Source organism: Mesorhizobium waitakense, assembly GCF_056431085.1.
In genome coordinates, this window is the sequence record NZ_JBWKME010000107.1 from 1 (window position 1) to 43,348 (window position 43,348).

At 61.9% G+C, this 43,348-nt stretch carries 37 protein-coding genes and 3 pseudogenes; 17 read left to right on the forward strand and 23 right to left on the reverse strand.

Translation table 11 applies throughout. From position 1 onward, the window contains the following. Window positions 1–495: GntR family transcriptional regulator (locus AC07FD_RS23695; RefSeq protein WP_478351802.1), on the forward strand; the 495-nt coding region annotated here is incomplete at its 5' end. Between the two features lie 22 nt (window positions 496–517). Here AC07FD_RS23695 and AC07FD_RS23700 read toward each other — a convergent pair. The 5 genes and pseudogenes from AC07FD_RS23700 to AC07FD_RS23720 form a co-directional block, all read right to left on the reverse strand. Next, complete coding sequence (locus AC07FD_RS23700; RefSeq protein ID WP_478351803.1) at window positions 518–1,573, reverse strand: ABC transporter ATP-binding protein; 1,056 nt, start codon at window positions 1,571–1,573, stop codon at window positions 518–520. A gap of 26 nt (window positions 1,574–1,599) precedes the next feature. After that, window positions 1,600–2,339 (reverse strand): annotated as a pseudogene (locus AC07FD_RS23705) (RraA family protein). Between the two features lie 122 nt (window positions 2,340–2,461). Then, a complete protein-coding gene (locus AC07FD_RS23710; RefSeq protein ID WP_478351804.1) occupies window positions 2,462–3,337 on the reverse strand; it encodes a carbohydrate ABC transporter permease in 876 nt (291 codons plus the stop codon). After that, window positions 3,337–4,260 carry a carbohydrate ABC transporter permease gene (locus tag AC07FD_RS23715; protein ID WP_478351805.1) on the reverse strand — a complete coding sequence of 308 codons (924 nt, stop codon included), beginning with the start codon at window positions 4,258–4,260 and terminating at the stop codon, window positions 3,337–3,339. Before AC07FD_RS23715 ends, AC07FD_RS23710 begins: the two co-directional genes overlap by 1 nt. Before the next feature lie 2 nt (window positions 4,261–4,262). Then, complete coding sequence (locus tag AC07FD_RS23720; protein WP_478351806.1) at window positions 4,263–5,543, reverse strand: ABC transporter substrate-binding protein; 1,281 nt, start codon at window positions 5,541–5,543, stop codon at window positions 4,263–4,265. 425 nt (window positions 5,544–5,968) lie between these two features. On the opposite strand from AC07FD_RS23720, the gene AC07FD_RS23725 reads away from it, so the two are divergent. Next, window positions 5,969–6,661, forward strand: coding sequence for a FadR/GntR family transcriptional regulator (locus tag AC07FD_RS23725; RefSeq protein WP_478351837.1), 693 nt, complete (start codon window positions 5,969–5,971; stop codon window positions 6,659–6,661). A gap of 166 nt (window positions 6,662–6,827) precedes the next feature. On the opposite strand, the gene AC07FD_RS23730 is transcribed toward AC07FD_RS23725, so the two are convergent. Beyond that, entirely contained in the window at window positions 6,828–7,814 is a 987-nt protein-coding gene (locus AC07FD_RS23730; protein ID WP_478351807.1) for an aldo/keto reductase, read from the reverse strand. Between the two features lie 318 nt (window positions 7,815–8,132). Between AC07FD_RS23730 and AC07FD_RS23735 the strand changes: the two genes are divergently transcribed. Further along, entirely contained in the window at window positions 8,133–9,290 is a 1,158-nt protein-coding gene (locus AC07FD_RS23735) for a mandelate racemase/muconate lactonizing enzyme family protein (protein ID WP_478351808.1), read from the forward strand. A gap of 89 nt (window positions 9,291–9,379) precedes the next feature. Beyond that, complete coding sequence (locus AC07FD_RS23740) at window positions 9,380–10,276, forward strand: NAD-dependent epimerase/dehydratase family protein (RefSeq protein ID WP_478351809.1); 897 nt, start codon at window positions 9,380–9,382, stop codon at window positions 10,274–10,276. A 66-nt stretch (window positions 10,277–10,342) separates the two neighbouring features. On the opposite strand, the gene AC07FD_RS23745 is transcribed toward AC07FD_RS23740, so the two are convergent. Together AC07FD_RS23745 and AC07FD_RS23750 are read right to left on the reverse strand one after the other, a co-directional pair. Next, entirely contained in the window at window positions 10,343–10,936 is a 594-nt protein-coding gene (locus AC07FD_RS23745; protein ID WP_478351810.1) for a DJ-1/PfpI family protein, read from the reverse strand. A 73-nt stretch (window positions 10,937–11,009) separates the two neighbouring features. Beyond that, window positions 11,010–11,868 (reverse strand): annotated as a pseudogene (locus AC07FD_RS23750) (substrate-binding domain-containing protein). 87 nt (window positions 11,869–11,955) lie between these two features. On the opposite strand from AC07FD_RS23750, the gene AC07FD_RS23755 reads away from it, so the two are divergent. After that, window positions 11,956–12,567, forward strand: a complete 612-nt coding sequence (locus tag AC07FD_RS23755; RefSeq protein ID WP_478351811.1) for a VOC family protein — start codon at window positions 11,956–11,958, stop codon at window positions 12,565–12,567. A gap of 316 nt (window positions 12,568–12,883) precedes the next feature. Here AC07FD_RS23755 and AC07FD_RS23760 read toward each other — a convergent pair whose 3' ends face one another. The 4 genes from AC07FD_RS23760 to AC07FD_RS23775 all read right to left on the reverse strand — a co-directional run bounded on the left by AC07FD_RS23760 (window position 12,884) and on the right by AC07FD_RS23775 (window position 17,472). Next, window positions 12,884–14,080, reverse strand: coding sequence for a mandelate racemase/muconate lactonizing enzyme family protein (locus AC07FD_RS23760; protein ID WP_478351812.1), 1,197 nt, complete (start codon window positions 14,078–14,080; stop codon window positions 12,884–12,886). 38 nt (window positions 14,081–14,118) lie between these two features. Continuing rightward, window positions 14,119–15,477 (reverse strand): mandelate racemase/muconate lactonizing enzyme family protein, encoded by a 1,359-nt coding sequence (locus AC07FD_RS23765; RefSeq protein ID WP_478351813.1) that lies wholly within the window; start codon window positions 15,475–15,477, stop codon window positions 14,119–14,121. Between the two features lie 63 nt (window positions 15,478–15,540). Next, the gene (locus tag AC07FD_RS23770; RefSeq protein WP_478351814.1) at window positions 15,541–16,707 is read right to left on the reverse strand and encodes a mandelate racemase/muconate lactonizing enzyme family protein; all 1,167 of its coding nucleotides are present in this window, start codon (window positions 16,705–16,707) and stop codon (window positions 15,541–15,543) included. Between the two features lie 54 nt (window positions 16,708–16,761). Further along, entirely contained in the window at window positions 16,762–17,472 is a 711-nt protein-coding gene (locus tag AC07FD_RS23775) for a GntR family transcriptional regulator (RefSeq protein ID WP_478351815.1), read from the reverse strand. Between the two features lie 214 nt (window positions 17,473–17,686). Here AC07FD_RS23775 and AC07FD_RS23780 point away from each other — a divergent pair, with 214 nt between their 5' ends. The 6 genes from AC07FD_RS23780 to AC07FD_RS23805 all read left to right on the forward strand — a co-directional run bounded on the left by AC07FD_RS23780 (window position 17,687) and on the right by AC07FD_RS23805 (window position 24,159). Beyond that, window positions 17,687–19,165: an ABC transporter substrate-binding protein gene (locus tag AC07FD_RS23780; protein WP_477288125.1), complete on the forward strand. Its 1,479-nt coding sequence runs from the start codon at window positions 17,687–17,689 to the stop codon at window positions 19,163–19,165. Window positions 19,166–19,245: 80 nt separating this feature from the next. Further along, the gene (locus AC07FD_RS23785) at window positions 19,246–20,205 is read left to right on the forward strand and encodes a carbohydrate ABC transporter permease (protein ID WP_478351816.1); all 960 of its coding nucleotides are present in this window, start codon (window positions 19,246–19,248) and stop codon (window positions 20,203–20,205) included. After that, window positions 20,202–21,092, forward strand: a complete 891-nt coding sequence (locus AC07FD_RS23790) for a carbohydrate ABC transporter permease (protein ID WP_478351817.1) — start codon at window positions 20,202–20,204, stop codon at window positions 21,090–21,092. Before AC07FD_RS23785 ends, AC07FD_RS23790 begins: the two co-directional genes overlap by 4 nt. Before the next feature lie 10 nt (window positions 21,093–21,102). Next, a complete protein-coding gene (locus tag AC07FD_RS23795) occupies window positions 21,103–22,200 on the forward strand; it encodes an ABC transporter ATP-binding protein (RefSeq protein ID WP_478351818.1) in 1,098 nt (365 codons plus the stop codon). 33 nt (window positions 22,201–22,233) lie between these two features. Further along, window positions 22,234–23,397 carry a mandelate racemase/muconate lactonizing enzyme family protein gene (locus AC07FD_RS23800; protein ID WP_478351819.1) on the forward strand — a complete coding sequence of 388 codons (1,164 nt, stop codon included), beginning with the start codon at window positions 22,234–22,236 and terminating at the stop codon, window positions 23,395–23,397. Window positions 23,398–23,418: 21 nt separating this feature from the next. Continuing rightward, entirely contained in the window at window positions 23,419–24,159 is a 741-nt protein-coding gene (locus AC07FD_RS23805; RefSeq protein WP_478351820.1) for a ribonuclease activity regulator RraA, read from the forward strand. Between the two features lie 173 nt (window positions 24,160–24,332). On the opposite strand, the gene AC07FD_RS23810 is transcribed toward AC07FD_RS23805, so the two are convergent. Next, window positions 24,333–25,349 (reverse strand): zinc-dependent alcohol dehydrogenase family protein, encoded by a 1,017-nt coding sequence (locus AC07FD_RS23810; protein WP_478351821.1) that lies wholly within the window; start codon window positions 25,347–25,349, stop codon window positions 24,333–24,335. A 94-nt stretch (window positions 25,350–25,443) separates the two neighbouring features. On the opposite strand from AC07FD_RS23810, the gene AC07FD_RS23815 reads away from it, so the two are divergent. Further along, a complete protein-coding gene (locus AC07FD_RS23815; RefSeq protein ID WP_478351822.1) occupies window positions 25,444–26,394 on the forward strand; it encodes a LysR family transcriptional regulator in 951 nt (316 codons plus the stop codon). A 31-nt stretch (window positions 26,395–26,425) separates the two neighbouring features. On the opposite strand, the gene AC07FD_RS23820 is transcribed toward AC07FD_RS23815, so the two are convergent. Continuing rightward, window positions 26,426–26,794: a hypothetical protein gene (locus AC07FD_RS23820; RefSeq protein ID WP_478351823.1), complete on the reverse strand. Its 369-nt coding sequence runs from the start codon at window positions 26,792–26,794 to the stop codon at window positions 26,426–26,428. 281 nt (window positions 26,795–27,075) lie between these two features. Between AC07FD_RS23820 and AC07FD_RS23825 the strand changes: the two genes are divergently transcribed. Then, a complete protein-coding gene (locus AC07FD_RS23825) occupies window positions 27,076–27,909 on the forward strand; it encodes a PA3715 family protein (protein ID WP_478351824.1) in 834 nt (277 codons plus the stop codon). A gap of 78 nt (window positions 27,910–27,987) precedes the next feature. Further along, window positions 27,988–28,419, forward strand: coding sequence for a cupin domain-containing protein (locus AC07FD_RS23830; protein WP_478351825.1), 432 nt, complete (start codon window positions 27,988–27,990; stop codon window positions 28,417–28,419). Window positions 28,420–28,450: 31 nt separating this feature from the next. On the opposite strand, the pseudogene AC07FD_RS23835 reads toward AC07FD_RS23830, so the two are convergent. Beyond that, window positions 28,451–28,899: pseudogene (locus AC07FD_RS23835) on the reverse strand (carboxymuconolactone decarboxylase family protein). Window positions 28,900–29,148: 249 nt separating this feature from the next. Here AC07FD_RS23835 and AC07FD_RS23840 point away from each other — a divergent pair. The 3 genes from AC07FD_RS23840 to AC07FD_RS23850 all read left to right on the forward strand — a co-directional run bounded on the left by AC07FD_RS23840 (window position 29,149) and on the right by AC07FD_RS23850 (window position 30,851). Beyond that, window positions 29,149–29,907, forward strand: a complete 759-nt coding sequence (locus AC07FD_RS23840; protein WP_478351826.1) for a copper homeostasis protein CutC — start codon at window positions 29,149–29,151, stop codon at window positions 29,905–29,907. Beyond that, window positions 29,904–30,401, forward strand: coding sequence for a GNAT family N-acetyltransferase (locus tag AC07FD_RS23845; RefSeq protein WP_478351827.1), 498 nt, complete (start codon window positions 29,904–29,906; stop codon window positions 30,399–30,401). Before AC07FD_RS23840 ends, AC07FD_RS23845 begins: the two co-directional genes overlap by 4 nt. A 141-nt stretch (window positions 30,402–30,542) precedes the next feature. Next, window positions 30,543–30,851: an SRPBCC family protein gene (locus tag AC07FD_RS23850; RefSeq protein WP_478351828.1), complete on the forward strand. Its 309-nt coding sequence runs from the start codon at window positions 30,543–30,545 to the stop codon at window positions 30,849–30,851. 154 nt (window positions 30,852–31,005) lie between these two features. Here the strand turns inward: AC07FD_RS23850 and AC07FD_RS23855 are convergent, their stop codons facing one another. The 8 genes from AC07FD_RS23855 to AC07FD_RS23890 form a co-directional block, all read right to left on the reverse strand. Further along, the gene (locus AC07FD_RS23855; RefSeq protein WP_478351829.1) at window positions 31,006–31,809 is read right to left on the reverse strand and encodes a DNA adenine methylase; all 804 of its coding nucleotides are present in this window, start codon (window positions 31,807–31,809) and stop codon (window positions 31,006–31,008) included. Between the two features lie 403 nt (window positions 31,810–32,212). Next, window positions 32,213–33,544, reverse strand: a complete 1,332-nt coding sequence (locus AC07FD_RS23860) for a hypothetical protein (RefSeq protein ID WP_478351830.1) — start codon at window positions 33,542–33,544, stop codon at window positions 32,213–32,215. A gap of 39 nt (window positions 33,545–33,583) precedes the next feature. Continuing rightward, the gene (locus tag AC07FD_RS23865) at window positions 33,584–33,856 is read right to left on the reverse strand and encodes a hypothetical protein (protein WP_478351831.1); all 273 of its coding nucleotides are present in this window, start codon (window positions 33,854–33,856) and stop codon (window positions 33,584–33,586) included. A gap of 14 nt (window positions 33,857–33,870) precedes the next feature. Continuing rightward, complete coding sequence (locus AC07FD_RS23870; RefSeq protein WP_478351832.1) at window positions 33,871–34,284, reverse strand: hypothetical protein; 414 nt, start codon at window positions 34,282–34,284, stop codon at window positions 33,871–33,873. Between the two features lie 19 nt (window positions 34,285–34,303). Next, a complete protein-coding gene (locus tag AC07FD_RS23875; RefSeq protein ID WP_478351833.1) occupies window positions 34,304–37,675 on the reverse strand; it encodes a phage tail protein in 3,372 nt (1,123 codons plus the stop codon). A gap of 12 nt (window positions 37,676–37,687) precedes the next feature. After that, on the reverse strand, window positions 37,688–38,527 hold the full coding sequence (locus tag AC07FD_RS23880) for a hypothetical protein (protein ID WP_478351834.1): 840 nt from the start codon (window positions 38,525–38,527) through the stop codon (window positions 37,688–37,690). After that, on the reverse strand, window positions 38,524–39,672 hold the full coding sequence (locus AC07FD_RS23885) for a hypothetical protein (protein ID WP_478351835.1): 1,149 nt from the start codon (window positions 39,670–39,672) through the stop codon (window positions 38,524–38,526). Before AC07FD_RS23885 ends, AC07FD_RS23880 begins: the two co-directional genes overlap by 4 nt. Beyond that, the coding region (locus AC07FD_RS23890) for a M15 family metallopeptidase (RefSeq protein WP_478351836.1) at window positions 39,672–43,348 on the reverse strand (3,677 nt) is incomplete at its 5' end. The genes AC07FD_RS23890 and AC07FD_RS23885, both read right to left, overlap by 1 nt.

The following is a 43,348-nucleotide window of genomic DNA, read 5'->3' on the forward strand; positions in this document are numbered from 1 at the left end:
GAATCACGTACCGCTGCAAATTTGAATCCTGAATGTCGATTGGTCCTAGAGCTGTTCGAGATCCGGGTCATGTTCGAGCTGCGCTCGGCGCATCTTTTTTCACGACAGCCCGACACGTCTCCCCTGTGGGAGAAGCTCGCCGTGCTCAAGAGCGCGCATACCGAACTGCTGAAGCAGATTGAAAGCCACTTCCACGACTTCTCCAGTCTCGACAACCGCTTTCACAGGCTCATAAACGAGGCTTCGCCGAACCGCTTCATCGACGATTTCTACGATATCATCAGCTTCATTTTCCACTACCACTATCAGTGGAACAAGCATGACGAAAAACAGCGCAACCAGGCGGCGATCCTTGAGCATCTCGCCTATATCGATGCGCTCGAAAGCCGCGATTCCGAGCGGATCGAGCGGGCCTGCCGAGCCCATCTGGCTTCGGCAAGGAAAACACTGATGCGTTCGCTGATTGTATTCGATGGGATGGATACCAACGCCTAGACGATCCGATCGCACAAGCGCTCTAGTTTATCCTGGTACCGCTCTGGGCGTCGAACAGGTGCACCTTATGCACCATAATCTCCAACTTCACCTCTTGATCAGGTTTGAACAGGGGCTGTTCCCGGATTTCGGCAATCAGATCGACGCCATTCGCATTTAAGGTAAGTTCCTGGGCCTCGCCGGTCGGTTCCACCACCTGAACCGTTGCCTTTGCGTGGGTGCCGCCGACAGTGATGTGCTGTGGGCGAATCCCGTATACCACGCCTTCCCTGTCACTGATCCGAAGGTCATCGGACAAGGGCAAGCGCAGGCCCTGCTCGGTGGCGAATGCGCCATTGTCAATTCGGCCCTTGATCAGGTTCATTTCCGGTGAGCCGATAAAACTCGCAACGAACAGGTTGGCAGGGTTCTCGTAGAGCTCGGAAGGGGTACCGATCTGTTCAACCTGGCCTCGATTCAGCACCACAATCCGGTCGGCAAGCGTCATCGCCTCGGTCTGGTCGTGCGTGACGTAGATGCTGGTGCGCCCGAGCCGTTGATGCAGCTTCTTGATCTCGGCACGCATCTTGACACGCAACTTCGCATCGAGATTGCTGAGCGGCTCGTCAAACAGGAAGGCTGCCGGGTCGCGCACGATCGCGCGGCCCATGGCGACACGCTGGCGCTGGCCACCAGACAGCTGGCGCGGCATACGACGCAGCAGATCCTGCAAGCCGAGGATTTCGGCGGCTGCCTTCACCCTCGAGACGATCTCTTCCCTGGGGACCTTGGCCAGTCGAAGGGCAAAGCTCATATTGTCTGCCACGCTCATATGCGGATAGAGCGCGTAGCTCTGGAAGACCATCGCGATGTCGCGCGACTTGGCGGGCATCTCGTCGACGACGCGCCCGCCTATGCGGATCTCGCCCGTCGTCTGTTCTTCCAGGCCGGCGATCATCCGCAGCAGAGTTGACTTGCCGCAGCCCGAGGGACCGACAAGGACCACGAACTCGCCGCTGGCGATTTCAATGTTCACGTCGCGCAGAACTTCCACGGCGCCGAAGCTCTTGCCGAGCTGTTCTATCTGGATTGCAGACATCTATTTTTCTCCCGTGCAGGCCCTGCTCATTTTCGCTGAGCGTGCCGCCATGCGCGGTATTCGGTCTCGCCCTCCGGGCTCAACGGGTAGTACTTCCGCAAATCCCTCCTTCGGCCAAGCGCGCGCGGGTAAATTCTTCCCACTCGATATGCTCGCCGGCAAGCGCGACCAGCTCGGGCGCAAGTGCGATCGGCACGACGACCACGCCGTCGTCGTCAGCCACCATGATGTCGCCGGGTATGACGAGCACATTCGAGCAGGCGATGGGGACGTTGACGGCAAAGGGGACAATGTTGGTCTGGGCGTGGAAATTCGGCGTCGCCCCCCTCACCCAGATGCCGATATCCAGGGCCGCGGCCTGGGCAGAATCGCGGATGCAGCCGTCGACGATCACCCCGGCACCCCCGCGGCCGGCGAAATAGGTGAGCATCATCTCGCCGAAGATGCCGCTACCAAGATCGCCGCGCGCATCGACGACGACCATGTCGCCCGGCTGCGTAGGGTAGAGAACGTGACGATGGAGCTGTCGCTCCGGGTCCTCATACTCAGTTTCGTTATAGAGATCTTCGCGCTTCGGCATGCATTGGAGCGTGAGAGCCGGGCCTGCGGCCGTGCGGCCGGGCCTCAACGGCCTCGGGCCCCGGATGTGCGGATCACGAATTCCCACTTTATGATAGAGCTCACTGGCCAGTGTCGCCGAACCGATCGCTGCAAGCGCGTCGACCAATTGCCTCGGTGGCCGGGAAATGTCTGATATCGCCGGTATTTGATCCGCTTCCACTCGTCATCCTCCCTTAGCGCAGCACCACTTTTATCCACCGCGCCGGTCTCACTTGCCTAACCAACTGTCGTCGAAAGCAACGAGCGCATTGCTCCCTTGCCCGCCGCTCAGCCACGGACCGCACCGGTGGTCAGGCCTTTGACCAACAGGCCTTGGGCAAACCAGACAAACACCAAAGTCGGGATAACCATGAGGACGCCGGCAGCTGACATGGCGCCCCAGTCTATGCCGAACTGCGAAACGAAGTTGGTGAGCCCGACCGGCAGGGTCTGCGCGGACTTGCTCGACGTCAGGGTCAGTGCGAGCAGTAAATCGTTCCAGGTGAAAAGGAAGGTGATCACCGCACTGGCTCCGATGCCAGGCGCGATCAGCGGCGTGACAATCTGGACCAGCGTGCGCATCGTGCCGGCGCCATCTGACTGGGCAGCTTCCTCGATCTCTTTCGGGACATCCTGGATGAAGCCCAGCAGAAGCCAGATGGCGACAGGCAGTTTGGCAGCCGTATGGGCGAGGATCAGCGCCCAGACCGAATCCAGCAGGCCGATTGCCGCGAACACGGCGAAGAGCGGGATGGCGAGCGCGATGACTGGGATCATCCGCATGATCAAGAGCAGGCCGAAGATCAGCATGACGCCCGGCATCCTGAAGCGCGACAGGGCATAGGCGCAGGGGATGGCCAGCAAATGGACCAAAATGACCGTCACGAACGATACGATGACGGTGTTCCAGACATAATCCATGGTGTCATATTCGCGGAAAACCGACACGTATTGCGTCAACGTCGCGGTCACGGGGATGATGTGGACCGGCACGGAGAAGATGTCGGCCGAGCTGCGGATCGACGTCAGGAACAGCCACACCAACGGAAAAATGGTGAAGGCGATGGTCAGGATGAGAGCGAGGTAGCGTCCGGCAACGCCGGCTGTGAACCGGCGGCGGCGGCGTCTTGGCTTGCGATGCGCGCTCACGGCCGCAGTATCCATCAGATGGCCCTCCGCTTTGCGATCAGCCACGGCACTCCGTAGAGCAGGCCGAGTACGACCAGGGACATCCCCAGAGCAATGTAGGAGACCGCCGCCGCGTGCCCGAAATCCACGGCCTGGAATGCCAGCAGGTAGGCGTAGACGGTAAGCAGGTTGGAAGCGCCCCCAGGCCCGCCCTGCGTCATCAGCCAGACGACGTCGAAGGTTCGGAACGTGTCTATGATACGCAGCATCAGCGCGATCATGATGACCGGACGCATCAACGGCAGAACAATGTGCCAGAAGCGCTGCCACGGCTCGGCGCCGTCCACCGTCGCGGCTTCGAGCGGCTCCTGGGGCAAGGATTGCAGGCCGGCCAGGAACAGCAGCACCATCAGCGGCGTGTTCTGCCAGATATCGGCGACAATGACCGAGACCAGGGCCCAGGTCGGGTCACTGAGCCAGGGAATGCTGGACAGGTTAAACATGCGCAGCAATGCGTCAACAAGACCGTATTGCGTATTGAAAAGCCAACGAAAATTGAGGCCGACGACGGCGGGAGCGATCATCGGTGGCACCAGCAGCAATGTGCGGGCGAGCCGCATACCCCGCAATTCTCCGTTGACCAGCACCGCGATCGCCATACCAGCCACCACCTCGACCGTGATGGAGACGACGCTGAAGATGATCTGGTTTCGAAGGGCTTGGTTGAACTGGCGGCCAAAAAGCTCGTCTGTGTAATTTCCTGTCCCGATGAACGGCGCGGAGCCGCTCAAATCCCACCGGAAGAAACTCATGAGAAACGAGTACCCCAGGGGATAGACGAAGATGGCGAGCATGACGACGAATGCCGGGCCGGCCAGAAGGTACCCCTTCTGCCAGGTATAGGGCAGCGGCGAACGACGCCGACGCCCCGGCACCCGGTCCTGTGGGATAGACGACATCCTCAGTCGTAGGCTCCGGCCCGACGCATGGTGTCTTCCGCTTCCACGGCCGCCTGATTGAGCGAATCGCTTGGAGAAACCTGGTCGGTGAGCGCCTGTTCGATGGCCGAGAACATCAGGGTGCAGACTTTTGAGAAACCAGGCAGCTTGGGCCATTCCTTGCCGTTCGCGATCGTCGTCTCGAGCTGCTGCAGCCATGTGGCCTGCGGGCCTTTCGCCGCCGCAATCACCTCCTTGGCGATCGCCTGACTGCTGGGGAAGTTGGTGAACTGGTCGAACTGCAGGCGCTGCGCCTCAGGGCCGACCGTAAATTTGATGAATTCGACGGCGGGATCCTTGCGCCCCGACTGGCCGTTGAGGGCCATGGCGTGCGAGATGGCGCAGGATATTGCCGCTTTGTCCCGCACATAGGGCGCGCTCGACCACTTGCCGACAACGCGGGAGGTATCGGGATCGGAGAGCGTTGCGAAAGCCCCCGGCCAATCAAAATTGGCGTAGACCGTTCCAGACGAGAATTCGGTCGAATTTTCGTTCCACTGATAGCCGACGGCATCCGGGGGGACGATTTTGTGCTTCTGGACGAGGTCGCGGTAGAATGTGATGGCCTTGATACCGGCTTCGGAATTGAAGGCCGGTTTGTTGGCTTGGTCGACCCAATCCCCGCCGGCCTGCCACAGGAGATCGCTGAAGGTGCGCTGGGCCGGATCGCCCTGCCCCGGGACAACCAACCCGTAATGGCCGTTGCCGGTGAGTTTCAAGCCGACGTCGACGAGTTCTTCCCAGGTCTCGGCCGGCTTCAGGCCTTTCTCCTGATAGATGTCGCTGCGGTAATATTGAACGCGCGCATCCATGTTGCGCGGAATGGCCGCCAGATTGCCGTTCTTGGGATCGCGCAGATATTTGACCGCGACCGGATAGAAGTCCGCCAACTCCGACTCGCTGAAATAGCTGTTCAGCGGTGCAAAATGGCTGAAGTAGGAGTCAATCTGCGCCGTGTGGGTGCTGTAGACGTCATATTGGCTCGATCGCGCGGCGCTCAACGTGACGACTTTCGATGTCAGTGGCGTGAATTCCAGCAGGTCATAGCGGACTTTGATGCCGGTCTTCGCCGTGAAATCCTGGACTATCTTCTCCCAATATTTGGGATAGAGCGGGCCGCCCGTGATCAGCAGCGCCGTAATTTCGTTCGCCTGCGCCCTGGCGATCCATGGTGCGGCGAGCGAGCCAGCCGCCACCGTGGCGCCAGCCGCCAGGAATTTGCGTCTCGATAAGTTTCCGGACATCACAATTTCCTCCTTGGTTATGATTGGTCGGCCCTTTGGGTCGAGCGACGACGTTCAGCATTCCCGTCAAAGTCCACGGCGGCTTGCTCCTCCCGCCAGGAGACTGTCTGGATCACCCCCATGTACACACCCACTTTGCCCTGCCGTGGGGCCCAGGGCCCTCGCCGGCTGCCGGCGGAGATTCTGCCTTTCTCTTGTCGGTCTTCCGGTGTTCCGTTTCTTCCCACGCGCCTGGCGCGTTCAGCGAACGAGTATCGATCCTCGTGGGGACGAAGAAGGCCTGGGTTGGATATCTCCAACGTTCCAATCCTCCCTTCCCGTAGGCTGCGTTATAGTCTAGTGAGCATTTTTATGACATAGTTGACTGCATATCTAGCCATCAGCCTATAAGCTTATCAGACAAGTGGATGTTAATGATCGATGCCATGGAGGTCAAGCTTCAAACTTTGCCCAAGCAGGTGGCAGGCGTGCTCGCGCGTCGCATCGCCACCGACGGCATTTCCGGGGGCCAGGGACCGTCGGAGCAACACATCCTGCAAGAATTCGGGGTATCGCGCGCCGTAGCGCGGGAAGCGTTGAAGATCCTGGCTTCCCTCGACATGATCGAGATCGCTCAGGGACGGCGCGTGGTGCTGCGTCCGGCCGAGGAATGGGACTATCTCAGTCCATTACTCATCGACTGGCTGCCGCCCGAGCAGATCCGGCAGCTGCTGGCGGAAGCACACGCCACGCGAATAATCATCGAACCTGCCATCGCCGCCATCGCTGCCAAGCACATGACGAAGGAAAACCTCGAGCGTCTTGGCATCCTGCTGGCAGCCATGTCCGCAACCGAGGACAATCCGGATGCGTATCTGAAGCTCGACCTCGACTTCCACATGGAGATTTGCCGGTCTACCCAAAACAGGATCCTCGACCGCTTCATGTATTCGTCGCGATGGTGGCAGGCGGCGAGCCGGCGCGTCAGCAATCAGATGCCTCATGCCCTGTCCTTCGCGACGGAAGATCACAGGGCAATCTATGAGGCACTCGTTTCGCGCGACGCAAAACGTGCGGAAGAAGCGATGCGCCGGCACCTGAAGGCAACCACCGCCGTCGGGTTACCCTATAAGAATTAGCCGTTTGCCATCCTTCGTACGGCGCGGCCAGCAATCGCACTGGCCGCGCCGCGGCGTGTTGGGAGGACACGGCCGGATCCAATGCATGTCGCCCAAAACTGGCCCCGGTCTTGGGGCAACGACATGCAAGAGCGCATCGCCTGAATCCGTTTCAACACGGCGCGCTTCAAGCCCTTTTCGCTTCCCGCTCCTGGTGCTGCCGGGCGCGAAAACCAAACATATCACCCTTGTCCTTGATTTCCGCCCAGACGGGCGCGGTATGCTTGTCGATGGCGGCGACGTCCAGGGCGGAAATCGTCCAGCCTACGCTCTCGACGTTTTCCTCCAGTTCGCTGAGAGTACGCGCGCCGACGAGCGGCGAACTCACGCCTGGCCTGCTGGTAAGCCACTGGATCGCAAGCTGCGGCACGGTCTTGCCGTAATTGGCAGCAATCGGCTTGAGGGCCTCGACTGCGGCGACGGCACGCTCGTAGGTGCCCGGCTGGAACAGCACGGTGGTGCGCCGCTCGTCTCCCTCGACGAACTTGGTATCGCGCGAGAGCAGGCCGGTAAGCAGCCCCTGGGCAAGACCACTGTAGGGCATGACGCCGATATTGTGCTTGCGACAGTAGGGCAAAGTTTTCTCCTCAACCTCGCGCCATAGCATGTTGTAAGGAGGCTGGAGCACGTCGATGACGCCATACTGGCGTGCGCTATCCATATCAGCAGTGGTGAAATTGGAAACGCCGACCGCCCTGATCCGCCCGGATAACCGCAGCTGTTCCATCATTTCCATGGTCGGCCCAATAGGGAAATCCGCGTTCGGCCAGTGGACGAAATAGATGTCCACATAGTCCGTCTGCATCCGTCTCAACGAGCAGTTGAGCGCCGCCTCTATCGCCGCGGGTTCGAGATGGTTTGGGGCAACCTTGGTCGCGATCACCGCTTTTTCCCGGTTGCCGGCGAGCGCCTTGCCGACAACGACCTCGGCATGGCCATGCCCATAGGCTTCGGCCGTGTCGATCAAGGTAACGCCGAGTTCAATGGCGCGTTGAATCACCCGTATCGATTCCTTGTCATTGGCCGCGCCCCAGAACGCGCCCGACATACCCCAAGTACCCAGGCCGATCTCCGATACCTTGACCGGAGACGATCCCAGCTGTCGCTGTTGCATGTTGCTCCTCCTCCTGATCGGCGGCTTGCCCGTCTCGGCACGCGCCCGCTTACAACAACAATTATAGACTTATATGCTCGTCTGACAAGTAAATCATGACCTGACCTTGTTTTTCTACCAGAGATAGAATTTTCCACCGCCCAGGCCGGCAAACCGTCTTGCGACGACCCAAACCCGGCAAAAACACATTCGGCAAAACCGTCGTAAAAGGGGGTTTACGTTTCATCTTCTCTTCTTGTATGCTCATCGGACAAGTTGGAGCATTACCCGCAAAGGTGAGTGCACAGGTATGGGTGAGCCACCCCGGGAGGAGCTTCGATGAAGATCGTGGACATCAAGACGGCGGTCGTCGCCTATCACGGCAAGGCGACCCTGATCCGTATCGATACCGACGCCGGTATCACCGGCTATGGGGAGGCAAATCCCGACGCGGGCGCGGCCGCAATCGTTGGGCTTATTTCGGAATTGAAGTCCGAGCTTATTGGCCAGGATCCTCGCAACGTCGAATATTGCTGGGACAATATCCGCCGCGACCATGTCTTTTCCGGTGCGCAGGCCGGCATCTTTCTCATCGCGCTGACCGGGCTTGAAATGGCGCTTTGGGACGTGGCGGCGAAGGCCGCGGGGCAGCCGCTTTATCGAATGTTCGGCGGCAAGTTCCGCGACCGGATAAGGCTTTATGCCGATTGCGGCGATGGCGATGACGAAACGGGATCGCCGCAGGGGTGCGCAACGCGCGCCCGCCGCATGGTGGCCGAGGGCTTCACGGCGGTGAAATTCGACATCGACAACATGCGCCATCCGGCAAAGTTCGATGCGGTGAACCACACCATCAACGGCGCCGAGCTCCGCTCAATGGTCGAGCGCGTTGCGGCGGTGCGCGACGCGATCGGTCCTGACGTCGATCTCTGCATCGACCTGCACGCGCGCTATGACGTACTCAGCGCCAGCCGCATAGCGTCGGAGATGGAGCGGTTCAACCTTCTGTGGCTGGAAGAGCCTATTCCTGCTGAGAACGTCGAGGCGCTGAAACAGATCCGCATGAGAACCAAGACGCCAATCTGCGTCGGCGAAAATCTCTACCTGCGCTGGGGTTTCCGGGAATTGTTCCAGAATTACGGCGCCGACGTCATCATGCCCGATGTGCCGAAATGCGGCGGCCTTGCCGAAAGCCGCAAGATCGCGAATCTCGCTGAAATGTATTACGTGCCATTCGCACCGCATCTTGTGTCGACACCGCTGGGCACGATGGCGACATGCCACGTGTGCGCGAGCGTGCCGAACTTCCTCGTGCTGGAGTGGCATGCCCTCGAAGAGCGGGAAGCGTGGGATAGCTATGTGCGCCTGCCGGATGGCGCCAAGTCGATGGTCGAGGATGGCCACATCGTCATACCCGACACGCCCGGCATCGGCGTCGAGCTCAACATGGACGGCGTGCACAAATACGCCGTGCCTGGCTTCGGCATCTTTGAATAGGCGCTGACCGGACAACATGCGGTTAAGCGGAAGTGCGTTTTGGCCACGTTTCTGCCGCTCGACGAAATGAGGTCCGTTGGGAGGAAACCATGGGCAAGCGGATCGTTTTCACCGGTGGCAGCGGCAAGATCGGCCGCCACGTCATACCCTATCTGCTCCAACGCGGGCATCAGGTTCTGAACCTCGACCTCACACCTCTCGATGTGCCTGGGGTGGAGACTGTCATCACCAACCTTGCGGATGCCGGCGAGACCTACAATGCGCTGACGCTGCATTTCGGGTTCAAGGAATATTTCGGCGGAAAGGGCCGCGGCCCGGTCGACGCCGTGGTCCATTTCGCGGCGATCCCGCGGATATTCCTGCGGCCGGACAACGCCATGTTCGCCGCCAATGTGCAGTCCACCTACAATGTGATCGAGGCCGCCACCAAACTCGGCATCCGCAAGATCGTCACAGCTTCCAGCGAAACGGTCTATGGCGTGTGCTTTGCCGAAGGCGAACGCGACTTCACATCGTTTCCGGTGGAAGAGGACTACGACACCGATCCGACCGACAGCTATGGCCTTTCAAAAGTCCTGGGCGAGAAGATCGCGCGCTCCTTCGCTTCCCGCACGGGAAGCGATATCTACGCACTGAGGATCGGCGGCGTTGTCGAACCGCAGGACTACGCCCGGTTTCCAGAGTTCCTGGCGGAGCCCTCAAAGCGGCGGCGCGACGGCTGGACCTATATGGACGCGCGCGACCTGGGCCAGATCGTGCATTTGTGCATCGAGAAGGACGGTTTGGGGTTCCAGGTATTCAACGCCGTCAACGACAACATCGTCTCGGACACACCAACGGCAGAGTTTCTCAAGAGGCACGCGCCCGACACGCCAATCACGCGTTCAATGGACGTGTTCGAGGGGCCAATCTCAAATCGAAAGCTGCGCGAGGTCCTGGGGTTCAAGCAGGAACATGATTGGCGAACGCGCCCGGCGGGTTCATGACGGCGCACGACGTGACCCATCGAGGGAACCGACGCATCCCCTCAGGAATGCGTTGGCGCCAAAGGCTCACGTGTGGCGTATTTCCGTTCCCAGCACTTTCAGGCATTCGCGGATAAAGGCCGCAAGCGCCGTCCAACCTTTGGCCGACACCATCGTCCCATCCACATAGGCATCGGTCGGAGACAGATCGATGTAGGTGCCGCCAGCAAGCGTCACCTCCGGCTCGCAAGCCCCTAGCGCGCCGACCTTCTTGCCGCGGACGACGCCGTCCACAGCGACCAGGATCTGGACGCCGTGGCAGATCGTAAATATCGGCTTCTTTGCCTCGTGGAAGTGGCGGACCATCGCCTGCACGCGCTTGTCGGTGCGGATGTATTCCGGTCCGCGCCCGCCGGCGCAGTAGACCGCATGATACTGATCAAGCTGCTTCTCGGCCTCCGAGAAAGTCTTGTTGATCAGTGCGTTGTGACCGGGTTTTTCAGTGTAGGTCTGGTCGCCTTCGAAGTCGTGCAGCGAGGTCTTGATCAAGTCGCCGGCGTTTTTGTCGGGGCAGACGACATGAACAGTGTGGCCGACGGTCTCCATCGCCTGCTGGTAGACGAAGATTTCATATTCCTCGGTGAACTCACCTGTCAGCATCAGGATTTTTTTGCCTGCCATGGCTCTTTCCTCTCGGTGTTTGTGATGGGCAAGGCGCACCCCGCGTCTTGCCCCTAAGGGATCGAAGTCGGGATCAGAACGGTGAGTCGGGGAAGTAGTATTCCTTGGCGTTGGCCTGGGTGATCAGCGGTGCGTCAAGCTTGACCGTGCCGCGAACCGGCGCCTGGCCAATCAAATTGGCGACGGTCATGTAGATTGCCGTCTTGATCATCGACGGCGGGGTATGGGGTCTCGACCGGCGTCATTGCATCGCCGTCGATCACTTTCTTGACGATATCCTTCATGCCGTTGCCGCCGAGCGCCAGCTTGATGTCCGTCCGGCCCGACTGCTTCACGGCCTCCAGCACACCGAGCAGCATGTCGTCATCATTGGCCCAGACCGCGTCGATATGCGGATACTTGGCCAGGTAGTCCTGCATGAACTTGAAGGCTTCATCGCTATTCCAATGGGCATATTGAATGTCGAGCACCTTCAGGCCGGTGCCCTTGATCGTATCCTCGAAGCCCTTGATACGCTCGTCGTCGATGACGGTCGGAATGCCGCGCAGCACGACGAGGTCACCCTTGCCGCCCAGCTTGTCGATCATGAACTTCGCTGTGTTGGTGCCCACCGCGATATTGTCGCCGGCAAGGTAGAGGTCCTGGATCGAAGCATCGGTCAGCCCCCGATCGACGACGGAAATGAACGTCCCCATATCCTAGATGGCCTTGACCGGCTGGGTCAGTTCCTCGGACGTGTATGGCAGGATGACCAGGGCATCCAGCTTGCGGCTGGCGGACAAATCCTCCAGCGCGCTCACCTGCTCGGCCGCCGATGGCGAGGTCTTGACGACCACCTCGACATCCGGAAACGCCGCGTTGGCGGCAGCCTGTGCGTGGTACACGATTCCAGCCGTCCAGCCATGATCCGCCGCTGGGATCGAGACCGCCATGGATTGCTACACTTCTGTCGGTCCGAATCGCATGCGATCGGTGCCGCGCTTAAGGGCGATGCGCAAATGGATGCCTATTAACGAGAGATGATCGAGGGGCACGTCGCGTTCTACGTCGAAGTGCTTGAGCCGCTGTCACCGCTTCCTCAGGAGGATGTCAGCCGTCGCCGCGTCGGCATCATTGGCGCGGCCGAGGCGCTGTCGGTCGAGATGGTTCGCGGCGCCGCCACGAAGGAAGAGGCAAAGTCTGGCCACCCTGATCATGAGCTGGCTGTCGGCGCCCGCGCCATCCTATGCTCCCGGACTGCCATGAGCGAACCACTGTTCCACAAGATCGACTGCGTGATGCTCAAGGTGGCGGACCTGGATGCCGCTCTGGGATTCTACTCCGAAGCCCTTGGGCATCCACTTCTCTGGCGATCGCCAGAGGCTGCTGGACTGGGAATGCCAGGAACGGACGCGGAGCTTGTCTTGCATACCGATCTGGGTCCCGAGGTGGATCTGCTTGTGGACAGTGTCGACGCCGCCCTGGAGCGCTTCGTCGACGCAGGCGGTACGATTATCAAGAAGCCATTCGACATCCCGATCGGCCGTTGCGCCGTCGTTCGTGATCCGTTTGGCAACGCCCTGGTCATGCTTGACCAAACCAAGGGCACCTTCGTCACCGATGCAACCGGGCAAGTGCTGCGCGTCGAGTAAGCCCTAGCGACAGAAGGTCGGCGGACGTTACAAAAACCGGCGTGGATTCCTATGAGTCCACAGCTGACCAGATTGGGCCCAAAAAGGACACCGGGCGTCAGGACGATTTTCCCCGGCTCGATGGCACATTGATTGACGGTACTGACGAGGCAAATGGTAAGCCTCGTGCCGCAGCGATAGTTGATGTCCTGATCAAGGAGTATGACGAGTATGTCAGCGGCTTCGGAAGGCATGGCGGCCACGTAAGGCGCGGTCTCGCTCAATCGGCCAGATCGGCGCCACCCGTCTCACGACGTCAGGGTGGCGAAAAGGTGGTTCAGTCGAAGAACCCGGCGTCCTCTTCCAGTAGATACTTCTTGGCGGCCTTGGCGTCGATGTCGAGACCAAGCCCGGGGGCTTCTAGCAGATCAATCATCGAATCCTTCACAATCTGCTTAGGCAGGCCGATGACGATGTCGTTCCACCAGGGGTCGGAGGCGCTCGGGTATTCGAAGGCGATGTAGTTGGCGGGCAAGGTGGCGCAGACATTGATCAGCGCGCCGAGGCCGAGGAGGCCATTCGCGGTGCCGTGCGGCGCCATCAGGATCGAGTGCATATAGGCGTGCTCGGCGACCCATTTGAGCTCGGCGATGCCACCGATGTCGGCGGGATCCGGGCCGATGACGCGCACTGCCTGCGTCTCGATCAGTTCCTTGAAGTTGTGACGCAGGTAGATCTGCTCTCCCGTGTGGATGGGCGTGGAGGTGGATGTGGTGAGTTCACGATAAGCCTGCGGATTGACCCATGGCACGTAGTCGCCCGTCAGCATGTCCTCGAGCCACATGAGATTGTATTCTTCCACCGCCTGCGCGAAGCGGATGGCGTCGGGCAGGAACCAGCCGGGGCCGCAATCCAGCGCGAGCGAAACCTTGTCGCCGAGCACTTCCTTCATGGCGATGACGCAGTCGATCATATGCGCCATGCCGCGCTCGCTGATCTGCCCCTGGTCCATCGCGCCGTGATAGGTCGGTGGCTGCCGGACGCCGTAATGGAAGTCGGGTACGCTCGTCTTCATGTTGGAGTGGAAGCTGATGCCCTGCTTCACCATGAAGAAGTTTTGCGGTTGCTCCATCATCCATTTGACATCCGCCGCATAGTCCTCGGGCCTGTCGCCGGTCCTTTTTTTGCGGATGGAGCCGTTATAGACCTGCACCTTGTCGCGGACCTTGCCGCCGAGCAATTTGTAGACCGGAACGCCTGCCGCCTTGCCGGCGATATCCCACAAGGCATGCTCGATTGCAGAGACAGCGGCGCCATAGGGCTTGAACGAGCCGCGCTGGCGGATCTTCAGCATGCAGCGCTCGACGTCGGTCGGGTCCTCGCCGATCAGTGCGTCGCGGAAATGCAGCACCCAGGGCTTGAGATAGGGCTTGGTGTACTCAACCTCGCCAAGGCCATAAAGACCTTCGTCGGTGACGATGCGGACGATGGGGTGCTTGCCGATGACGGCGCACCTGAGATCGGTGATCTTCATGCTTTCCCTTTCCTACACTGCCTCAAAATGTGAGGCGGTCAGCTCCAGGTCCGGTCCCAGGAATATTCGTCGTCCCAGTGCTCGGTCGGCTGCCAGATGCCTTTGACACCGTCCTGCAGGTGTTGGCTGATGACTTCATCGACCACGTCGTCGATGCCCAGGCCCGGCTTGTCGGGCACTGTAATGAACCCGTCCTTGACCAGCGGCTTGGGCAAGCCGGTGACGATGTCGTCCCACCAGTCCACTTCCACGCTGTGATATTCGAGCGCCATGAAGTTTTCCGTGGCCACCGCAACATGCGCGGCGGCCATTGCCGCGATCGGGCTTTCCGCCATGTGAATGGCCATGGCAACGCCGTGGTCCTGCGCCGCGTCGCCGATCTTCTTGGTCTCGAGGATGCCGCCGGTGGTAAGTAAGTCCGGATGGATGACCGAAATGCCTGAGTTGAGCAGCGGCTCGAAGCCTTCCTTGAGGTAGATGTCCTCACCCGTGCAGATCGGCACGGACGTTGCCTCCTGCAACCGCCGATATTGCTCGGTGTACTGCCAGGGGATCACGTCCTCAAGCCAGGCTGGTGCGTATTTCTCGATCCGCCGGGCGAGACGGATGCCGTCCTGCAGCGAGACGTGGCCGACATGGTCGATGGCGAGCGGGATCTCGTAGCCGATCACCTCGCGGACCTCGTGGATATATTGATCGAGCAGGTCGATGCCCTTTTCGGTGAAGTGGAGGCCGGTGAAGGGATGCGGCACGTTCTGCGCGTCGTAAGCGGCATTACGCGCCCGGCGCTCGTCCAGTGTGCCTGCTCGCCCGCGGCCGGCATGCGTGCGGAAACCGTCGAGCACGCCGGCCGGCGCGACGACCGCGCCTGGGATGTGGGAGATCTGCGCCAGCCCGAGGTCCATCTTGAGGAAGGTGAAACCGAGGTCCATCCGCGCCTTGAGCCGCCTTCCGGTCTCGGTGCCGCTGGGCTTGTCCGCGTCGGTGTCGCAATAGACTCGCACCTTGTCGCGGAACCGTCCTCCAAGCATCTGGTAGATCGGCACGCCATAGGCCTTGCCAGCGAGGTCCCAGAGAGCGATCTCGATTGCCGAGACACCACCACCCTGCCGCCCATGACCGCCAAATTGCTTGATGCGGCGGAACAGTCGATCGATGTCGCAAGGATTCTCGCCCAGCAACCGGCTTTTCAGCATCAGCGCATAGGTGGCGCTGGCGCCGTCGCGCACCTCGCCCAGGCCGACAATACCCTGGTTGGTGTAGATCTTGACGAGCGCCGAGGTGAACGGCGCGCCGACGATTTCGGCTACCCGCAGGTCGGTGATGCGTAGGTCGCTCGGCTTGGAATTCGTGTTCACCCGATTGAGCGCTGCGTCGGCTCCACCCGTCTTTGGCATGACTTATCCTCACTCTGGTCTGCTGGGTTTGTCGAAAGCACGCCGGGGCGGCATCGAGCGTTGCTAGCCCAGCTCGATCTCATTGGCCTGCAGGTAGTCGCGGTTCATCTCAACGCCGAGACCAGGCTTCGACGTCAGCTTGAGGCTGCCGTTCGAAACGTCGAGCGGTCTGTCGATGAGGTGATCGTATTTGCCCAGGTTCCACTCCGACGTTTCGAGTTTGTAGAAGTTAGGCACCGTCATCATCACCTGCGCTCCCGCAACCACGTTGATCGGCCCCGCGGCGTCGTGCGGCGAGACCGGGATGTAATAGGCTTCGCACAGGGCGGAAATCTTCTTCAGTTCGGTAATGCCGCCGGTCCAGGTAACGTCCGGCATGATGTAGTCAGCGAGCTTGTTCTCGAGCACCGGCACGAAATCCCACTTCGTGTGGCCGCGCTCGCCCCACGAGATAGCGGCACTGACCTTCTCACGCACCTGCTTGAGGGCGTTGAGGCTCTCTGGCGGGCAAGGCTCCTCAAACCAGTCGATCTGGCCGGCTTCCTCAAGGCTCCGGCACAGGCGAATGGCGGTGGGAACGTCGAAGCGGCCATGCGCGTCGATCAGGATGTCGACATCGGGCCCCGCCGTTTCGCGGATCAGCGCCGTGAGTTCGGCCGCTTCGCGCTCGTCCTTGCGGGTCATGCTGCCGTCGAGGTAGCCGTCCCGCTGTTCGCGGGACAGGCCATCGGCAATGCGACCCTGGTGGGGGAAAGGGTCGAACTTGAGCCCGGTGTGTCCGGACTCGACGATGTCTCGAATTTCGCGGACCACGGCCTCCTTGCTGGTAAATTTGGCCTGGTTGGGATGCGTGTAGAGCGCGATTTCATCGCGTACCGGTCCGCCCAGCAGTTCGTAAATCGGCTTACCAAGGACTTTGCCTCGGATGTCCCAGAGGGCTATGTCGATGGCGCTCACGCATTCGACCGCGGCGCCGCGGCTGCCCATATAGGTGAAGCTGCGGAAAATTTTGTGCCACAGGTGCTCGATGCGCGCTGGATCTTCGCCGGTCACGGCGATGCCGATCTGCCGAAGGATCGTGCAGAGAGCGCGGTTGGCGAGCCTGGTGGTGGTTGTGATCTCTCCCCAGCCGCTCACCCCCTCATCGGTCGTCACTTCGACGAACAGGTACTCTCCCCAATATGAAGCATCTGACTTGATCAGCCACGGCCGAACGCTCGTGATTTTCATCTCTCAACTACCTTTATCTGATTGTCAGGCTAACGATGTTCCAGATTGGAGGGGCTATCCGGCCCGAGCGGCGTTGCGCGCACGCATCTGTTCGAGAACATGCCGGCCGGAACCCTCGACATGGCGGGAAATGAGTTCGGCGGCCTTGTCTGCCTCTCCCGCCTTCACGAGTGCGATGAGTTCGCGGTGCTCGCGAATGATTGCGGCCCGCCGTGCGAGCGTGAAATTGAAACGCCGGCTTACGGCTCGCAGCACCTCGCGATGCTTCCACCAAAGCTCTGCGGCATGGCGGTTATAGTGGCGTTGGTACATCACGGTGTGGAAAGCGGTATCCAGTTCACTGTGCCTGAACGTGTCGGCAAAGTTGTTCTCTTCAATCAGGCCTTGGATGCGTTCGAGTTCGGCAATGTCTTCGCCGGTCGCCATATTCACAAACCATCGCGTCAGGGCCGGCTCGATCAGGACTCCGATCTCGTAGATATCCCGGACAAAATCCTGATCTATGGGCCGGACGCGCGCCCCGCGGTTGGCGACAAAGGTGACAAAGCCCTCCCCGCGCAAAAGCTGCAGAGCCTCGCGCACGGGGTTTGTCGAGGTGCCGTGGCGCCGGGCAAGATCAGTCACCACAAGCCGCTCGTTGGCGGCGAGCCGCCCCTCAATGATGTCTTCCCTGATCAGCTCATAAAGCGAGGCGCCCTCGCTGGAGGCCCCGATGGGGTCAATGCCTGCGGGTGGCTCTGCTTTAAAATCGCCTGTTTCGCCCAAGGCCGGCTCCCCAATTCAATACACACTTTCATCGATATCACGCACGGTTTCCATAAACAATGTACGATTTAGCGCGTTGACAGATAATCCACTATCTGAAAACGTACAAAGTGCTCGAAGGGATACACAGAACAGGAAGACGTCCCGCGATCGAACGAGCATGGACCGCTTGCCTCGAAGCAGAGCGGCATGGGAGAGAACCTGGAGGATACCTATGACGAGGATTACACTCGGCGGTGCCGTCCTGCGCGGCACTGTCTCCACTGCTTTAGTGGTATCGCTGTCCGCGTCGGCGCTGGGTGCGCCGCCGGTCGATTTGAGCAAGTGGTCGCCGGAATATGTGCGCTCCATTGCGGGCACACAGGATTTTGATACGGCGGCCGATTGCGGCAAAGTCACCCCGCTCGACTACAAGGGGCGACTGACTTTCTGGTATCAGGGCGTGTTCGAGGGCGATCCCGACCTCCTGCGCCAGTATTACAAGGATTTCTTCGAGACCTTCCGCAAGACCTATCCAAACATCCAGCTCGAGGAACAGGCCCTCACCTACAACGACCTTCTTGACAAGTTCCGCACGGCGCTCCTGGGCAATGCCGCGCCGATGGCGGTCCGCCTGCAAATCCTGGGTGGTACCGAGTTCGCCGCAAAGGGCTATCTGCAGCCTCTCAAGCCCGAGGATGTGGGGTATTCGACCGAGGATTTCTGGCCTGGCGCCATGAAGGCGGTGACCTGGGACGGGGTTACCTACGGCATTCCAACCAACAACGAGACGATGGCGTTCATCTGGAACGCCGACATCTTCAAGCGTGCCGGCCTCGATCCGGACAAGGCTCCGGCAACCTGGGACGACGTCGTCAAGTATTCCAAGCAGATCCACGACAAGCTCGGCATTTCCGGGTACGGCCTCGTGGCTCGCAAGAATGCCGGCAATACGCCGTACCGATTCATGCCGCAACTGTGGGCCTATGGCGGCGGCGTCTTCGACGAAGCCACCGCAAACCCGACCTACAAGGAGGTCGAACTCAATAGTCCCCAGAGCAAAGCGGCGCTGCAAGCCTCGTACGATATGTATGTTCGCGACAAGTCGGTTCCGGTGTCGGCACTCACCAACCAGCAGGCCGATAACCAGCCGCTGTTCCTCGCCGGCCAACTCGGCATGATGGTCTCGCACCCGTCCGACTACAACGTCATGCTAGACTTGCAGAAAAAGGCGACGGGCACCGACAAGGACAAGGCGCAGACCGTCATCGACAACATGCGCTACGGGCTGATTCCGACTGGCCCAGACGGCAAGCGCGCCGTTGTATTCGGCGGCTCGAACATTCACATCCTGAAGCCCGAATATGTCGAGGGCGGCAAGGTGGACGAGCCGGCTGCAAAGGCCATCATCTGCATGTGGACGAGCCCTGAATGGTCGCTGAAGATGGCCTACGCCGGCTCGAACCCGGGCAACCTCAACGGCTTCAAGACCAAATGGATGAAGGAACGTCTGGACAGCATCAAGTTCCTCGATGTCACGACGTCGATGCTGCCATACGGCATCCCGTTTCCAGCGCTGCCGCAGTCTCCCGAGATCATGAACATCATCGTCCCGGACATGCTGCAGAATGCCCTGACCGGAGCGATGACCGTCGATCAGGCAGCGGACGACGCGGCCGAAAAGGTGAAGAGCCTGGTGGAAGGCAAACTCTAGTTTGAACCTGGCTTACGATTCGACCGGCCTGCACCGACGGTGCAGCCGGTTCGTTCCAAGGAAAATAAGGGCGCGCCACAGTGACGATCGTGACCGGTAAGGCCGAGGCTCGCCGAAGATTGCAATCCGGTAGGTCCGGCGTGCTGCGGAGGGTATGGGAGCATCGCGCCGACTACGCCTACGTGCTCCCGGCGATCGCCGTGATGCTCATCGTCATCGCCTATCCGATCTATTACACAATCGAGCTGTCGTTTTTTAAGACGCCGCCAGGCCTACAGCTGCGCGACAAGATCTACGTCGGCTTCGACAACTACACGAACATCCTCACCAGTCCGGTGTTCTGGAAAGTCACCTGGAACACTATGATCTGGACACTGGCATCGACTTTCATCTCCTTCGTCCTGGGGTTTGGCTCCGCGCTGGCGCTCCACCGCGACTTTATCGGCCGTGGCGTCCTGCGCGCTATCCTGATCATTCCCTGGGTTATCAGCGCGGTCGCCGCTTCCTACATCTGGAAGTGGATCTACCATTCGGACTTCGGGGTCATCGGTGCGGTGCTGGTCGGTCTCGGATGGGCCGACCGGCCGCCGAATTTCATCGACAACGTCAGCACGGTGCTGCCCTCCCTGATCGTCGTCAATATCTGGCGCGAGTTTCCGTTTGCCATGATCATGATGATGGCCGGCCTGCAGACGGTCCCCGAACAGCTGCTGAGCGCCGCAAAAGTCGACGGGGCCAGTGCGTGGCAGCGCTTCTGGCACGTCACCTTCCCGCATCTGAGCAGCGTCTCGACGGTGACCATCCTGCTGCTCGCAGTGGCCAACTTCAATTCCTTCATCATCCCCTGGATCATGACCGGCGGCGGGCCGTCCAACGCATCGCATATCTGGATCACCCATATTTATGAGCTCGCCTTCGGACGACAGCTATGGGGCGTGGCATCGGCCTATTCGGTGCTCCTGTTCCTCATCCTGATGACGCTGGGCTATTTCTATGTCCGTGCGCTAAGCGGCAACGAACGCAAAGAGGGGAGCGCATGAGCACGCTTGCCGAGACAGCCCCTCGGGGTCAGACCCGTCGCCGCATGCGCGTCGACGGATGGCGGTGGGGCGGGCGCATCTTCCTTGTGTTCATGCTGCTTTACACCGCGTTGCCGATGATCTGGATGCTGCTCACTTCGATCAAGTCCGGCTTCGCGGCGATGCAATTTCCGCCGCAATGGTGGCCAGACGAGCCTACCCTTGCCAGCTACCAGAAGCTGCTCGATCCTCAGAACAGCGTCGGCCAGGACTTCCTCCGCTTCTTCTGGAACAGCCTTTTCGTGTCGACTGCCACGACAATCCTTTCGGTGATCGTGGCTGTCCCGGCGGCCTACGCCTTCTCGCGCTTCCGTTTCCCCGGCCGGAACTTCCTGTTCTTCGCCGTGCTGCTGCGCAACATGTTCCCGGCTGTGATCTTTCTCGTGCCGCTGTTCATACTGATGCGCATGCTCGGGCTGGTGAACACGCATGGCTCGCTGATCCTCACCTATCTCACTTTCGGCCTGCCGCTGGCGATCTGGCTGCTCAAGGGTTTCTACGACAACATCCCGGTGCAGCTCGAGCAGGCGGCGCGCATCGACGGGGCAACGCGGTTCCAGGCCTTCATCCTGATCGTGATGCCGCTTTCGACGCCCGGGATCATCGCCACCGCGATCTATTCCTTCATCGGTGCGTGGAACGAGTACATCTACGCCTACACCTTCCTTTCCAAGAACGAGCAGCTGACCCTGCCGGTCGGCATACAGCGCTTCTTCTCGGAAAACACGACGGACTTTCCGGGCCTGATGGCGGCCAGCTTTATGATGAGCGTGCCCGTCGTCGTGTTGTTCCTCGTCCTGCAGCGATACTTCGTACGCGCCCTTACAGAAGGCGCGGTCAAACACTAGGGAGTTGCCGATGGCCCACGTGGTCCTCAAAGATCTCGTCAAGACCTATGGCGGCTTCAAAGCTGTCAACAACGTTTCGCTGACGGTCAACGATGGCGAGTTCGTCGCGCTCGTCGGTCCTTCAGGCTGCGGCAAGACAACCACGCTCAATCTCGTCGCCGGGCTGATCCCGATCACGTCGGGCGACATCGTCATCGGCGACCGCGTCGTCAACGACCTCGATCCCAAGGACCGGGACATCGCAATGGTGTTCCAGAACTACGCGCTCTATCCGCAGAAATCGGTCTATAAGAACCTGGCGTTCCCGCTGCAGATGCGAAAACTGCCCAGGGACGAGATCGACAAGAAGGTGAAGGACGCGGCGCGAGTGCTCGACATGACGCACCTGCTTGAGCGCAAGCCGCGCGAACTTTCCGGCGGGCAGCAGCAGCGTGTAGCCCTGGGCCGTGCCCTCGTCCGCGACCCGGCCGTGTTCCTCATGGACGAGCCCCTCTCCAACCTCGATGCCAAGCTGCGCGTGCAGATGCGGTCGGAGATCAAGCGCTTCCACCAGGACCTCAAGGCGACGATCATCTATGTGACGCACGACCAGCTCGAAGCGGTGACCATGGCCGACAAGATGGCGGTGATGAACGGCGGCTTCCTGCAGCAATACGATTCACCGGCGCAGGTCTTTGCCCATCCGATGAACATGTTCGTCGCAAGCTTCATCGGCAGCCCGGCGATGAGCCTTATTTCGCTGCAGGCATCGACAGCGAACGGCAATGCCGTGTTGACCAGCGCAGAGGGCTGGAGCCTTGAGCTCTCGCCGCGCAACGCCCGCAAAGTCGCGGGGGCAACGACCAAGAAAGTCGTGCTCGGCGCACGTCACTCGACGATCAAGCTCCACAAGAGTGCAGTGCCAGGCAGCGTCCCGGCAAAGGCCTACACGGTGGAGCCGACCGGAGACGTCACCTTCGTGCAGGCGTTCCTGTCCGGCGCCATCGTCAATGTCAGCGTGCCGCCGACCATTGCCGTCGCGCCCGACGAGCAGATCTGGCTCGAGTTCGACCAGGAGCGCATGCATCTGTTCGACGGCGAAACTGAAATGGCCCTCAAGGCCGATTGAGACCAGGCGGATGCTTGTGGGACGTGGGCTTGGATGACTACGAAGCTTAAGATTACTGCGATCAAGGCCTATCCGGTGTGGGTTGGAACGCGCAACCAGATGCTCGTCAAGGTCGAGACCGATCACGGCATTTTCGGCTGGGGCGAGAGCGGCTTGAGCGGTCGCGAGAGGGCCGTGGCCGGCGCGGTCGAGCACTATCGCGAGTTTCTCATCGGCCGCGATCCCATGCAGATCGGGCGGATCTGGCAGGAAGTCTATCGCAGCCAGTACTTCGAAGGCGGGCGCGTTCTGCAGGCGGCGATTTCCGCCATCGACATCGCCCTTCACGACATCAAGGGCAAGGCGCTGGGAGTGCCGGTCTACGAACTGCTCGGCGGCAAGCAGCGCGACCGCATCCCCACCTTCGCCTCGACCGGAGACGAGGCCGAGGGCGATGTTGCCATCGAACGAGCCCGCGAACTGCGCGCACAGGGGTGGCAGGCGATCCGCTTCTTCCCCGTCGGGCAAAGCAGCAGGGACATCTTCGAGCCGCGCGAGTCGATCGGCGCTACCGCGACCATGCTGAACAAGGCCCGCGAGGCGCTGGGCGACGACGTCGTCCTCGGCATCGACTATCACCATCGTCTGTCGGTGGCAGAGGCGGCCAGCTTCTGCAACAAGCTCGGCCGTGGCGTGCTTGATTTCCTCGAGGAGCCGATACGCGACGAGACACCTGAGGCCTACGAATCCCTGCGTACGATGACCGACATCCCCTTTGCCATCGGCGAGGAATTTGCCAGCAAGTGGCAGTTCCTCCCCTACATCGAGCGCGGCATCCATCAGTTCAACCGGCTCGATATTTGCAATGTCGGCGGGCTCACCGAGGCGATGAAAGTCGCTGGCTGGAGCGAGGCGCACTATGTGGACCTGATGCCGCACAATCCCCTTGGCCCAGTGTGCACGGCCGCGACCGTGCATCTCGCCGCCGCGGTACCCAACTTCGCGTGGCTCGAGACCCGGGCGCCCGAAAGAAAGCTGGGCTTCGACAATTCCAACTTCTTCCCCGTGCAACCACGGCTCGACGGCCCCGACTATCCGGTCAGCGATCTGCCGGGGCTCGGCGTCGAGGTCAACGAAGAGGCGATCCAGGCGGAGAGCTTTCGTTTCTGGGAAGCGCCTCACCTTAAGCGCCGCGACGGTTCTGTTACGAACTGGTAGTTCCATCCACCGGAGTCTAAAATGACGCATACTTCCGACATTACTCGACCCCCTAAAGACCTGATCGACGCGCTAAGGGAAATCGGCGCCGCGACGGTTGCCGGCACGCTTGGCCACATGGGATTCCGCAATCCGCACATGGTTGGTCCCGTGCCGCAAAACCACGGGAAGTCGATCGTCGGGCCGGCGCTGACGCTCCAATTCCTGCCGCAGCGGCCTGACCTTTTCAACGAGGGAGAATATGCCGATCCGGAGACGCAACTGCACCGGCACGTGCTCTATCACGCGCAGGAGGGCGACGTGGTCGTGGTCGACGCGCGCGGCGACATGAGCTCGGGCGTCTTCGGCGATATGATGTCGACGTATTTCAAGGGCAGAGGCGGCGCGGGCATCGTCATCGATGGCTGCATGCGCGACCGGCCCAATGTCGAAAAGCTCGATCTGCCGCTATGGCTGCGCGGCTGGACGCCAAATTATCATGTGCAGACCAGCATCTATCCCAATGCCGTCAACGTTCCAATTGCCTGTGGCGGTGTCACGGTGATCCCCGGCGACATCATCGTCGCCGACGACGACGGGGTGGTGGTGCTTCCCGTGGCAATGGCCGCAAAAGTGATCGATGAATCGCAGAAGCATCACGATTGGGAGGAGTTCTCACGAGCGAAGCTCATGGAGGGCGGGTCCTTGCAACGATATTATCCGCTGCATGACGATGCCCGCGGGGAATACGAGGCGTGGCGCAAAGCCAACTCCAGATCTTGATAGACGGGACGTTGGTCGCGTCTTTCCATACGTGACAACGCATCAAACTACCTCTGAAGGCGCCTGCGCCTAAGTTTGATCGCGAGCACTGTTACGACGGAATTTTCGAACGGCACGTTCGGGCGAATTGGTCGAGATCCCCGCTGGTGGAAGAGACAGGCGGGGCTCGGCTTCTATCCGAGACTGACCACAACCTTGCCGAACGGCCCGCGCCGCTGGTGCTCGAACGCCTCGTGGACATCCTCGAACGGGTAGACGGCATCGATCACCGGTCTGACGCCCAGCGCCTCGATTGCCACGTTCATGCGCTCGAACTGCCGCCGGGAGCCCGTGGCGATGCCTTGAAGTGTAATGCGGTTGCGCGTGAGCACCGGCGTCGGCACGGACAACTCGGTACCCGCAAGCTGACCGATGAGGGACACCCGCCCACCGGCTGCCACCGTCTCGATCGATTGCCGCAGATTGGCGTCGCCGATCAGCTCCAGCACATGGTCCACCCCGCGCCGGCTCGTGAGAGCCCGCACCTCTGCGGTCCAGTCGGGGTTGATGCTGGTGTCGACGCAGAGCTTTGCACCTAGCATCCGGGCGCGTTCGAGCTTGTCGGCGTGGCGCGACAGCAGGATAGGCACCTGCCCGAAGGCCAGCGCGAATTGCAGCGCAAATAGTGCCACGCCGCCGGTTCCTTCGATGAGCACAGTCGTACCCGGTCGCGACCGGCCGAACTCGACCAACGCCGACCAGGCGGTAAGCGCCGCGATCGGCAACGTCGCGGCTTCCTGGTCGCTGAGTGAAACCGGCGCCAGCACCGCGGCGTCCTCGCCCAACACAACTTCGCGCGCCAGCACGCCCGGCAGCGACACCCCCAGCGTCTGCTTGTGTAACACCGCCGGCGCATCGCCGTCGGGCCAATCGGCAATGACCTGACCCAATACACGGTCGCCGACGCGGAAACGCGTCACTTCGGGCCCGATCGCGACCACTTCGCCCACTGCGTCCGACACCGGTACGAAAGGCAGCGACATCGCCGGCAGCTTGCCATCGATCAACAGCAGGTCCTTGAAGTTGAGCGCCACCACACGCACCGCGACCAACAGCGCGCGCCGGCCGACCCACGGCAACGGCACCGTCTTACGCACCAGCTTGTCGAGCCCGAACCCGGTCATGTGCCAGGCTTCAGTCATGTCGCCCATTTCGCATCTCCAACCTTGTTCGGGCTGTATTACCATTGCGCGCTCAGCTACAATGATGCGAATTCATCGGAAGATCGTTGCTGAAGGCTCTACAATGGGCCTGGTATCTGGCAGCCTTGACGGTGCCCTCGCCTTCGTCCAAGCGGTCGATGCGGGCAGCTTTACCGCCGCGGCGGCGCGGCTACGCCTGACCAAATCGGCCGTCGGTCGCAAGGTACTGCAACTCGAGCAGCGACTGGGCGCGCGCCTGCTCAACCGCACCACTCGCCGCTTGAGCCTGACGGCCGATGGCGAAATTTACTACGAGGCATGTCGGCGCGCATTTGCTGGGCTCGGCGAGGCACAGGACCTCATTGCCGCCGGACGACAGGTGCCAGCGGGCGTCGTGCGGCTCACTCTGCCGCTCGCCTTTGGCCGCCGCTGGGTGGCGCCGGTGCTGTTCGGGCTAGCCAAGGTCCATCCGGCGCTCCGGCTCGAGATCGGCTTCGATGACCGCCGCACCGATCTGGTCGACGACAGCATCGACCTCGCGGTGCGGGTCGGCCCTATCGAGGACAATGCCTCACTGACCGCTCGACGGCTGGGCACACAGCGCTCGCTGTTGTGCGCCAGTCCGGCCTACTTGGCCACGGCCGGAACGCCTGCCGATATCCCGGGGCTGAGGCAGCATGCGCTGCTGGTCTACGGCCGGCGCGATTTCACCAACCCATGGCCACTGCCGGATGGCGATACTGGAACCATGCTTTACCAGCCGCAACCCAAGCTAATGATCGGCGACGGCGATGCGCTACTGCAAGCGGCGGTCGCCGGCTGCGGCATTGCCTTCCTGCCCGACTGGCTCGCGGGCGACAGCCTGCGTCGCGGCGAGTTGGTGCCGGTGCTGATGAGCTCGTCTGTGGCGACAGCGCCGATCCACCTGCTGTGGAGCGCCGGCCGCGTGGTGCCGCCGCGTATGCGGGTGATCATCGACGCGTTGGTTGCCCACACTGCTTTGCTGAAGGAAGGGATACGAACCGTCGCCACGCCTTCCATGCCGGGGTCTTGAGGCACCGCCAGCGAAAAATGAGAAATGCCCGTCACCGTGAGGCAGCGGCCCCCCTGGGACGCCAAATTTGCGACACCAATGAAGCGGCGGCGCTAGGCGTGGCGACAGTCTCCCGACTCCCAAAATGGCGTGCTGGCAGCGGGCGGTCGGCGCTTTGCTCTTGGTCCGATTCACAACCCACTTCAATAATTCCGACCAGTGCGCGAACAAATTCGACCATATCGTTTGCCGTGATTGCTGCCTTGTCGGGACTTTGCCCAACGTGCTCGGCGGCTTCGCAGCATGTGCGGCGAATGAGATCGTAGTGTAAATCCCTTTCATCCTCCGGCAACGCGGCCAATTTCATTGCCCTGCGATGAATCAATCGCAGCAATTGTTCCAGAGCTGTTCCGACACTCATGCGTTTGCTCCGCATTGGTCGAGCGTCCCGCGGCTCCAAGGGCGCGCGTTGGAACGTCGATGAGGAGGGTGTTCCCCGTCCCCATGGAGGAAAGGTTGCATCACAGCCGTTAATATATCGTTTCTGGCTAATATAAGACGCTTCGTTCCATCGACCCGCGGGGGGGCGGAGACTGATCTTGTTGATGAAGGTAACGTTGCAGAATCCGGGCCCGTCCAAACGCAACAACTGTGGTACACGCAGATCTCCAAGCGAACTCGGCCCTGCAACGTGAGAATCCCATGCGAACAGTGTTGCGCACCCTCTTCCTCGGCCTCGCCGCGACCAGTCTGTCGCCCGCCTGGGCCGCCGCCGGCGATTGCGGCGATGTTGTCGCCCTGGTGCAGCAGGCCTATCCCAAGGCCAAGAGGAGCGTCGACGGCGCTTCGCTGACACTCGAACCCCATATCAGCATCCCCCTGACGCTCACGGACTACGAAACCCCAGTTGGCCTGGTCTGCAAGATCTGGCCTGCCCATGATGACTTGTTGCTGGTCGCAGTGCCGCTGATGGACAGCGCCGTATCCAGCGATGACGGGCATGTTGGCGATATTGAGCTTCTGGTCGTCGACAGGAAGAGCCTGGGCGTGCGCCAGCGCCTGCTCCAGCCCGGCCTGATGACCGATGACGCCATCGCCATCCGCAAGGTCGAATTCGACACCGGTCGCTATCGGTTGGCACCCGATGTCTCCGCCTTTGGCTTGCGCATCGAACTGGCAACCCATTCGCAGGCCAATCCATTCGACGAAACCGGCCTGCGGCTCTATGCCGTCGCCGGTGATGTCCTGCGCTTGGTGCTCGGCGGCCTAGCCGTGGCCGGCCATGGCGGCGAAGGCGACGCGAGTTGCGCCGGATCCTTTCATTCCAGCCAGGTCAGCCTGGCGATGAGCGCGGCGAGCCACCACGGCTATCACGACATCACAGCGGTCGAGCAGGCGGATACCGACGAACCCTTGCCCGACAAGGATGGCGAGTGCCAGTCTCATCCAGGCAAGTCCGTGAAGCGGACCTACCGGCTACGCTACGACGGCACCCACTATCCGGTTCCGGCGGCGCTCAAGGCAATGGAGCCGTGAGAAAGCCGCTCGCGTCGAGAAGGCCTGCTTGCACGCGGAGGGCCGCCGCGCGATAGATGTGTTGGTTTGGGAGGATACATGCGGAAAATCTTGCTATCGGCATTGCTGCTGGGGGTTGCGTCGTTTGCGCACCCCGCCCTGGCGCTGGACAGCAGCGGCACGCCCGTCGTCGTGACGCCGCTGGCATCACGCACGACGACCGCTTCAGGCCAGCCGATCACGCTGCCGCAGAAGAACGTGCAGGTTCTGGTGTCGACCTATGACATCGCACCGGGTGCGACCTTGCCGGTCCATAGACACCCCTTCCCGCGCTACGCCTATGTTCAGGCCGGGACACTGAAGGTCACCAATGTCGAGACCGGCAACAGCAACACCTACAAGACCGGAGATTTCATCATCGAAATGATCGGCCAGTGGCACCAGGCCACCAACATCGGCGATGGTCCGGTCAAGCTGCTGGTGATCGATCAGGTCGAGGAAGGCGCCAAGAACACGGAGTTGCGCCAGTAGCGGCCAAGGCCGACGCGCCTTTGCTCCAAGGCTAGCCCCAGGCGCCGACAATCTGCCGTGTCGTGGCGTTCAGCCGGTTGAAGGCATTGATCAGGGCGATCTGGATGACCAGGGCGGCGAGCGCCTTTTCATCGTAATGCCGGGCGGCCTCGTCCCAGGGGGCACCGCGTCGGGCCGGTCGGCGAGCCGTGTGCCGGCCTCGGCCAGCGCCAAGGCCGCGCGCTCGGCATCGGTGAAGTACGGCGTCTCCCGCCATGCCGCGAGGGCAAAGATGCGCTCGTCCTTTTCGCCGGCCTTCTTCAACTCGCGCGCATGCATGTCGACGCAGAGGCTGCAGGCGTTGATCTGGCTGGCTCGCAGATGGATGAGCTTGCGCGTGACATAGGGTAATTCGGCCGCTTCGGTCGACTTGTCCAGCGCTAGCAGCGCCTGCAGGGATCCGGGAATGAGCACCACCGGATTCTTGATCCTTGCTTGCATGGTCTTCTCCTTTTGAAGGGTTTCGTCAGGGCGTGTCTCGTCGGGCCCGGATGCCGCGCATCCAGGCTTTCTGAGTTCGGATAGCGAGATTAATAACCATCTGGTTATGATTATTCCATAACTCAACGGTTATTTGACTGTCAAGCGCGGAGTTTGCCCTCTGGCCCAAATGGCCACGCGCTGTTCACGCTTTCGCGCCAACCGGCCCGATGCTAGGGCTTGCGGCGACATCATCGATTGGATTGCCCCTTGACCAAAGAAACTCGCCTGCCGCTGATCGAAATCTGTGTCGAAGGCATTGATGGCCTGCTGGCCGCGCAGGCGGCCGGCGCCGATCGGGTCGAACTGTGCGCCAGCCTCATTGAAGGCGGCATCACGCCGAGCCTAGGCACGGTGCGCGCTGCCCTCGACCAGGCGACCGTGCCTTTCCACGTCATGGTGCGGCCGCGCGGCGGCGATTTTCTCTACAGCGAAACCGAGTACGCCTCGATGCTCGCCGATGTCGCAGCGCTACGCGAGCTCGGCGTGCCCGGCGTGGTGTTTGGCTGCCTGAACGCCGATGGCACCATCGACGAGGCGCGCATGAGTGAATTGACGCAAGCCGCCGGCTCCTTGAACGTCACCTGCCACCGTGCCTTCGACATGACCCGCGACCCCGCCGAGGCGCTCGAAGCGCTTATCCGCAGCAAGGTTGGCCGCGTGCTGACCAGCGGCCAGCGCGACACGGCGGTCGAGGGCATGTCGCTGTTGGCGGATCTGGTTCGACAGGCCGGCGACCGCATCGTCATCCTCGGCTGTGGCGGACTTGACCTCGGCAACATCGCCGAAGTGCGCAGAAGGACCGGGTTGTCAGAAATGCATTTCGCCGCCCTCAAGGACGTGCCGAGCGCCATGGATTACCGCAATCCGCATGTCGGCATGGGTGGCTCCGACCTCGACCGCGAATACCGCAACACCTTGACCGACACGGATCTCGTGGCGACCACCATTGCGGCCGCGAAGGCATGAGCGCGACCCCTGCCCCGATCAGCCTTGTATCCGCCGCAGACGAAGCGGCGATCCTCGCGCTCAACAACGAGCACGCAGCCGAACTGTCCTGGCTGGAGCCCGAACGGCTGTCTTTCCTGCTCGGCGAGGCGTTTTACACGCGGCGCATCGGCAATCTCGAAGCCTTCATCATGACCTTCGACCAGGACGCCCGTTACGACAGCCCGAACTTCGTCTGGTTCCGCGAACGCTACCCCCGCTTCGTCTATGTCGACCGTGTCGTCGTGGCGGCGCAGGCGCGTGGCCGCGGCCATGCGCGCCGGCTCTATCAGGATCTGTTCGGCCAAGTTGAGCGCGCCGGCCACACGCTGGTCACCTGCGAGGTCAACACTGACCCGCCGAACCCTGCCTCGGATGCCTTCCACGCCGCGCTTGGCTTCGCCGAAGCCGGCGACGCAGTCATCCACGGCGGCAAGAAGGCGGTCCGCTACTACATCAGACGGATTTCGGACTGATACGTCAGGCGAATCTAGCCTGATACATCAGGCAGATTACCGCCTGATACATCAGGCGAATCTCCGCATGATCCCGCTGGCGCTGGCCACACAAAGAAGCCGCAGCTAATATGAATGTTTCCGCCAACCGGAGGAAACGCGATGCCGAGCAACGTCTTCCGCTTCGACGAAAGCTGGCACATCCCCGAGGGTACGCCGCAGGAAGTGTGGGAGGTGCTCTCGGATGCCGAATTGCTGCCGATCTGGTGGGGCGATGTCTACAAAGAGGTGGTTCCGCTCGACAGGAAGGGCAAGGCGACCATCGGTTCGCGCGCAAGGGCACGGGCTCGCGGCGCCCTGCCCTACGAGCTGTACTTCATCATCGAGGCCGCCGAACTCGAACCCGGCAGGCTGGTGGTGGTGAAAACCCTTGGCGATTTCGACGGGCTGTGGCGGGCGGAATTGTTGTAGCGCGCAAAATCACTTGGCACCTCCGCGCAACTTCATTTGGCAGTAGATCGCCCATTCCAACGGCCCTTAAATTGCCGTTGCATGGCGGCAGCCGAGGCCGGTAGGCTCTGGGCCAAAGGCCTCGGGGATGCTGCGCGAAAACCAGTAGCGGTGGTCATCCCGCAATGATCAGCTCCTTTGCCGGGCAGCCCTTGCCACCGGCCACGCTGTAGTTCAGCTCCACCTCGTCCATGTCGAAGCCGGCGAAGGCCGCGCGGATCTCGGGCACGTCGTTGATCGACAGGATGAACCTGCCCTTGATGGTCCGCAGCCTGGCGGCGATCGCTTCGAACTGATCCCTGCCGAACAGCTCCTTGCCGTAGTCGCCCTCGCTGCCGAAGTAAGGCGGGTCGAGATAGAACAGCGTGCCCGGCCGGTCGTATCGGTCGATGAAGGCCGACCAGTCGAGCTGCTCGATGACGACGCCGGCAAGGCGCTCATGGACGTCCTCCAGCAGCGGCGCCACCTTGGTCAGATTGAAGCCGGCCGACGATCGGGGATCGACGCCGAAGTTGCGGCCGGCGACCTTGCCGCCAAATGCCAGGCGCTGGAGGTAGAGGAACCGGCCGGCGCGCTCCAGGTCGGTCAGCGTTGCCGGGTCGCTGGCCTTCAGCCGCTCGAACTCACGACGCGAGGTGATCTGGAAGCGCAGCGTGTCCATGAACTGCGGATAGTGTCGCTGCAGGATGCGAAACAGGTTCGCCACCTCGCCGCTGCGGTCGTTGATGATCTCGGACCGTGGCCGCGACCGGCGGCGGAAGAACACGCCGCCCATGCCGACGAAGGCTTCGGCGTAGATCTCGTGCGGCACGGCCGCGATGCGCGCCACCAGGCGCTCCGCCAGGCGGCGCTTGCCACCGATGTAGCCGGCCACCGGCCGGGTTGGCAGGATGTTTTCAAAACTCTGTTGAAGGGTCATTTAAAGGCCTTCGAGAATCAGTCACCGTCCCGGCGCCCGAAAGGGCCAGGTGCGGCAGTTATCTCTTGATGCTGTCGGGCGGGTCGGACGCCAATCTAGGCCCGCTTCTCGGGAACTGCCCCGAGCACCTGTCACGTTTACGCTGCCCTAGCATTTCCGGCGAATTCGCACCAGCTTTGCACCCTCAAATGGGTGAACGGTCGCTTCACCAATCTCTGCGCCAACCTGGCATTGGCGGCCGGCACTTGCGCCAGCGGCGTAGGCAGCTAAGACAGAACAAGCGCGCCCCCGTCATTGAACCCGATGAGGCGCGTTCACCCTGAGCAAAGGCCGGCCCGAGCTTCTGGCCGGCCTTTGTAACGGGCAATAGAGGGAGCTGGCGTTCGTCGCGCCGGCTCCTTTTCTATGTGAGCGTCACTTTCGGATCGATATAGAACGTCGATGACGCCTTAGCCGCCTTGACTGTGACAAGTATCCAGCCCTTTTGCTGTGGCGTGAACGCCTTGGCCAACTCAAATTTCGTCGTTGACCCGCCCCATGTTCCACTGCCGGCCGTCTGCCCTGCTGCGGCGGCCAGGGGATCGGCTTTGCTGTCATTAACGAATGATGCCCGCGGCGAGGACGCATCGCCTAGATACTCGACATCGAGCCAGATTTCATCATCGTTTGGCACGGCGCCGCCACCCCATATGCCCTGCACGGTAGCAGTCACCGACGAACCGGTGGTGTCGTTCCAGATGGCGATCGGCGGGCAATTAAACGGATTGTGCCAACTGGAATTGGCAGTCGTGTCAATGCGCCATGCTAGCGGCGTAGTACCGTTCGATGCGCCACCCGTGCGGACGATTGTGGTCTCATCGATGAGCGTTCCGGAGTAGCGGACGCGGGTTTGTTTGTAGTTTACCCCCGAAGCTCCGACTCTGACACCGTCGAAGGTGAAATGACCAGGCGAAACCGGTGTAGCCACAAGCGTCACAGCAGCATCTATCTTGCAGTCCGCAAAATCAAAGACCACGGACGTTCCGTTGGCGTTGGCGTTGCCTACAATCGTTTTCCCAGATCCTGCGGCGCTAAAGTCTACGCCTCTGCACTCGATGTACCCGCCGTGACCAGAAACTTCCTTGAGAAGAACGGTAGGAATGGTCCCCAAAAGAGCCGAGGGCGTGTCCTTCCATATGAGCGTGACTGAGATGTCGATATGCTGGCCAACATTTGCAAACGAGACAGTCGTATTCTCCAACACAATCATCGCAGCTGCCAAGGTGCCGGCATTCGACATGTCTATGAGACCGGAGGCTCCACTACTGCCAATTTGCAACGAACAATTAATAAACTTGAGGAGTGTGGATGATGCACCAACGATCAGGTTAGGGCTGCCTGTCGAGTTACCGGCCGTGAACGTTATGCCATAAAAGACGGCACCGCCGGCCGCGTTCAATATTCTGATGCCATTGTTGACGGTTGTGCTGACTGTGGCTGTCGTGCGGAGGTCGGCCGACACTGGCGGCACGCTGCCCGAGTGGTTGACACAATAGATCAGCGTCGGATTGGCGATCGTGCCGTTCGGGACGAGGGTGACCTGTCCAGCGGTCGCTTCCGCGTGGTCTTCCGAAACATAGTAGATGTCGCCGGCCGCATGCCCTGTAAACGCCGTACTAAGCGTCGTGTAGGCGTTCGCCCAATCGGCTCCGGTTCCGGCACCAGCAGCACCCGATCGAACATAATATGCAGTCATTGTTTCACGTCCCGGTCTTGAGGGTCATGCTGCCGCCGATCAGCCGGCGGCCTCTTGAGGGCCGGTCTTGCCCGCCAGCGCCCGCGATATGATCGCCATCTCCCGGTCGATCGGGACCAGGCCCTCGCGCTTCTCACGATAGCCTGCGTCGATCGGCTTCATCTGCGCTTCAAGAGCGTGAATTTGGGCGATGATGGCGTCGAGCTTTTTGCGCAGCGGACCAACGTCGAGCAAGATCCTGGCCTTTAGCGCCTGCAGCTCCTTGAAGCGTTCGCGCATCGTTTCGGGGTCGAAGTTGTGGGTCGTCTTCATGGGACTGGTATCCTTTAAGCCAGGGTCAAGGCGCCGCCGGTGCCGTCGAAATCGACGGTGAAGCTGTTGCCGCTCGCGAGAGTGAGATCCGAGCCATAGTCGAACCAGGCTATGAGCTCGTCGTTTGCCGCCGTGTCGTTGTAGAGCACCGCGTAGCGGAACGGCGCCACGGCACCGGACGCCGTCAAGGTCAGGTCGACCAGCGTCAGCTTGTAGGTGCCGCCCGCCTGCGCCGAAGCCGATGTCGTCACACTGCGCGACGACAGGTTCGTGTAGCTGATCTGCGTCAAGTCGGAGAGCTGTGTGTTGCCCGCCACCGGCGCATGCGCGGCATCGCATAGCGCGATCTTGAGCAGATCGGACCCGAGGTTGTGGACCTTCTCGGCCAGCGCCTCGGAGAAAGAGTTGATCTTGTTGTATGCGACCATCGGTGCTGTCCTTTTTAGGTTAAGGGGTCGAGAGGAAGAGGCCCGGCAGCATGAACTGCCGGCTGCCGATCGCGTTGACCATCTGTCCCGGCATCATCATGTCCCGCTCGCCGAGATCGAAGGTCAGGCCGACCGGGCTTCCGGTGAGTGTGAACGCGCCCGTTGCAGCTGAAATGCCGGCGGAGAATTGCAGGCCGGCGGCATTGCCGGTGAGCGTGAACGTTCCGGTCGATACCGGCTGGGAGACCGAAAGCGGCGCGGCGCTCCCGGTGAGCGTGAACACACCGGTCGCGGCCGAGAGCGTGTAGATAAGGTGCAGGCCGACATCGCTCCCGGTCAGCGTGTAGTGGCCCGCTTCAAGTCGGGTGAAGACCACCCGCAGCTGGTGCGCCTGCCATTCGCGGTAGCCGTCGCGCTCCGATCCGACGCGGACGTAGCCGGACGCATTACCAGCGAACGACGCGACCGGGACCGGAAAGGAGAGACCAGTCAGGCCGCTGTGTGTTGTCAGGACCGATGTGCCCGCCGGGTCTAGCACTTCGATGACTGTCATCTGGCCAGCCTCGGGCGTCGCGGTCGGATCGCCCCAGGCCGGCACCGGGAGCAGCTCCAGGAGCCTGTTCCGCTCCAACCAGGTCGTGGCAAGGTCCGCGACGCCATCGGCGATGACCAGGCCGTAGCCTGTGCCGTTGACCTGGACGTCGGCGGGCCGCAACGGCCGGATGGCGCGGCTGTCGAACTCGATGAGGTCGGCAGGAGCGGCGGCCCGCGAAAGCGTCCCCAGGCCGGTGGTGGTCAGAAGCTTGACCGACACGGAAGCCGCGGCCGAATAGGCCTCGAAATCGCTCAGCGAGAAGTCGTCGAAGAAGACGATCGCCCTGCCGGCGTCGTGTGCATGCGGCACCGTGTCGAGGCAGCCGCGCGCGATCGTCAGCGTAGCGCCGTCGACAACGTCGATCCTTACTACCTCGGTGGTTTGCGGCGTCGTGCCGACAATCGCCGCGAGCGAGCCGACCTCGATGTCATTGAGGTCGTGGGCGCCGATGACGACGATCTCGGTTCCGTCGATCGCCAGCGCGGCAGCCAGGAAGCCGCCGGGCGCGAATTCGAGCGTGTCGACGTTGTGGAAGCCGGTGCCGCTATCGACGTCGATGACGGCATTGAGGGCGTCGGCGGACGGCCTGGTCGCGGCAACCTGCATCAGGCCGGCGTCCGGATCGGCCGCAAGTGTGATCGCGGCCTGGCCGTCGCCGACCATCTGCCGCATCTCGCGGTACGGCATCTCCCAGGCGAGCCGCGGCGAGGCCGGCGCCGCGGCACTGGACGGGTTTTCCCAATCGCCGCCTGACGTGTCGGCCATCACGGCGGCGCCCAGGTTGAAGACGTCCTGGACGAACTTCAGCCCGATCGCGTTGCTGCGACCGTCGCCGAAACTCGGGTCGACGACGCGCATGACCTGGCCGGACAGCTTGTGGCGTTCGGCTATCAGCCGGAACGGTTCGCCGGGCTCGATGTCCTCCAGGGTTCGCTTGACCTTCAGCCGCCCGGATTTCATGCCGGCGCCGAGCGACAGGGCGTCGCGCGTTGCCACCCGGACGGCGAGCGAGCGAGTGTTGACGCCGGGATATTCCCGCGTCGCCGGGATAACCTCTCCCGCCTGCATGGCCTGGGCATTGTTGGTGACGGTGTGCGAGCCGTCCTTGCGCGAGGCCCGGTCGTAGAATTTGACATTGACCGAACTCACGGCCTCTGCCGGCTGCCGGGTGACGACCTCGATGAACTCGATCGCGTCGTCTTCGGTCACGACGCGGATCGTCTCGATGTCGTAATCCTTGCGGATCGGCTTCAGCTTGAATTTGCCAGTCGTGCGCGAGAGGAAGACGTACGCATCGACATGGCTCTGGACGACAGTGACGAACTCCTGGATCTCCTCCTCGCGATACCATTTGAGCGACAGGCCGAAACCCTCGGCGTAAAAGGTGTCGGCACCGGCCCTGAAGCTGTCGTCGTCGATGTCACCGTCATGGTAGCCCATGCCCCACGTGGCATCCGTCAGGCACTCCCTGATGATGTGCGCGGGGTTCATGTCATAGTAGAGGACGACCGGGCTAGGGGTCAGCGCCGAAGTGAGCGCGCCGGAACCGCCCGTGATCACCGGCACATCATGATCCCCCCCAGGTAGATTGTCCTGTGGGGTGTTGTCGAAGCCTTCCAACGTCCTGCCAGTCAGCGTGGAAGGCCCAGCACCGAAGACACGAAAGCAATACACAGAAGCACCGATGCCATCCAGAATAGCTTGGGCGGCCGCAACGCCGGGAACGTAAATGGGATCATCGCCGCCGAATTCTGGACCCTGATCTGCATTGTCCGACACGATGATGATGCACGGCGTCTTCGTTCCAGACCCATTGAAGAAGGTTGCTGCTTCTGAAAGACCAATGCTGAAATCGGTAGGATTACCCGAGCTTGCTATCGCGTCGACGAAGGCATCGAGGGCATCGAAATTATCCGGCGTTGCGTTGCGGAACTCGATGCTGCTTTTGACGCTGGTGCCAAACGACACCATGTGGATGTCGTATTGAATTTTGGGCGTAGCCTCAGTGTCGGTGTGACTACGCAGATAATCGATCGCATCATGCACAGCTGCCTTGAGAAGCAGCAATCTGATGCCACCGACAGAGCTCGACGTATCCAACGCGAAATAGAAGGCGGCGCTGGTCGTTGTGTGCTCGGCCGCGATCTTGGCCTTCTCCGGATACCATTGCGCGGAACCATCCGACCGCAGCATGATGCGCTGCAGACGGAAAGCCCACGGCTTGATGTAGGCGGAAGTGCCGAGATAGGCCCGGCGCACCACTGCGGTGAACACGCCGCGATAAGCGGAAACGTCAGCGCCCAGCACGCCCATGAGATAGTCGTTCTGCAGCTGGTCGGGCGCGCCCATCTCCAGGTCGACATCGCCGACGATGCCGCCTTCGCTCTTGTCGCCGCCGAACAGATCCGGCTTGTCGATGGTAATGCGACCGCCCGGCGTGGAGCCCTGGAAGGCCATCTTGCCGCCCGCGCGGATCTCGAACACCGCGTCGGCCGGGCCATGGCACAGACCCATCTGGACGCCAATAGAGTATTTGTAGCCGAGGATCTGCCGGGGACCGAACAGCAGGAATTGGCGCGCGCCCTTGATCGCATTGCGGGCGAGGTCGCCCCACCAGGTGACGTTCGGGTCCTCCATGTCGACCGTCCCGAACACTACCGGGATCTTGCGGCCTTCCGTCGCCGTCGGCAGCTGGAAGTCCTCCAGTGATTTCGGCTTGGCGTTCTGCGGCTTCGGCGACAGCACCAGGTTCAGCGCGAAGGAGGCGATGGCGAAGATGATGTTCCAGAAGATCACGCGCCGGGCTCCCTAAACGATGCTTTGCGTGAAGGGATTGACGTCCGGCATTTCGAAGCCGCCGTGGTTCACGTTGTTGCTGAACTTCTTGCAGCCGCCGAGCCCTTTGGAGAGATCGCAGCCAGGCGCTATCTCGATCGCGGCCGAGCCGTCGTCGTCGACCGTCCCGGCCAGGCCTTCGTTCAAGGCGCCAACCAAAGTGAGTTTGTCTCCGACATGGCTTTCAACCCACGCATAAAGGCCGTTGAAGATGACCAGCCCGGCCTTGTAGTAGCCATCGTCCTGCAACGCCGCCTCGGCGACGGTCAGCTCCAGACCGCTGGTCGCCGTCACGGTCGCCGGGATCTTCCAGTCGTCGATATTCAGGTAGCAGCCGGGGAAATAGACGACATGGCGGCACGGCCGCTGATAGGGCGCACGGCAGCCCGGCCTGCGCAGCGAGGTGAAGATGCTCTCGACGGGGACGGTGATGCTGAGCTTGCCCGACTTCGGCAAGACGACGCGACCCTTCCATTGCACCTTCAGCTTATGCGTCAGGTCGGAGTGATGACCTCGCCAAATGGTGACGATGGTAATTCTGGTCGCAGGCAACAGCAGCGTGCGTGCGTACGCGTCGGACAGCGGAAAGGTCAGGTCGGCGGAATTCTTCTCGATGTTGCTCGCCTGCTCCAAATCGCCATGCGAGACAGGCGATCTGGTCCAGGTTTCCAAGCCAAGCAGCGGGTCCACTTCGCGATCGAGGTCGACGGCGTTCGAGGTCAGGCGGATGCGCTCTACGCCATTGTCGAACAGATAGAGGAAATACGGCCGGCCATCGTCGATCGAGGCTTCCTTGTCGTCGTACTCGTTCATGCCGGCACCTCGGTGACCGGAACCGTGGCCGTCGACAGGTCGGTGGCGCGGTAATTGATCGTCACGGCATCGGTGGCCAGCCTGACCTTGGAGAGCAAGCAGAACAGCCTGATGTCGGCCGGTGCCACGGCCGTGCCAAGCGCGGAGGCGATGGTCAGCGTGTCGTTGGCACCGGCGTTGACGGCCGAATTGATGGTGCGGAAGAAGCGAGCGCCGCTCTTCAGCTCGATCATCACGCTACGCCCGAAATAGAAGCTGGCCGGGGCGATGCTGGCGACACTGAGCGTGACGGCCCCCGAACCGAAGCCGGCCTGCAGCACCAGGTCGTTGGCAAAGGACGGCAGCCAGAACGCTTTTTGCTGGCCCCACCGGTTGTGCAGCCATTGCCGGCGCCGCCAAAGTGCGGCCTTGCCCTCTTCTAGGAAGCCGAGCGTCTGCCCGAAATCAGCATAGGCCTTCTGGACCTCGGGGAAGATCGGGCCGAAGCCGTTGTCGCGGTACTCCGTCGCCCGCACGACGTTCTCGGCCAGGGCGGCGACCCTGGCGGGCGGATCGGTCAGCACGTCGAGGCCGAGGATCTGGTCATAGATCTCGGCGCCGGACAGGTCGATGTTGTCTAGCACCTGGAACCGGGCCGTGATGTCGGCGGTCAGGCCGCGCTCCCGGTTCACCTGGATGCCTTCCGGCAGCAGCGCCTGGCGTGCCGGCGCCACGGTCGGGTTGGTGAAGTCGACGCCGATCGGCGCCGTAAGCGTCACGCCGTCGCCGTCGATCTCGTCGATAATAGCCGTCACCGCCTTGCTATCGCTTTCCCAGATGACGATCGCGCTGCCGGCCCGATAGTCGGCATAGGCGGTGTCGAAGGCGATCACGTCGTCGGCGGCGGACAGCGCGCCGGCAATCCTGGTGCGCTCCATCCAGACCGGAACCAGCACGTCCTCGGCGCCGTTGCGGCGGGCGAAGGTCTTGGCGCGGCTGTATTGCTGCGGGTCGAGTGCGAAGGCGTAACTGAAATTCTGGCGTGGCGCGTCGCGCAGCGCGATGCGCTGCTCGCCGGTGAAGCCGGGCAGCGGTTCGGTCAGCCATTCCAGCATCTCGCTGCTGGTGCCGACGAGCGGACGGAAGGGCCAAAGCTCGCCGCTCATCAGCCTGATGTCCCGTTGCGCCGGTTGATCACGGCGACCTGTTGGTGGCCGTCTTCGGACGCCAGGTAGCGCTTGATGTGATCGTCGCTGTCGACGTTGATGATGTTGGCGTTGAGCTTCAGCTTGCCGGCGATCGCGTTGACGATGCCTTCGATATGGGCTTGCGTCAGCCCGCCCGACGATCCGCCGGCCCCATTGTTGCCGTTGGCTGCCCCTGGCGCCCGCAAGGGCTGGTGATCGACGATGCGATTGCCATCACGGCCGCCGACGGCATTGCGCACCATCTCCATGGAACGCGGGTTGCTGCGGATGACGTCGCCGCCGCGCAGCTTGCGCAGCTCCGGACCCTGTTCGCCAACCCACGCCCAGCCCGGCGGAGCGCTTTCGGTGCCCTCGGCGAACAGGCCCCAGGATCCGGACAGGATGTCGGAGGTGGCCAACGGCGAAATGCTCTTCATCGAATTGATGGCGCCGGCCGGTCCGCCAAACATGCCCGCAAGGTTCTGGAACCAGCCAGCGCCGCTGCCTCCGCCCGGACCCATGAAGCTGCTGAGGGCCGAGCCGAAGCTCGTCAGGCCGCCCGATGCGTCAGTGAGGCCCTTGACCGTGTCGAAGCCGGCGAGGCCGGCCTTGCTGAGGCTGTTCGCCGCCATCTCGGATGCACTGCCCAGCTTCGACAGGCTCTCGATGCTACTCGTCGCTCCCATGTCAACGTTCTTGTTGACCTGGAAGTGCATCGTGTCGGCCTTGTTCCAGTTGCCGCCCCAGGTCAGCCCATTCTTCTCGGCGAGCGCACTCGGATCGACGCCGTATCGAGAGAAATCGCCCTTGGCGCCGACGGCCCACGGGTTCTGACGCGGGTTGATGTCCAGCGCATTGCCGAAGGCGTGATTGGAAAGATTGTTTGTGCCGGCAACGTTGCGGAACGAGTATCCACCTTCGCCCAGGCTGGTTATCGGGTAGCCCTGCGACTTCAGGTCGTTCAGAAGGCCCTGGAACCGACCGGCATAGTCAGCATTGACCTTCGCAGTCAGGCCATCGATGCCGATCTGAGACAACGGGATGCCGGTCTTTGTCGAGCCGGCGGACTGGAAGATGGACGAGATTGCGCTGAGCGGCGAGCGCGTGACCGCACCAGGCGCGTAGTTGCTGTTCGCGCCGCCGCCAAGGAAATCCGTCAGCGTGGTGTCGGCCTTGAACGGTTTTGCGTCAGATCCGCCGAACAGGCTTTTGACCCAGCCGAGGATGCCGCCATTGTCGTTCGCTGCGCCCGCACCGCCGCCGAGGCCGGGGATGCCGCCGCCGATCGGCGAGCCGTTGACGAAGACGCTGGCCGCCTGGACCTGCATGGAGGCGACGGCCTTCTGCGCGCCGAGCATCTGGCCGAGCACGCCGCCGAAGCCGCCGCCCTTGCCGCTGCTGGCGCCGTCGCCGAAGATGCCGAGATCGGCGATGGTGTTGGAGTTGGCGCCGGTCAGCCAGTTCTTGAACGGATTGGTGACCGACATGTCGAAGACGGTCTTGGCGATCTGCGACCCGGCCTTCTTCAGCGCATCGGTGATCGAGCCGCCGCTGAACAGCGCATCGCTGATGCTGTCGATGCCGTCATCGACGGTCGAGAAGATGTCTTCCCAGGCGGCCTTGGTGTCCTTGAGCTGCTCGTTGTAGCGGATCTGTTGGGCGATCGCCGAGTTGGGGTCATAGTCGAGCCCGGCGCCGCGCATGGTCGAGGCGACGGTCTGCTCGGTCTGCGACCGGAACATCTGCTGCCTGTCGAACAGCAGCTGCTGCACCAGGCCGGCCTTGGCGGCCTGCTCGGACAGCGCGGCAGCAGCGGCGGTGTTGGCCCGCATCGCGTTCGCTTCTGCGCCGTAGAGCGGGATGCCAAGCTTGCGGATTTCCTGCTCGGTCTTCAACGCGGCAATGACGCGGTCATGGGCAAGCCGGCTCATCCCGACGAGAGCCACCTCCGCCCGCTGAATTTCGAGATCCTGCTCCTGGCCGTGGATGGTGTCGCGCGCCTGCTCCAGGGCGCGCAGCTTGCCAAGTTCGATCGCCTTGGCGTGGATGCTCTGGATCTCGGCCTGGTCGACGGCCACGCCGTTGCGGGCCGCTTCCTCGCGGACCTGGGCGAGCTGCTCGTTCTCGAAGCGTAGCGCCTCGGTCGCGGCCGTCGACTGGCCGATCAGGCTGACGTCGAGTTGGGCCGACGCAATGGTTTGGTCGAGCGCTCGCGCACGATCCCGGCGCGCTTCCGTCAGCGTGTGTTCGGCCTCGATCTGTGCCTTGGTGCCGGCCAGCTCGACGCGCTGCGCCCGCGCGGCCGACGTCTCGTCGCTGTTGTAGGTCGCGGCGGCGGCGGCACGGGCAGCCGCCGCCTTTTCCTGCGGCGACCTGGCATTGATCCCCAGCACGTCGGCATCGAAACCCTGCTGGGCCCGCTGCCGCGCGATGGCCTGCTGCGCCTGAAACGCCGCCAGGTTGCCCATGTCGGCCCGGTTGGTCGTGCCTTGCGAAAGCAGAGTGCCAGTTGGGCCGATGTCGTTGAATAGGCGCTTCTTGATGATCTCCAATTCCAGCAGCGCTTTTGCCGCGCCGTCCGCGTCCTTGGCGAAGTCGATCAGCTTGCCGCCGGACTTGGTGATGGCATCGTCGTTCGGCGTCAGCGCCCACCTGTCCTCGACCATCTTGCGGAAGCCGAGAATATCGGGCGTGCCTTTTCTCGCCGTCTCCTGAAGGTATGTGATCGCATCCGCGAAGGGCTGGAACTCCTGCTTGGCCCTGTAGAAGCCACCAGCGCTTCGCCCTGGCGTGATGAAGTTCGCGATATCCGGCATCGCCTCGCGGGTCTGCTCGGCAATTGTCAGCTTCAGCCCGTTGATGCTGTTGGACGAGGCGATGCCGAAGCTGTTCTGGTTGCCGGCGGCGAAGACGCCTTTGCTCTTTGCCGCGACGTCACCATAGGCATTGCCGAGGTCGATGACGGCCTGGCGCTGATCCTTCAGGACCTCGTCCAGCGACTTCGCCTTGTCGCGGGTCAGCAGGTAGAAGGCGCCGGCGGCCACGGCGGCGACGCCGAACCCGGTGGCGATCAGGCCGGTCGTACTCAGAAATCCGGCCGTCGCCTTGGCCGCGTCAACGGCCGTGGTCTTGATCGCTGAGAGCGAACCCTTGACGCCGCCTTCGCCCATCTGCAGCGACTGGAAGATCTGACCGCCCTGCGACGCGGCGATCTGGGACATCGGCGCCCCCATCAGCATCATGGTCGCGACGTCGTTGGCCTGGAATGAGAGGTTTTGCAGCTGGAAGCCCGAAAGCCTGGAGTTGCCGTTCGCCGCCGGCGTGGCCTGCCGGGTCTTGATCGCGGCGACGTTCGCCAGGGTCGCCTGCCGCTGCCGGCCGATGGCAGCTGTCATTTCGTCGCTCGAAATCGCCCCGAGGCGCTCCGCGTCGCGGGCCTCCAGCACGGCGGCCTTGTACCTGGCGATTTCCGCATAGATCGGATTGAAGCGGGTGCGCAGCGCGTCCAGGGACTTGCCATAGGCCTCGACATCAGCCCCTCGGTCCGGAACGATCGTGACCCGATTGACCATGGCTTGCGCTGCGTTCTTTTGTGCTGCGGCAACACCGTTCAGCGCGCTGACATGGCTGTTCAGCGCAGCCGTCTCTTTCAACC

What these genes read in the sequence shown, in the direction of transcription:
- AC07FD_RS23700 (WP_478351803.1), bottom strand. Translation starts at nt 1,573, where the DNA reads ATGTCTGCAATCCAGATAGAACAGCTCGGCAAGAGCTTCGGCGCCGTG.
- AC07FD_RS23710 (WP_478351804.1), bottom strand. Translation starts at nt 3,337, where the DNA reads ATGGATACTGCGGCCGTGAGCGCGCATCGCAAGCCAAGACGCCGCCGC.
- AC07FD_RS23715 (WP_478351805.1), bottom strand. Translation starts at nt 4,260, where the DNA reads ATGTCGTCTATCCCACAGGACCGGGTGCCGGGGCGTCGGCGTCGTTCG.
- AC07FD_RS23720 (WP_478351806.1), bottom strand. Translation starts at nt 5,543, where the DNA reads ATGTCCGGAAACTTATCGAGACGCAAATTCCTGGCGGCTGGCGCCACG.
- AC07FD_RS23725 (WP_478351837.1), top strand. Translation starts at nt 5,969, where the DNA reads ATGGAGGTCAAGCTTCAAACTTTGCCCAAGCAGGTGGCAGGCGTGCTC.
- AC07FD_RS23730 (WP_478351807.1), bottom strand. Translation starts at nt 7,814, where the DNA reads ATGCAACAGCGACAGCTGGGATCGTCTCCGGTCAAGGTATCGGAGATC.
- AC07FD_RS23735 (WP_478351808.1), top strand. Translation starts at nt 8,133, where the DNA reads ATGAAGATCGTGGACATCAAGACGGCGGTCGTCGCCTATCACGGCAAG.
- AC07FD_RS23740 (WP_478351809.1), top strand. Translation starts at nt 9,380, where the DNA reads ATGGGCAAGCGGATCGTTTTCACCGGTGGCAGCGGCAAGATCGGCCGC.
- AC07FD_RS23745 (WP_478351810.1), bottom strand. Translation starts at nt 10,936, where the DNA reads ATGGCAGGCAAAAAAATCCTGATGCTGACAGGTGAGTTCACCGAGGAA.
- AC07FD_RS23755 (WP_478351811.1), top strand. Translation starts at nt 11,956, where the DNA reads ATGATCGAGGGGCACGTCGCGTTCTACGTCGAAGTGCTTGAGCCGCTG.
- AC07FD_RS23760 (WP_478351812.1), bottom strand. Translation starts at nt 14,080, where the DNA reads ATGAAGATCACCGATCTCAGGTGCGCCGTCATCGGCAAGCACCCCATC.
- AC07FD_RS23765 (WP_478351813.1), bottom strand. Translation starts at nt 15,477, where the DNA reads ATGCCAAAGACGGGTGGAGCCGACGCAGCGCTCAATCGGGTGAACACG.
- AC07FD_RS23770 (WP_478351814.1), bottom strand. Translation starts at nt 16,707, where the DNA reads ATGAAAATCACGAGCGTTCGGCCGTGGCTGATCAAGTCAGATGCTTCA.
- AC07FD_RS23780 (WP_477288125.1), top strand. Translation starts at nt 17,687, where the DNA reads ATGACGAGGATTACACTCGGCGGTGCCGTCCTGCGCGGCACTGTCTCC.
- AC07FD_RS23790 (WP_478351817.1), top strand. Translation starts at nt 20,202, where the DNA reads ATGAGCACGCTTGCCGAGACAGCCCCTCGGGGTCAGACCCGTCGCCGC.
- AC07FD_RS23795 (WP_478351818.1), top strand. Translation starts at nt 21,103, where the DNA reads ATGGCCCACGTGGTCCTCAAAGATCTCGTCAAGACCTATGGCGGCTTC.
- AC07FD_RS23800 (WP_478351819.1), top strand. Translation starts at nt 22,234, where the DNA reads ATGACTACGAAGCTTAAGATTACTGCGATCAAGGCCTATCCGGTGTGG.
- AC07FD_RS23805 (WP_478351820.1), top strand. Translation starts at nt 23,419, where the DNA reads ATGACGCATACTTCCGACATTACTCGACCCCCTAAAGACCTGATCGAC.
- AC07FD_RS23810 (WP_478351821.1), bottom strand. Translation starts at nt 25,349, where the DNA reads ATGGGCGACATGACTGAAGCCTGGCACATGACCGGGTTCGGGCTCGAC.
- AC07FD_RS23815 (WP_478351822.1), top strand. Translation starts at nt 25,444, where the DNA reads ATGGGCCTGGTATCTGGCAGCCTTGACGGTGCCCTCGCCTTCGTCCAA.
- AC07FD_RS23820 (WP_478351823.1), bottom strand. Translation starts at nt 26,794, where the DNA reads ATGAGTGTCGGAACAGCTCTGGAACAATTGCTGCGATTGATTCATCGC.
- AC07FD_RS23825 (WP_478351824.1), top strand. Translation starts at nt 27,076, where the DNA reads ATGCGAACAGTGTTGCGCACCCTCTTCCTCGGCCTCGCCGCGACCAGT.
- AC07FD_RS23830 (WP_478351825.1), top strand. Translation starts at nt 27,988, where the DNA reads ATGCGGAAAATCTTGCTATCGGCATTGCTGCTGGGGGTTGCGTCGTTT.
- AC07FD_RS23845 (WP_478351827.1), top strand. Translation starts at nt 29,904, where the DNA reads ATGAGCGCGACCCCTGCCCCGATCAGCCTTGTATCCGCCGCAGACGAA.
- AC07FD_RS23850 (WP_478351828.1), top strand. Translation starts at nt 30,543, where the DNA reads ATGCCGAGCAACGTCTTCCGCTTCGACGAAAGCTGGCACATCCCCGAG.
- AC07FD_RS23855 (WP_478351829.1), bottom strand. Translation starts at nt 31,809, where the DNA reads ATGACCCTTCAACAGAGTTTTGAAAACATCCTGCCAACCCGGCCGGTG.
- AC07FD_RS23860 (WP_478351830.1), bottom strand. Translation starts at nt 33,544, where the DNA reads ATGACTGCATATTATGTTCGATCGGGTGCTGCTGGTGCCGGAACCGGA.
- AC07FD_RS23865 (WP_478351831.1), bottom strand. Translation starts at nt 33,856, where the DNA reads ATGAAGACGACCCACAACTTCGACCCCGAAACGATGCGCGAACGCTTC.
- AC07FD_RS23870 (WP_478351832.1), bottom strand. Translation starts at nt 34,284, where the DNA reads ATGGTCGCATACAACAAGATCAACTCTTTCTCCGAGGCGCTGGCCGAG.
- AC07FD_RS23880 (WP_478351834.1), bottom strand. Translation starts at nt 38,527, where the DNA reads ATGAACGAGTACGACGACAAGGAAGCCTCGATCGACGATGGCCGGCCG.
- AC07FD_RS23885 (WP_478351835.1), bottom strand. Translation starts at nt 39,672, where the DNA reads ATGAGCGGCGAGCTTTGGCCCTTCCGTCCGCTCGTCGGCACCAGCAGC.